Origin of the sequence: Rhodococcus sp. NPDC060086 (assembly GCF_042730275.1) — a bacterium.
Classification (GTDB): Bacteria; Actinomycetota; Actinomycetes; order Mycobacteriales; family Mycobacteriaceae; genus Rhodococcus.
Window position 1 is genome coordinate 1 of record NZ_JBHWWZ010000004.1, and the last position, 57012, is coordinate 57012.

The window sequence follows — 57012 nt, forward strand, 5'->3', positions numbered from 1 at the left end:
CCCCGGGCGCGCGTTCACCGTTTTGGGGGCCCGGCGCGACCAGTGGTGTGGGAGAGGCAACCGCTCGTGCACTGGGTGCGGCCGGGGCCACCATCCTGCTCGCCGGACGCAACACGGCCAAGGGCGAGCGGATAGCCTCGGAGATCGGCCCGAATGCGTCGATGCATCGGCTCGATCTGGCCGACCTCGGGTCGGTCCACGAGTTCGCCGGCAATCTCGGTACGCGCACGATCGACGTTCTCGTGAACAACGCGGGCGTCATGGCGTTGCCACTGACCCGGACCTCGGACGGGTTCGAGATGCAGTTCGGCACGAATCACCTGGGACATTTCGCGCTGACCGGGTTGTTGCTCGACCGCATCACCACGCGCGTGGTCACCGTGTCCAGTGCCGCGTACCTCCTCGGCCGGCTGAATCTCGACGACCTCAACTGGGAGCATCGCCGCTACAGCAGGGCGGGTGCCTACGCACAGTCCAAGCTCGCGAACTTGGTGTTCAGTCTGGAACTCGAGCGTCGCCTCGCCGAGGCGCGGTCACCGTTGCGCGCGATCGCCGCCCACCCGGGGTACGCCGCGACGGAGGTCGGGAGCAACACCGGCACCTGGTTCGACGGTCTCTTCGGCTTCGGTAAGAGAATCCTGCAGCGCACCTCCGCGCAGGGCGCCGAATCGGTGGTGTGTGCGGCGGCGGATTCGTCGATGACCGGCGGCCTGATCGGACCGGACATGTTGTTGTACGGCTCACCCCACCAGGCCCGGATCGCGCGCAGAGCACGCGACCGCGCAGCCGCCCGCCGGCTGTGGGAACTGTCGGAGAAGCTCACCGACGTGACGTTCCCACTGCCGTAGCGACCACACTGCCGTAGCGACCCCACTGCCGTAGCGACGCGCGGCGGGCCTATTCCCCCGACAGGCCGAAGGGCCCGGGTTCGAACGTGAACAGCGGTGGTGGCGTGTTCGTCGTACCGCTACCGCCGCTGTTCCCACCACCGCTGCTTCCGTCGGTGTCCGTGGGCTCGGATTCGGAGTCGTCGTCCCGAGACCGGTCGCGTCGTGACGACCACCCGGTCTCGGTGGTCGTGGGCGCGATCGCGGTCGTGGATGACGGATCGGTGGTCGAGCTCTCCGACGAGGGGGTGTCCGTCACGGTTGCCTCGGTCGTCGTGACGGTCTCCGGGGCAGTGGTCGTCGTGCCGGTGTCGGCAGCGGGTGTGGCCGGTGTAGTCGTGGCCGGGGCGGTGGTGTCCTGTGGGTAGTCACCGAGATCCAGGCGCCACGTCGCGTCGCTCGGACTCGGGACGTCCTGATCGGCGGGCGCACGATCGACGAACGCGAACATCGCGACGGCGACCAAGACTGCGACCCCGGCCGCAGACGCGCCCCACGCGACGATCGTGCGTCGCGGTTGCCCGGGTGCCGGGAATCCGCCGCGATCGACAGGGTCGATCCGACGTCCCATTGCGGTGCGTTCCTCAGCGGACGGTGGCGCGGTCAGCAGACGGCTGCGCAGGTAGGGCGGTGGCGGAGTCGTGGGCAGTCGAGCGATCCGCCCGGCCGGGTCGGTGGAGGAAGTACGTGCGCGTTCGAGCGCGTCGCCGACATCGAACCCCCGGCCGATGATCGCGGCGACTTCACGTTCGGTGAATCCGTGCCGCACGGTGAGGTCGACCGCTTCGAGGTCGGTGGGATCGAGGGGGTGTACCGGAGTGAGAACGGCGGTGTCGGCGTCGTCGTCGGTGCATGCTTCGGGTCCGGCCGGAATGTAGCCCGACGAGCCGGTGGCGGTGCGCAGGCACTCGGACCGCGCGATCGCATACAGCCAGGGCCGGAACATGTCGGGATCGCGCAGCGTCCGGATCCGTTCGATCGCGATCCACACTGCATCGTGCACCACGTCGGAGGCGGTGGAAGGACCGACGAACCCGCACACGTACCCGTACAGCGACTCTGCGTGCAGGTCGTAGACATCGGCCACTGCGTCGTCGACCTTCGCGCGCAGCGCCGAGACGAGTGAACGATCTCTTCCCCTCGAATGCCGGCTCATCGTCGAACCTTCCGCGTGTCGAATCGGTCGTGTCGTTCCGGTGCAGTCTACGAGGCGAGGACCAGGTTGCGGAGGTCGTCGATGGCCATGTCGTAGACGCATGCCTGAAGGCGTAGTCATATCACTTCGATATGTATCCATGCGTAAGTGACGTCTACCGACATGCGCTGATGCAGCGCAGAGTCGACGTATGCCCACGTCCACGGTCGCAGCGCCCCCGTCCGAGTCCCCGAGCCGGCTCTCGGTTCGGGCAACGGCGGCGACTGCCCTCGCACCGGGGCTTGCGCTGTGCGCTGCGGCAACTGCGGCGGCGATGGGAATCAATGCCCTCCTTCCGGCCGTGAGCCCGCTGCTGATCGCGATCGTTCTCGGCGCGGTCGTCGCGAATGTGGTCGATCTGCCCCAGCGTGTGCGTCCGGGCCTGGCTTTCTCGGCCAAACGTCTGCTGCGCGTGGGTATTGCACTGCTCGGTCTGCAGCTGCTCCTCGCGGATGTTCTCGGGCTCGGATGGAAGGTCATCGTCGTGGTGGTCGCCGTCGTGGCCCTCGGAATCTCGGGAACGATGTTCCTCGGCGGACTACTCGGACTCACCTGGACCCAGCGTGTGCTCATCGCGTGCGGATTCTCGATCTGCGGTGCGGCCGCCGTCGCCGCGGTGGACGGCGTGGTCGACGCGAAAGAAGAAGAAGTACTCACAGCCGTCGCGCTCGTGGTGGTCTTCGGTACGTTGATGATCCCCGCGGTGCCCCTGCTGTCTCAGCTTCTCGGCCTCTCCGACGAGGCCGCTGGTGTATGGGCGGGAGGTTCGATCCACGAGGTCGCCCAGGTGGTCGCGGCAGGAGGCGTGATCGGCGGTGCGGCATTGGGAGTGGCAGCAGTGACGAAACTTGCTCGTGTGCTGATGCTGGCGCCGGTGATCGCGATCCTCGGTGTGCGCCGTCGGCTGACGGAAACGGATGCCGACGCGCACCGCCCGCCACTGGTACCGCTGTTCGTTGCGGTGTTTCTCGTGTGCGTTGCGGTGCGGGCAACCGGGCTGGTTCCGAACGTTGCACTCGACGTGGCGTCCGTCGTGCAGACCGCGTTGCTCACCGCGGCGATGTTCGCCCTCGGTGCCGGTGTACACGTAGCGACGATCAAGAAGGTGGGTGCGCGGCCCTTCGTCCTTGCCGCGATCTCGACCGTGTGGGTCGCGTCGATCGCGCTGGCCGGTGTGCTTCTCGCGGGCGTCGGGTCCTGAAGTCTGCTCCTGGAATCTGTTCCGGAAGTGTCGTCACCCGTAAGCTGACCGGCATGGTGGCATGGACTTCGCAGGATATCTCCGATCAGACCGGCCGGACGTTCGTCGTGACGGGCGCGAACAGCGGACTCGGCGCCGAAACCGCGCGAGTCCTTGCCGGCGTCGGTGCGCGCGTGGTGCTCGCATGCCGTGATGTCGCGAAAGGTGAGAAGGTTGCGGCCGACCTCGGGGACGGAGTGCAGGTGCGCCGCCTGGACCTGGCCGATCTGAACTCGGTGCGCGAGTTCGCAGAGGGCCTCGCCGCGTCGCACGAAGTGATCGACGTCCTGATCAACAACGCGGGTGTGATGGCGGTGCCGCTGCGGCGTACTGCCGACGGCTTCGAGATGCAGATCGGTACCAATCATCTCGGGCATTTCGCGCTCACCGCATTGCTTCTCGGGCGCATCACCGATCGGGTGGTGACCGTGAGCAGCGCGATGCACCGGATCGGAAAGATCGATCTCGACGATCTCAACTGGGAGCACCGCAGATACGACCGTTGGCTCGCGTACGGACAGTCCAAACTTGCCAATCTGCTGTTCGCATACGAGCTGCAACGGCGCCTGACCGATCTCGAGTCGCCCGTGCGCTCCTTGGTTGTGCATCCGGGGTATTCGTCCACCAACCTTCAGTACCGCAGCGAGAGTTTCTACCGCAAGCTCCTCGAACTCGCGACGCCGATCATCGGGCAATCACCTGCGATGGGGGCACTGCCGTCGCTGTATGCGGCGACGGTTCCCGACGTCGAGCCCGGTGGTTTCTACGGGCCCGACTCGATCTTCGAGATGCGCGGGCATCCGAAGCGGGTGCAGTCGAGTGCCCGTTCCAAGGACGAAACTGTCGCGTCGGAGCTGTGGTCGCTCTCGGAGCGGCTGTGCGGTGTGGAGATGTTGTCGCGCTAGGCCTTTCGAGCAGTATGCGGTCGGGTTCATCACGAGCCCGTGGATCGTTCACAGCAGGGTGGCAGGCATGGGCGGTAGCTCGTCCCGCCGGCACAACCTGGTCTGGTCGACGAGGTCGAGTGTGCGCAGGTAGTGGCGGACCAGGTCTCCACCCGAATGCCCCGAATCGGAGGCCACCTGCAGGGCCGCGGCGAGCCCGTCGCCGCGAGCCCACCGATGGATCGCGGCCACCGGCGCCGGATCGGGCTCCGGGCTGACGATCAGACCGTGCCGTTCCTCGGCTGCGGCGAGCTCGCCCCACAGTCGGACCGTCGCGCGCAACGCCTCGTCGATCGCAGGCGTCGTCCGCCCTGCGGTTGCTGCTGTGCGACGGCGGTTTTCGCCGAGAACACTCGACGCGACCGCAGCCAGCTCGGCGGGCTCGAGCCCGGACCAGGCGCCGGTACGCAGGCACTCGGAGACGAGAAGGTCGTTGCCGGCATAGATCCGGCTGAGCCGATGACCGTCGTCGGTGACGTGCGCGTGCCCGCTGATCGGGTCGTACAGTATGTGTCCGCGTTCGTCGAGCAGCGCAAGAGTGCGATCGAACGTCTCCACAAGCCGCCCCGAGGCCGTATGCACCTGCGTCAGTAGGAGTTCGGTGTCCGTGTGCAGGGCGTTGCGGCGGGCGGCAAGTGTCAGCAGGCGGTCTCGGTCGCCACGGCGATGGCCGGGGTGGGAACGGACCGCCCGTGCAAGCACCGTGACCGTATCGGCCGGGGCGGTGTTGCGGGCATCGGCCAATCGTTCGCACAGGCTCCGGTACTCGGCGAATCCTTCGACTTCGCCGAGTTCGGCGTCGAGCGCGGTGAGCGTCGCCGTGTTGACCCGAGCGGCGGCGGCCAGCGCGGCGACCGAGTTCTCCGCCTGGAACTGGGCGAACGAGCGGCCCAGCAGCGCGCGGGCACCCTCCACACCGAGATCGTCGACGAGGTTGACCGCCGTGTTGTATCCGACGCGCAGTGAACTGCGCAGCGGATAGGTGCGAGTGGAGGCGAGTCCGGCGACCGTGGCGGGCGCGATGTCGGGGCTCCACAGCACCACGGCGTGTCCCTCTTCGTCGATGCCGCGCCGACCGGCACGCCCGGTCAACTGGGTGTACTCGCCGGCTGTCAGGCGCACCGGTCCGTCGACTGTGGGTTTGACGAGACGTTCCAGTACGACCGTCCGAGCAGGCATGTTGACGCCCACGGCGAGTGTCTCGGTCGCGAAGACCACTTTCACCAGGTTCCGTGCGAAGAGTTCTTCGACGGTGTGCCGGAATGCGGGGACGAGGCCGGCGTGGTGTGCGGCGAAACCGCGTTCGAGCCCGTTGATCCAGTCGGCATAACCCAGCGCATCGAGATCAGCGGGGGGCAACGCCGCGGTGTGCCTTTCCGCGACGGACCGGATCTCGGACAGGTCGGACCCGTCGGTGAGCCGCACCGATGCCTGGAGGCATTCGGCGACCGCGGCGTCGCATCCGGCGCGGCTGAAGCGGAACCAGATGGCAGGCAGGAGTTGTTCGGCTTCCAGGCGCGCGACGATCTCGGGTCGGTCGGCGCCTGCAGGTTCGGGCCGGTTGCGGCGCCGTCGACGTCCGCGCCCGGGGGTCGGCGGCGGAGCGGCCTCGACGAGTCGTCGATGCGCAATGTAGCGGTCGAGGGTGTCGTCGACACCTCCGTCGACCGGCGACAGTAGGTCGAACAGGCGACCTCCCGCGAGCATGTGCTGGGTCAGCGGTACCGGACGGGTCTCCTCGACGACCACGGTCGTGTCGCCGCGGACGCGGGCGATCCACTCACCGAACTCCTCGGCATTGCTGACCGTGGCCGAGAGACTCGCGAGCCGTACCGACGCCGGGAGATGCAGGATCGATTCCTCCCACACCGCGCCGCGCTCGCTGTCGGCGAGGTAGTGCACCTCATCCATGACGACATGGGTCAGCCCGGTCAGCAGAGGGGAGTGGCCGTGCAGCATGCTCCGCAGGACCTCGGTGGTCATGACGACCACCGGCGCGTGCGGATTGTGCGTGACGTCGCCGGTGAGCAGGCCGACCCGTTCGTCACCGAAGTATTCGGCGAAGTCGTGGAACTTCTGGTTGCTCAGCGCCTTGATCGGTGTGGTGTAGAAGCACGTGCCGCTCGACGCGAGAGCGAGGTGGGCCGCGAACTCGCCCACGACGGTTTTCCCGGAGCCGGTGGGTGCGCAGACCAGGACGTCGCGGCCCTCCTCGAGTGCGCGACAGGCGCGGGTCTGGAAATCGTCGAGCACGAAGTCGAGCCCGGCCGCGAAGAGGGTGAGCTGCGGCCCGTACTGCGTGTGCACGAATCCACGCTACGCGGACAGACCGACCGGCGTCGGGGTGTGTCCTAGATCACGACATCTGGGGAATTGATCGCGGGATGTGCACGTTAGTTGAGTACGTATGACTCAAGTCCAACAGAAAGGCTTCGGAATGCCGTCATTCTTCGGGCCTGGTGGCCCCGGCCGCATCGATATCTCGCGCTTCATGAGCCGCGGAACCCACGAACTCATGGCTGCTGCCGCCCGCTTCGCGACAGAACGCGGCGACGCCGATCTTGATGCACTGCACGTTCTGCGCGCAATGGCCGAGCAGGACCCGGCCCGGACGGTCATGACCCGCTCCGGTGCCGACCCCGCCGACGTGATCAAGGCCGTCGAGCAACGACTCCCGCAGGACAACCCCGGGGGTGGCGTGACCGCGCCCACCCTCAGTGGCGCGGTGAAGACCGCACTACTCGAGGCACACCAGCTCTCGCGTGCGCTCGGCTCCACATACATCGACCCGGAACACCTGTTCTTCACGCTTGCCGCAGACCAGACCCGCGCACCGGGTCGTCTGCTCGCGTCGCTGGGGGTGACCCCGCAGGCGCTGCAGACCGCGCTTCAGCCGGTTCCCGCGGCATCCGAGGAGGCGGAATCGTCGACGCCCACCCTCGACAAATACGGCGTCGACCTGACCGACCGCGCCCGAAACGGCGGGGTGGACCCCGTCATCGGTCGTGCCGACGAAATCGAGCAGACCGTCGAGATCCTCTCGCGTCGCACCAAGAACAATCCGGTGCTCGTGGGTGAGGCCGGCGTCGGCAAGACCGCGATCGTCGAGGGTCTGGCCCAGCGCATCGTGGACGGCGACGTGCCGGACGCCCTGCGCGACAAACGGATCGTCCAGCTCGACCTGACCTCGATGGTGGCAGGCACCCGCTATCGCGGCGATTTCGAGGAGCGCCTCACCTCGGTGCTCGACGAGATCACCGCGCAGGAAGGCTCGCTGATCGTCTTCATCGACGAGCTGCACACCGTCGTCGGTGCAGGTGGCGGCGGCAGTGAAGGATCGATGGATGCGAGCAACATCCTCAAGCCCAAGCTTGCCCGCGGCGAACTGCACGTCGTCGGTGCGACCACACTCGACGAATATCGCAAGCACATCGAGAAGGACCCCGCGCTCGAGCGCCGATTCCAGCCCGTCACGGTGGGCGAACCGTCGAACGACGATGCCATCGCCATCCTGCGCGGACTTCGCGACCGATACGCAGAGTTCCACGGTGTCCGGTATGCCGACGAGGCGATCGAGGCCGCAGTGGACCTGTCGGTGCGGTACCTGCCGGACCGGCACCTTCCCGACAAGGCCATCGACCTGATCGACCAGGCCGGAGCGCGGCTGCGGCTGCGCACCCCGCGGGTCGACACCGATGCGCTCCGCGAGCAGGTGGTGTCGCTCGAGGCGGAGAAGGACGCTGCCGTTGCAGCCGAACGCTACGAGGAGGCGTCGCGGATCCGCGACGAGATCGTGAAGGTTCAGACCCGGATCGACTCGGGCGCACCCGCGAGTGATGATGGCGATGTCCCCGTGGTCGATACCGAGCTGATCGCCGAGATCGTTTCCCGTGCAACGGGTATTCCCGTCACCCGGATGACGAGTGGCGAGAAGAACCGGCTGCGGAACCTGGAGGGCGAACTGCACGAACGTGTCGTCGGACAGGACGAAGCCGTCCGCGCGGTGGCGCGCGCGGTCCGTCGTAGCCGTTCGGGGATGAGTGATCCGGGCCGCCCGGTGGGTAGCTTCCTGTTCCTCGGACCGACCGGTGTCGGTAAGACCGAACTTGCGAAGGCCTTGGCAGAGGTGCTGTTCGGAGATGAGCGGTCGATGCTGCGCATCGATATGAGCGAGTTCGGTGAGCGACACACGGTCAGCCGGCTCGTCGGTGCCCCGCCCGGGTACGTCGGGTACGGCGAAGCGGGGCAGCTCACCGAGAAGGTGCGCCGCAACCCGTATTCGGTGGTGCTGCTCGACGAGATCGAGAAGGCGCACCCGGACGTGTTCAACACGCTCCTGCAGGTCCTCGACGACGGTCGCCTGACCGACGGTGAAGGACGCACGGTCGATTTCAGCAACACTGTGGTGATCATGACGAGCAACCTCGGATCGGACATCATCTCGAGCCGCGGTGGCGCGATCGGCTTCACCACCGGTGACGCAGAGGCCGCCGAGAAGCCGTTGCGCGACAGGGTGATGGCTCGGTTGCGCGACACGATGCGACCGGAGTTCCTCAACCGCATCGACGAGATCGTGCTGTTCCGCAAGCTCGACGACGTGCAGTTGCGGCGTATCACCGATCTGCTGCTCGACGACACTCGGAAGAAGCTGGCGGGTAAGGGTATCGAGCTCGACATCGATGCTGTTGCCGTCGACTGGCTCGCTGATCGAGGGCATCAGCCGGAGTTCGGTGCCCGACCGTTGCGTCGCGCGATTCAGCGTGAGGTCGACGATCGTATCGCCGATCTGCTGCTCGACGACGAACTCGTCGAAGGTGGCGCGGTGACCGTGGCGATCGAGGACGGGGAACTCGTCGTCAGGTGACCGGAAACGATTGGTAAAGAGAAGCTTCGGCCCGCCTCGGGTGGCAACACCTGAGGCGGGCCGGTCGCTGCTGGGGCGGTAGCATCGGACGCCATGGTCACACGAGCCGGATTATCCGTGATTGTTCCTGTTCACAACGAGGAGGTGTATATAGGGCCGTGCCTTGAGGCGTTGGTCGCGCAGCAGGACGATCTCGTCGATATCGTCGTGGTCGACAACAATTGCACGGATTCCACCCTCGACGTCGTCCGGCGTGCGCAGGAGCAATGCCCGAAGATCAAGTTGGTGACAGAGACGAAATCCGGTGTCGCGCATGCGAGGAATGCCGGATTCGACGCCGCCGACGGCGACATCCTCGGACGGGTCGATGCGGATACGCGCGTCCGTCCCGGCTGGGCTCGGGTGGTGCGTGACTTCTTCGGCAGGGGCGACACCGAGGAGATCGGTGCAGTCAGTGGGCTGAACAATTCGTACGATTCACCCTATCGCCGGATCAAGGGGTGGTACGTCGAAAAGCAGGTTCAGCGTGGCCTTTTCGGTGGAGAGCGCCCCTATCGAAATTTACACGGAGCCAATATGGCGATCCGGCGGACTGCGTGGGAGAAGGTTCGCGACGACGTGAGCGTGGCTCCGGATATCCACGAGGACCTCGACCTCGCCCTGTGTCTGGGTGCGGCGGAGGTTCCCATCGTCCAGCTCAGCGACATGCGGGTGGACCTCTCACCCAGGCGGGCGCTGACCCCGCCGCGGGAGTTCCGGTCCTACATCGAGTCGGGGGTGAAAACCTTCGAATTGCACGGGAGGATGACGCCGGAGATCCGTCGTGCCCTGGCGCTGCACGAGAAGTTCCATGTCCTCGTCTACGTCGCGTATCGGCCGTACGATCCGGAACTCGGACGGTTCTCACTGCGGGCACTGCTCGGGAAGCCTCAGGCGCGCAAGATGCCCGTGAGCGGAAGTGTCGAGAAAAGGTAGCGGTGGGTGCCGCTGCGTTGTGCGAGGGTGGTGGAGATGAACCGGCGGGCCCCGCGCTCGAAAGCAACGGGACCCGCCGTAGGCGGGGACCGGGAGTTCGCTGCAGCCCTCAGCTCTCCGCTCAGTCCTCAACAGACCCACGGATGAATATAGGTTAGGCAAACCTTATGCGCAAGGGTGAACGTGTCGAGCCCGTCGGCCGATGTGAGGTGACCGTCACGCCACTGCGATAAAGCCTTCTGTTATGGTCGTCGGCATGCAGCGCGCATATTTCTGGTTTAGCAGGCCGGCCCCGGGTGGGTCGGTCGGCGTCACCACGCGCTGACTTCTTCCACCTACGAGCCGGATGACAGACCGGCTCGCTGGAGATCGCAGCATCCTCGAGGGTCGGCCTGGGAACAGGAACCGAGAACCCGATGAGTACTCAGACGAACAGCATCTCCACCTCAAATCTCGATGAGCAGCGCACCGTACGGATCAGCCCCCTTGCGGCACCGTCCGTCGTGCGTGCTGAGCATGCCCCCGACGAAGTCGCCGCCGCGACCGTGCGTTCGGGCCGTGCCGACACCGTCGGCATCCTGAACGGCACCGATGATCGCCTCGTCGTCGTCGTGGGTCCGTGCTCGGTGCACGACCCGGTCGCCGCGATGGACTACGCCCGCAAACTGGCAGCGAAGGCCGACGAACTGCGCGACGACCTCCACATCGTGATGCGCGTGTACTTCGAGAAGCCTCGGACGACGTTGGGGTGGAAGGGCCTGCTCAACGACCCGCATCTCGATGGCACCTACGACATCAACACGGGCCTGCGTATCGGCCGCAAGCTGCTGCTCGATGTGTCGAGCCTCGGCCTGCCCGTCGGCTGCGAGTTCCTCGACCCGATCCTGCCGCAGTACTACGCCGACCTGGTCACCTACGGCGCAATCGGTGCCCGCACCGCCGCCAGCCAGGTACATCGTCAGCTGTGCAGTGCTCTGTCCATGCCGGTCGGCATCAAGAACTCCACCGAAGGTGACGTGCAGGTCGCTGTCGACGGCACGCGTGCCGCCGGTGCGAGTCACGTGTTCCCCGGCACCGATCTCGACGGCCAAGCCGCGCTGATCGAGACGGTCGGCAACCCCGACTGCCACGTCATCCTGCGCGGCGGAAGCGCGGGACCCAACTACGACGCCGAGACCGTCGCCGACACGATGGCGCGCCTGCGTAAGGGTGGTCTGCCCGAGCGTGTCGTCATCGACGCAAGCCATGGCAACAGCAGCAAGAACCACGAGAAGCAGATCGACGTCGTCACCGACATCTCCGAGCGCATCGTTGCAGGTGAGAAGGGCATTGTCGGTGTCATGCTCGAGAGCTTCATCGAAGCCGGCCGCCAAGACCTGACGCTCGGCAAGGCGGACGAACTCGAGTACGGCAAGTCGATCACCGACGCGTGCATCGACTGGGCGACCACCGTCGATCAGCTCGACCGTCTCGCGGATGCAGTGCGCACTCGCCGGTCGTAGTACTTGACCCCGTACGCACGATCCGGCACTACCACCGGCTCGGGTTGCTGCCGGAACCACCGAGGTCCTCCAGCGGGTACCGCGTGTACCCGCTGGAGGACCCCGTGCGTCTGCTGCGTATCTGCTGGCTCGCCGGCGCGATCCCGACGGTCGTCGGTCAGTCGGCGTCGGCACCGGACCGGAGCACCTGCTCGTCGCAGATCTCCACGAATCGACCGGGGCCGAGACGGATGGCCCCGGACTTCTGCAACGCCGAGAGCCGACGGCTGAGCGTTTCTGCCGTCGTGCCCAGATAAGAGGCGAGGTCCTTCTTGCTGGACGGCAAGCGGAACCGCAGCGAATCTGCATCGTATGCCAGCTGCAGCAGATGCTCGGCCAGCCGCTGCTCGACCGACCTCCCGGTCAACGACGACACCATCTGTTCGGCGGCCGACAACCGTTGCGAGACGGTTTGCAGCATCGTCACCGCCACCGACGGCCGTTCGGTGAGGACGGCGAGAATCCGGCGCCGGTCGATCGAGCACACCTCCGCGTCGTCGAGGGCGACGGCGAAGTGGTCGACTTCCGTTTCGGACAGCACCGCGGTCTCGCCGAGGAACTCGCCCGCCCCCAGGATGCGGATCAGTTGTTCACTGCCGGATTCGAGCAGCCGGTACACCTTGACCCGCCCCCGATGGACGATGTGCAGGTCCAGCCGCTCCCCGGCCCTGAAGACGTGTTCGCCGCGTTCGTACCGTCGTGTGACCGATGATTCGGCAATCCGATGCCGGTCTTTCTCCGACAGCGCCGCGAACAACGGCACGAGGCTCACACATCGGAACCGATGGTCGTGATCGTGCGCCGCGTCGCCGTAGAGGCGTCCCGAGGTCATCGCCGCTCCTCACCCGTCACCGGACTTCTCCCCACCGCACTACCCGACGTGCCTTGTCCGCGTCGAGGCTGAACCTGTGGGCTCGGGCTCGTTCGATGAACCGGACCGCCGGCTCGCTACTGCGCATGCCGCCATTCTGAACCCTTTACCCATGTATAGGGTCAAGTAGCTTTCGATCACCTGATCGTCGGTTCGACAGATGTCGGTTTCTCGGGTGGCTGCCGCGCTCGTCGACCTCGCTGTACCTCTCCCGTTCCTCGAGCACTTGCAGCTCGGTCATGCTCGGCGCCCGACCCGGGCATCCGGGTCCGATCTTCGCTGCGCTCACTGTGACGGTCTCTCATCCAACCCCGGCGATTCCCCGCCGCGGCGGTCGCGGATCGCAGGCGGATGTCGACAAAGACGAAGTTCGATCGGTTCGCCCACGTAGGTTGAGACAGACCCAGCAGGCATGCGGAAGGACGATCATGGCGAATCTCGCGGAGCTGACCGAGTTCCATCTCTCCACGGCCCGAACGGACAAACGCGGCCGCAGCGCCGAACTCGTCGCCAATGATGGACCACTCCGGCAGACGGTGATCGCACTTCGGGAGGGCACCCGGCTTGCCGAACACAATTCCCCGCCGGCAGCGAGCCTCCAGGTACTCGCGGGACGAGTTCGCGTCGACCTCGAAGAGGAGTCCCAAGGAGAATTCGGCGAAGGCGAACTGTGGATTCTCACCCATGAACGCCATTCGGTGCTGGCCCTCGCTGACAGCGTCTTTCTCCTTACCACGGTGACGAGCCAGCAAGGTCAACAGTCATACTCCTGAGCGCTCAGGACCTCTCCACTCCTGGCTCGTTCTCGCCGGCGGCGTGCTCCGGCGGGCTGTACATCGTGTACAGAACCAGAGGTTCGTCGCCGATATTGCGGAAGTTGTGGCGAGCACCCGCGGCGATCGCGCACTGATCGCCGGCCTCGACCATGTGGGTGTGCCCGTTCAGCACAGCTTCGCCGGTGCCGGAGACGAAAGTCAGGACCTGGTCGGTGCTCTCGGTTTCAGACAGTGATCTTCTCGGCGTCGGTTGCCGCTCGAGCCTGCTTGCTCTGAGGGGTCGCGTTGGCGCCCTGCGTATTTCGCAGCAGTCGCATGGCGTTGATGATCACGATGAGCACCGAGCCCTCGTGGACGAGCATCCCGATCGACATCGTCACACCGCCGAAGAAGACACCCGCCAGGAGAACGACGACGGTGAACAGGGCGATCGCGATGTTCTGTCGCATGACCCCCACCGTGCGCTTGGCCAACCCGATCGACTCCGGGAGCTTGAGCAGGTTGTCGCCCATCAGCGCGATGTCCGCGGTCTCCACGGCGACGGCCGAGCCGGCCGCTCCCATGGCCACCCCGATGTCTGCGGTTGCCAGGGCCGGGGCGTCGTTCACGCCGTCGCCCACCATGGCCACCGTGTGCCCCTGCCGCTGCAACTCCGATACCGCGTCCAGCTTGTCTTCGGGAAGGAGGCCGGCGTGAATCTCGTCGATACCTGTCGCCTTGCCGACGGCCTCGGCCACCAGCCTGGTGTCACCGGTGAGCATGACGACCTTCTCGACGCCGGCGTCGTGCAATCGCCGGACCATCTCCGGTGCGTCCCGGCGGATCCGGTCCGCCACGGCGACGACGCCGATGGCCGCACTGTCGACGGCCACGATCATGGGAGTCCTACCCGCCGCGGCAAGTTCGCTTGCCGCGGCCGCGGCGCCCACGTCGTCGGTGATGCCGTACTGCTCCAACAGGGGCATATTGCCGATGAGGACCTGCCTGCCCTCGACATCGGTCACGATGCCCTTGCCCGGCACCGGGGTGACGGTGCCCGGCATGCCTTCCGGCGCGACTCCCTCGGTGCGGGCGGTGTCGAGGATCGGGCGGGCAAGAGGGTGCTCCGACCCCGCCTCGGCGGCTGCGGCCCAACGCAGCACCTCGACACGATCGAGGTCGGGCGCCAACACCACGATGTCGGTCAGCTGCGGCCGACCCTCAGTAAGGGTTCCGGTCTTGTCGACCGCCACGGCCGAGATCTTCGCGGAGGTTTCGAGGAACTCGCCGCCCTTGATGAGAATGCCGTTGCGGGCGGCACGGCCGATACCGGAGACGATCGCGACCGGAATGGAGATGACCAGCGCGCCGGGGCAACCGATGACCAGCAGGGTAAGTGCCAGGACGACGTTGCCAGAGATCAGCCCGGCCACAAGGGCCAGCACCATGACGGCCGGGGTGTACCAGGTGGAGAACCGGTCGATGAACGCCTGGGTTCTGGCCTTGGCGTCCTGAGCGTCCTCCACACGGTGGATGATGCGGGCCAAGGTCGTGTCGGCGCCGATGCCGGTGGCAAGTACCTGTAGGAAACCACCGCGGGAGACCGTACCGGCAAAGACCTGATCCGACTTGGATTTCTCGACCGGGATCGATTCACCGGTGATCGAGGCCTCGTCGATCGCGCCCGTACCGGCCACGACCTGTCCGTCGACCGGGACCTTCGCGCCGTTCTTCACCAGAACGATTTCGCCCATTCTGACCTCGGACGCGGGAACCTGCTGCTGTTCGCCGTTGCGCATGACGACAGCGGTGTCCGGGGCCACGGCCACCAGTTCGGCCAGAGCCGAGCGAGTTTTGTTGATGGTCGCTGCCTCGAGCGCGTGGCCGATGGCGAACAGGAACGTGACCGCAGCCGCTTCCCAGAAGTTGCCGATGATGATCGCACCGATCGCCGCGATCGAGACCAGAAGATCGATGGCGAGGTGCTTGACCGTCAGGGCGCGCAATGCCGCGACAACAATGCCGTAGCCGGCCACTACAGCCGCGGCGAGCATCAGTGCGTTCGCCAGCGTGAAGACCGGGGACGTGGTGGAGTGCTCAGCGGCGTCGATCCACCACTGGGGCCCGACAGTGGGATTGAGCGACTCGCTCAGCACATGCTCGAGGATCAGAGAAATGGCAATCAGCGTACCGGCGGTGGTGGGAACCGACCACTTGCCGTAGATCCACCGTTGGAACCTGTTCACGACCAAGTCCTTTCAGACGTGAGACCTGGGATCTGTCCGCGCCCGACTCGGCCGGATGATCTGGGACGCCCGGGGGTGGGCGACCGGACGTAATCAAAAAGCCGAGGGCCGGGCGGTGTACCCCGCCTTGGCTACGGCGGCGACGATGTCGTCCACCGACGTCACCTCTGCATCGTGATCGACCTCGATGCGAGCGGACGCGAAGTGGACCTCCACCTTCTTGACGCCCTTCAGGCGGTTGACCCGCTTCTCGATTTTCGCCACGCAGGACGGGCAGGAAAAGCCTTCGGCGCGAAGGACGGTGTGGGTGGTGGTAGTGGTATTCATACTGCAGTCCTCCTCGACTGAATTTCGACGTCGATTGCGCTTCAGCGCCTTTGATCGATACGCTCAGCGTAGAGACCGCAGAAATTTACTTCATTGATCCAGATCAATTATCCGAAATTCGTTGCGTCGCCCCGACGAAACCGTCCAGCGCTTCCGCCGCGCAGGATGACCTGGTAGTCGGGGTCGCCGACCGCGACTACGACGCCGAGACCGTCGCCGACCGCCTCGCGGATGCAGTGCGCACTCGTCGGTCGTAGTACTTGACCCCGACGTAACGTCAGGGTCGATGCTGGGGTCATGAGAATCGGCGAACTGGCCGCGGCCGCAGACACGACCGTACGCACGATCCGGCACTACCACCGGCTCGGGTTGCTGCCGGAACCACCGAGGTCCTCCAACGGGTACCGCGTGTACTCGCTGGAGGACCTCGTGCGTCTGATGCGCATCCGCTGGCTCGCCGGGTCGGGCGTACCTCTCGGCGCGATCCCGACGATCGTCGGCACAGCTCACGACGGTGAGGCGCGGGACGACCTCACCGCGGATCTCGAAGCGTTGATCGCCGACCTCGATGCGCAACTGCATGCGCTCGAAGGGAAGCGGCACGCGCTGGCCGTGATGCTCGAGGGACATCGCCGCGGGGAGAACCTCTCACCACTTCCCGAACCGCTGGTGCGCGCCTTCGCCGAACTCATCGACGGCGAGGACGATCCCCGGACACGGGAGGTCTTCGAACACGAGCGTGACAGTTGGGAGATCGTCGCGCTCTCCGGCCAGGCCCCGCAGGAATTCCTCGATGCCGCGACCGCGGTGCTCACCGATCCAGCGCAGCGGGATTCCGTGGTGGCTCTGTATCGCAGGTTCGGAGCGCTCGCAGGTCGCGTACCCGGCGATGTCGCAGACGAAATCGAGACGGTTGCCGCAGGGCTGACCGGATTCCTCACGGTGCTCACAGATCGCGGCGACGGCGTCTTCGCGGAATGGGCCGCGACCGCGGCCACCTACGCGGCGAACGGAGAGTCGATGATGTCCGAAGTCTTACCTGACCTCGCGCAGCGGGCGGTCGCGATCCGGGTCATCGCGATGGTCGCCGATGCTGCGGGAGAGCGACGATGACCGGGGCGGGAGCACGTCGACTGCACGGAACGACCGTGGCGATCACGATCCTGGTAGCGGTGGTGAACGCGGGGCTCGCCGCACTCGGGATTGTGAGCGCGGGTGCAGCGCTCGGGTTGTGGTTGGCGGTCGAAATTCCGCTCGGCATCGTGGTCGGCGTCCTCACCGTGCTGCGTATCCGAACGCTGCGACGAGAGGGACTGGAGTGGAATGTGGTCCTCGAGGAGATCACCGGGAGGATCGCAGCCGACCTCATTCGGTTCGAGATTCGTGGCTACCGCGCGATATGGCTCTTCGTGCGCCGACGCTACGACGGCGAGGGGCCGGGTGTGACGCCGGTCGGATACACGAAGGGCACGATGGGTATCCCGATGGCGTTCCTCGTCGCATGCGTCATCGAAGCCGTCGTCGTTCACGTGCTTGTGCCATGGCCTGCGCTCCGCACCGCACTGCTTGTGCTCTCGGTCTGGGGACTCATCCAGATCTTCGGGATTCTCGCAGGCCGGATAACACATCCGCACCTGTTGACGGACACACGACTGACGATCCGGACCGGACATCAGGTGATCGTGGAGCTCGATCGGCGAGAGGTCGGACGCGCGGTCGCGCGGAGGCGGTGGGAACACACGTCTCAGATCGTTGCCGACGGCGCGCTGTATCTTCCGGGCCCGGACGGCACCTGTCTGGATCTGGTGCCGACCGAACCCGTCGAGGTCAGGCGGCCGGCCTTCTTCGACCACACACGCGCGACCGCCTCGGTATCGCGCCTGTCGTTGCAGGTCGACGATCCCGAGGCGGTGGCCGCGCAGTTCAGAGCAGAGCAGTTCAGGTCAGAGCAGTTCAGGTCAGGGGCGTGAAGTCCCTGCTACCGAGGTACGACGGGCGCGGCTTGCTCGCCGCGAACGGCTCGGCAGGCGTGTTCTCGACGCTGTTGAACACCACGAACAAGTTGGAGCGGGGGAGCGGTGTGATGTTCCCGTTCGATCCGTGCATGCAGTTCGAATCGAAAACCGTTGCCGAACCCGCAGATCCGCGGAACGTGGTGATGCCGCACTCGGCGCTCATTCGGGTCAGGGTGTCTTCGTCGGGCGACCCTGTCGGCGGAACGTGGGTGACCAGCGACTCTCGGTAGTAGTCGTCCGGAGTTTCGCCGACACACGAGACGAACGTCTTGTGCGAACCCGGCATGATCATCAATCCGCCATTGAATCCGTAGTTTTCGGTCAATGCGATCGAGATGCTGAGCGCGCGAGGAGCCGGCATGCCGTCTTCCGCGTGCCACGTCTCGAAGTCGGAATGCCAGTAGAACGGGCCGCCCCGGAAGCCGGGTTTGACGTTGAGTCGGGACTGGTGGACGTACACGTCCGAATCGAGCAATTGCCTTGCTATGCCCACTACTTCGGGACGTCGAATGATTCTGTCCACGAGAGTACTCAGGCGGTGTACGTCGAAGATCGAGCGGACATCACCGCTGCCCTGCTCGCGGATCACCCGTTCGTCGTTGCCGAGTTCACGACCGAGTCGTGAGGTTTCTTCCAATAGGTTACCGACATCGTTCGCGGCGAGAAGTGCCTTCGCCGTGTGGAATCCGCTCCTCTCGTATTCCGCGACTGCGGAGGAATCGAGTGGTCCGGCGGCGGAGCCCCAGACGACAGGATCCTTTCGCGCGATGGATTCCGAAACAGTTCGGTTGCGAGTCGGATATTCGTCCTTCACGACCGTGCGCATGTCTTCCGAATCACCCTCTCGAGGATCGACGATGGTTCCTCTCGACCGTCTCACTCCGGGGCCGGTTATGCAACCCGACATACAGGGCAGATGACAGAGAATGCCCAGTTCGTCGGGTTGCGCGTCGAGCGGGGAGCCCTGTCGGAGGTCGGCGTTAGGGTCGTGAGATGGGATACGAATTTCAAGTAACGGTTGATTGCAGCAACCCCCACATTCAGGCGCGATGGTGGGCCGAAGCGCTCGAATGGCGCGTCGAACCCAGCGACGAAGACTTCATCCGCGGACTGGTGGCGGCCGGCCACGCACGCGACGAAGACACCGAAATTTTCGACGGCACACTCGTGTGGCGGGCCGGGGCCGCGATCGCCGACCCCGACCACCCGCATCGGCCCCGGATGTTGTTCCAGCGGGTCCCGGAGGGAAAGACGGTGAAGAACCGGATGCACCTGGACATCCAGGCGGGAGACGGCCGCGAGGCGGTAGCCGAGCGGCTCGCGGGCGCGGGCGCGACGGTGCTGCATCGTGGCAGCCAGGGGCCTTACGAGTGGATCACGATGGCCGATCCGGAAGGCAACGAGTTCTGCATCGTGTGACAGCCGCTTGTCGAGGTCACTTCTCAGTCGTGTGCCCGGTAGGCGCGGGGCGTGTTGCCCGTCCACCGCTTGAACGCGCGTCGGAATGCGCTCGGCTCGGAGAATCCGAGACGGGCCGACAGGTTGTCCACCGGTTCGCCCCGTCGTAGTCCGGCGATCGCAAGGTCGCACAGCACTTCCTCGCGCAGCCGGCCGAGGGAGGTGCCCTCCTGACGCAGCAGTCGCCGCAGATGTGGCGGACTCACCGCGAGCATGTCGGCGATCTCGTCGGCGGTCGCGGTGCGACCCTTGATGCCCGACTCGAAGATCCTGCGTACCTGGGTGGAGACCGTCGATTCGTAGTCGCGCTCCGACAGCATGAGGTTCGGGGAGTCCCGTAAGTATTCCTCGAGTGCTTCCTCCGACCGGATGATCGGCGATCGCAGAGCGGCGCTGTCGATTTCGAGTGCGGCGCGCCCCGCACGGAAGGTGACGGGGACACCGAAGATCGCGTCGTAGCTGCGGGCGAGGACCGGATCCGGCTCCGCGTACGGCAGTGCCACCGACACGAGCGGTACTCGGCCTCCGACGAGCCACGCCGCGAATCGGTGCAGGAGCATCAGTAGGAAATCAACTGTCACGCGGGTCTTTTCCGTCACCTCGGCGGGAAGGATCACATCGAGGTAGGTGCTTGTCTCACCGATGGACAGACTCATCTTCGGAAGTCCCTGAAGGACCCGGTTGACCTCGATGATGCGAGTGAGTGCATGCGCGAGATCCGGACAGTGGATCAACGTCAACGTCATGACCCGGAACGAGCCGCGCGGTACCGAACCGGTGCCGAGTCCGAACAACTCGTCGTCGGTGATCTGCCAGACTGCGCGGGTGAACAGGCTGACCTGCTCGGGGGTGAGACGCGCGTGGGGCTGGGCGAGTACCGCTCGGCTGATCCTGCCTGCGTCGAGTGCCGGCGTGAGGTCGATGCCGTCGTCCGCCGCCACACTCACTGCTCGGCTGACGAAATCGGAGGGAATCGTCGGTGCCGACATTGCCTACAATGCCTCCCCGATACCGTGAAGTCGCCGGACCGCTTCGGCGAGAACATCATCGCGCTTGCAGAACGCGAAACGCACCAGATGATTCCATGCCGGGGTGTCGTCGACGAACACGCTCACCGGCACCGCAGCGACACCGACTTTCTCCGGTAGTGACCGACAGAACGAAACCCCGTCGCGGAAGCCGAGCGGTGTGATGTCTGCGCAGACGAAATACGTGCCCGCAGAATCGAGCACGTCGAAACCGGCCTCGACGAGCGCGCCCGACAGCAGTGTCCGTTTGCGCTGTAGGTCCTCACGCATCGATGCGACCCATGGTTGCTCGTGAGTGAGCGCGTGCGCGACCGCGGGCTGGAACGGCGCGCCGCCGACGAACGTCATGAACTGCTTGGCTGCGCGTACTCCGTCGATCAGGGCGCGGGGGCCGATCGCCCACCCGATCTTCCAGCCGGTGACGTTGAAGGTCTTCGCGGCGCTCGACACCGTGATCGTGCGCTCGGCCATTCCGGGTAGGGACGCGACGGGAGTGTGGTGGCGGCCGTCGAAGACGAGGTGTTCGTAGACCTCGTCGGACAGAACCAGCAGATCGCGCTCGCACGCGAGTTCGGCGATCGCGGCCAGCGCCTCGTCGTCGTACACCGTTCCTGTCGGGTTGTGCGGGGTGTTGACGACGAGCATGCGGGTGCGGTCTGTGACCGCGCCCCGGAGCGCATCGACGTCGAGGACGAACCCGCTGCCCGAGCGAGTCAGCGGCACAGTTCGTCGGGTCGCGCCTGCCATCGCGACCGACGCCGCGTAGGAGTCGTAGTAGGGCTCGGTGAGCAGCACTTCGTCGCCGGGTTCGACGAGACCGAGCAGCGCCGCACTGATGGCCTCGGTCGCGCCGACGGTGACCAGGACCTCGGTGTCCGGGTCGTGATGAAGGCCGTAGCGCGCCGACCGGTCGGCGGCGATCGCCGTCCTCAACACGGGCATCCCGGACCCTGGCGGGTATTGGTTGACTCCATCGGCGATCGCTCGGCGGGCGACCTCGAGCATCTCGGACGGCCCGTCGGTGTCAGGGAAGCCCTGGCCGAGGTTGATCGCACCGTGCTCGACGGCGAGCGAAGTCATCTCGGCGAAGATCGTGGAGGCGAACGGTCGCAGGCGAGCGACGGTGCGAGCCTGTCGCGAGTTCGACGAATCTGGCATTTCTGCAGCGTAGTCGCTGCACATTCGCCATGTTCGGCTGCCGTGTCACATCCGGGTGCGGTGTCTCGTCCAACAGGTGGAGGACGAAACAACGACGGAGGAGACAGGCCATGACACGGATACCACCGTTGACCCCGGACCAGGCGGGATTGTCGACGAAGGCGATGTACAAGGTCGCAGGACGCATGTTCGACCAGATCCCCGAGCCGTTCACCGTGGTGGCGTACCACCCCGGATTGTTGCGCGCGAGCGGTCTGCACGAGATGCTCGTCGATCGGGCATCGAAGGTCCTGCCGAAGAACGTCCGGGAGATCGCGGTGTACCGCACTGCGTGGACTGTCGGCTGCTCGTGGTGCGTGGATTTCGGGACGATGCTGCAGCGGCTCGACGGTCTGGACACCGATCGGCTCGAGCACATCGCCGAGTACGCGACCTCGGATCTCTACAGCGACGACGAGAGGGCTGCGATCGCCTACGCCGACGCGATGACCGGCGACGTGGCGAACGATGTGACCGACGAGCAGGTCGCCGACCTCGAACAGCGGTTCGGTCGGGCGGGCGTCGTGGAACTGACGTACCAGATTGCGCTCGAGAACATGCGTGCGCGGATGAACTCGGCGCTCGGAATACACGACCAGGGCTTCAGCACCGACGCGTGTCGCGTGCCATGGGCGGAAGCACCGGCAGCCGGTGACACTCAGGACAGCACGAAATCGGTGATCACGCCGCGGTCCGCGAAGTAACGCGTGTCGACGCAGCCACCGTCACCACGGCACACGGGTGCCCTGGTGACGGTGGCTGGAGATGTTCGGTGGGTCAGGCGACCAGGTCCGGTCGGTTTCCCGGTATCGGTGTCCGGAACAGATCGACACTCGCGGGTGGAATGAACTGCGGCCGCCGCTCTTCCGTGATTTCCACGTGCCAGTCTGTGTGATGCATCAACCGGTGATGGTGTCCGCAGAGCAACACCAGATTGTCGAGGTCGGTATCACCGCCGTCGACCCAATGGTGAATATGGTGCGCAGCCGCCCACGCCGGAGGTGTCGAACACCCGGGGAAGGCACATCCGCCATCTCGGACGGCCAGCGCTCGACGTTGCGCCGTCGTCGCAGTCCGGTGCGTCCGCCCGTGTGCCAGCGGCACGCCGTGTTCGTCGAGCAGGATCCGGGTGACCTGACAATCACAGGCGAGCATCCGGGCGGCGTCGATCGACAATGGGCCCGCCCAGGGCTCGGTCGCATACCCGTGCTCAGGACTGTGGGTGAACAGTTCTTTCACCGCAGTGTTCGTCGTCAGATCTTTGATCGAGGCGGTGACCGTCACGTGCGGTTTCACTCCGCCCTCGACCGGGACGAGGCCGGCGGCCTCGACGAACTGCAACAGTTGATCGAACGCATCGGCGGTGCGTTTCGACGCCGGCCGATCATCTTTGACACCGTTGACTTCAGGCCTCGGCGCGGCGAGCGGGGAGAGCAGATGCCGCAGGCGGGCACCGGTGACGGCGTCGAACTCGCCTGTGATGACGACTCGGCCGTGCCAGGTGGTGGAGACGAACAGTTCGTTGCGTGAGGAGTCTTCGCCCGGTGGTGGTCCGTCGCCGGTGTTGTAGAGGTGTTCGAGTCGGCGGATCAGGGCCCGGACGGTCGCTTTCGTGGCGACCCGCTCGGAGGCGTGCTCGATCAGGATGTCGCGGGCTTTCTCGAAGTCGCAGGGGTTCATGGTGCGGGGATAGTGCTGGCAGAAGTACGCGATCTGCCGTGCCTTCTCCGCATCCAACAGACCGGATGAATACGCTTCGCGTACTTCCGGTTCCAGTCGCAGTAGCCGCGCCAGTGTTTCGATGCGGTGGCATTCACCGAGTTCGAGGTGGGTGGCGGCGGCGAGCCAGTGGGCTGGGCTGCGGTAGTCGTGTTCTTTGACGGTGTCGCGTTCGATCATTTCGATCATCAGGTCTACGCGGTGTACCTGCAGCCTGTGGATCTCGGCGCAGACGGTGAGCGCGGCGGCCATCAGCTGACGATTGTCGAGTTTCCGTTGCTCCCCACCCATGTCCGGATTCTATCGAATGCACATTCGAACTTCAAGGTTTCGAGAACAGTTGTTCGAATCGTTCCTGGTGAAGTCGATGCGCTGATCCAGGTTCACCCTTGCTGGTCGGGCGGAAGACGGACACCGCCGAGCTTGGCAGGGTTCGCCATGTCGTATGCGGCCCACACGCGTCCGTCACGCACAGTGACTCCCATGACGCGTCCGGGAAACCCTCGGTGTGTGTCGTCGCCGGCCGACCCGCGATTGAGGAACCCCAGCTCGCCGTTGATGAGCGCCGGCTCGAGCGACGTGAGTGCCTCCGCGCCGTAGAGGCGTACGAGCCCGAGGAAGAATCGAGCAAAGTTCTCGGGGCCCACGATGACGTTGACTGCGGTGCGCGTGGTGCCACCGGCATCGCCGATCATGCGCGCGTCCGGGTGGAGTGCTGCGATCACGGTGTCGATATCGCCCGTGGCGATGGCGGCCATGAGCTGCTGTACCGCGTGCTCATGTTCGCTGGGCGATGGCGGTGGTGGGGCGTCGACGACGGCGCGTCGAGCACGTGACGCGAGTTGCCGCGCCGCAGGCACGCCGATGTCGAGGATGCGCGCTACCTCGTCGAACGGGACACCGAATCCGTCGTGCAGCACGAACGCGATCCGTTGTGTGGGCGTGAGGGTATCGAGCACAATCAGTGCCGCCAGACGGTTGTCCTCGCTGCGCACGACCTGCTCGAGCGGATCGGGCGGTGTTGCGCCCGCGAGGGGCGTGACGATCGGCTCGGGCAACCACTGGCCCACGTACTTCTCGCGGCGGACCGCGGCCGATTTCAGCCTGTCGAGGCACAGGCGTCCCACGACGGTGGTCAACCACGCCCGCAGATCATCGATACTGTCGGCGTCTGCACCGTCGAGTCGAAGCCACGCATCCTGCACCGCGTCTTCGGCGTCGGCCACGCTGCCTGTGAGCCGGTATGCAACAGACAACAAGTGGCCACGGTGTTCTTCGAACGATTCCGCCATCGCGGGTGCGCGCATATCCTCGATGCTACGACGCAACAGGACCGGAGGCGACAGGCGTATGGAGAAGTACGACGTCAAACGTGTACACAAGAACTTGTATTCTCCGCCGTCCGAGGACTTTACGGAAGTGGATGTACCCGAGTTCCGGTACCTCGCGGTCGACGGGAGTGGAGACCCGAACATCAGCTCGGCATATGCGGAGGCGGTCGAGGCCCTGTACAGCGTGTCGTACACGGTGAAGTTCGCGTCGGAGAAGAGCCTCGAGCGCGACGCCGTTGTGGGGCCGTTGGAGGGATTGTGGTGGGCCGACGACATGTCGACCTTCGTCACCCGCGATAAGCAGGCATGGAAATGGACGATGATGATCAACCAGCCGCCGTGGATCACCGACGAGATGATCGACTCGGCGAAGTCTGTCGCGGCGGCGAAGAAGGATCTGCCGGCGTTGCCGAAGCTGTATCCCATGACGTGGACCGAGGGAATCTGCGTACAGATCCTGCACATCGGCGCCTACGACGATGAAGGCCCGGTTCTCGAGAGGCTTCATCACCGTGTGATTCCAGAGCGAGGCTTCACCTTCGACGGCAAACATCACGAGATCTATCTGAGCGACCCTCGGCGGACCGCACCGGAGAAGCTGAAAACCATTCTTCGGCAGCCGGTTGCCGTCGTATGACCGTCACGAGCGCGGGCCTGCTGCTGTATCGCATCGATGACTCGGGTCTTCTTCAGGTGTGGCTCGTGCATCCGGGCGGGCCGTACTGGAAGGGTAAGGACGAGGCCGCGTGGTCGGTTCCGAAGGGCGAGTACGGCGACGAGGAGGAACCGCGCGGCGTTGCATTACGCGAATTCGAGGAGGAGTGCGGATTTCCCGCTCCCGATGTGCCGTTGACTCTGCTGGGACGTTACAAGCAACCGTCCGGGAAGATCGTGAGCGTCTACACCGGCGAAACCGAGATAGACCTGCAGTTGTTGTCCAGCAATATGTTCGACCTCGAATGGCCTCCGAAGTCGGGGAAGATGCAGCAGTTTCCGGAGGTCGACGACGCGCAGTGGTGGTCGCTGCCCGACGCCGAGTTCAAGCTCCACAAAGGGCAGCGTCCCATTCTCGAAGGGCTTCGCGCGCGCCTCGACGACCTCGGCCGCCGCTATCGCGTCGAGTGACGCACCCTGATATCCGCGACAGCACCGGATAGCCGCGTGCTGTCGGCACGACGCTCTTGCCCATCGAGCGCGCGTCTGTGCTCGGCGACGAAGGATGTGCACCGAAGGTCGCGTCTGTGGCGTCTTTTACTCGCCGTGCGTCGAACCATTGTCGGTGAGGTGACAGATCGCGATGCTTGCACGGTCGTCATCGAACAGAAGGGAACTCGTCGTGTGTAGCTGTCCGTGCTGTCGCGCAAGCCGTTGTCGCTGAACCGCAACCACCTCGAACCGGTGCCCGTGCATACGGGCCGACGCAAGGACACCTCGAACACGATGTCTCACCACACGCTGCGCCGGCGCCTCGTAACCGCCGTCTCCGCAGCTGCAGCACTTCTCACTCTGACCTCACTGACCGCCGCCTGCTCGTCGAGCTCGGATACCGCCGTGACCGCCGACGGTAAGACCGTCCTGAGGTACGAAGGCTCGCCGGCGCAGGTCGGCTTCCCGGAGCTCGCCGAATCCCTCGGTTACTACGAAGACGTCGAGCTCGAATGGATCGGCGACAACGGCAACGGGCCGCAGTCGCTGCAGAACACGGCAACCAACCAGATCGAATTCGGCTCCGCGTTCAACGGCGCTGTCATCAAAGCGCAGGCCGGAGGAGCTCCACTCACCGGAGTGCTGGCCTCCTACGGCTCTGACAAGGCGAGCTTTACCGGGTACTACGTGCTCGACGGCAGTCCGATCCGTGAGGCGCGCGACCTGATCGACAAAAAGGTCGGCATGAACACACTCGGAGCCCACCACGAATTCCTGACACGCGAATGGCTCGCACAGGAGGGGCTGACTCCCGAGGAGATCGCACAGGTCCAGCTCACCGTGGTGCCCCCCGTCAACACCGAGCAGGCACTTCGCGAAGGCCAGATCGACGTCGGAACACTCGGTAGCATCTTCCGCGAGACCGCTCTCGAGCGCGGTGGAATCCGCCCTCTGTTCACCGACGAATCGCTCTTCGGGTCCTTCAGCTACGGCACCTACGTGTTCCGCGACGACTTCATCGCGAAGAACAGCGACGCCGTCGAGGATTTCGTGCAGGGCACCGCCCGTGCCATCCGCTGGGCTCAGACCACTCCCCGCGACGAGGTGGTCGCCGAGTTCGAAGAGATCATCAACAGTCGCGGACGCAACGAGAACACCGACCTCGTGGGCTATTGGAAGAGCACCGGAGTTGCCGGTCCGGGCGGCGTGATCGCCGAGAAGGAAATCCAGACGTGGCTGGATTGGCTGACCCGCAACGGTGAACTCGACGAGGGCACGTTCACGACCTCCGAGGTCTACACCAACGAATTCAACCCCTACGCCAACGGAACCTACGACCCGAACAGCGGCCCGAACGGTGAACCCGTCGAGGAGGCAGTGCAGTGACAATCCTGAAGACGACCCCGAAGACGACCCCGAAGCTCCGACTGGAGAACGTGACCAAGCAGTTCGACGTTCGCGACAGCAACGGCCGATTGACCGCACTCGACGACGTCAGCATCGATCTCGCGGAGGGCGAGTTCCTCGTCCTCGTCGGTCCCAGCGGGTGCGGTAAGTCCACGCTGCTCGACCTTCTCGGCGGGCTGAGCGAACCGACCTCCGGTCGAATCCTTCTGGACGGCCGCGAGATATCGGGTCCGGGACTCGACCGGGGCATCGTCTTCCAGCAGTACGCGCTCCTCCCGTGGCGCACGGCCCGCTCGAACATCGAATTCGGGCTCGAAGCGAAGGGGCTGCCGAAGAAGACTCGGCATGAACTCGCCGAGCACTACCTCGAACTCGTCGGCTTGCACGGATTCGGCGACCGCTACCCGCATGAACTCTCGGGTGGCATGAAGCAACGTGTGGCCATCGCGCGCAGCCTCGCGTTCGACCCCGAGGTGCTGTTGATGGACGAACCCTTCGCGGCGCTCGATGCGCAGACCCGCGAATCCTTGCAGGACGAACTCCTGCGGATCTGGAGGGAAACAGGCAAGACGATCCTGTTCATCACCCACGGTATCGACGAAGCCGTCTATCTCGGGCAGCGTGTCGCAGTCCTGACCGCCCGTCCGGGACGAATCAAGACCGTCGTCGACATCGAGATCGATCGCACCGTCGACGATGTCAGGTCCGGCGACGCATTCCGTCGTCATCGCCACGACATCTGGAGCGAACTACATACCGAGGTGAATCATGTCCAGCACTAGTTCCACACTGATCCGGCCCATCGAAGAGCCTGCGTCCGCCATCGAACGGAAGGCGGACACGCCGGCCGTTGCCTCCACGTCGACCGCGGCGGACCGCGGACGTGCAGTGGCGTGGAAGATCTTCAAGCCGGCCGTCGCCATCGTCGCGTTCTTCGCCCTCTGGGAGATCGCGCCACGGGTGGGTCTTGTCGACGACGTGTTCCTGCCTCCGCTCACCACTGTCCTGGAAGCGTTCTGGGAATTGGTCGTGGGAGGCCAACTCGCACAGCATCTGGGTGCGAGCCTGACTCGCGCACTCACCGGATTCGCGATCGCGCTCGTGTTCGCTGTGCCGCTCGGTGTGGCGATCGGCTGGTACAAGCCGGTCGCCGAAACCCTCAACCCGATCCTCGAGATCTTCCGCAATACGGCCGCGCTCGCGTTGCTTCCGGTGTTCATCCTGATCCTCGGCATCGGCGAGACCTCGAAGATCGCCCTCGTGGTCTACGCGAGCACCTTCCCGATCCTGCTCAACACCATCTCGGGTGTGCGCACGGTGGATCCGCTGCTGGTCAAATCGGCCAGGTCACTGGGTCTTCCGTCGTACCGGCTGTTCCAGAAGGTGATCCTGCCGGCCGCGGTGCCGACGATCTTCACGGGAATCCGGATGGCCGCGGCATCCTCGATCCTGGTGCTCATCGCCGCTGAAATGGTCGGCGCCAAAGCCGGTCTCGGATATCTGATCACCGCGTCGCAGCTCAACTTCCAGATCCCGAACATGTACGCGGGCATCATTGCGATCTCGATCGTCGGTCTCGTCTTCAACGGCATCCTCGTGACCGTCGAACGCAGGCTCTCACGCTGGCGCGTCTCGCAGTGATCGTGCCTTTCATCCATTCGGAAACGTCCCCGGGCAGGTAGTCATGTCTCATTCTCCGAAACAACTCAACCTCAACGCATTCCTGATGGGCGTCGGCCATCACGAAGCAGCGTGGCGTCACCCCCGCACCGAAGCCCACCGGGTCCTCGATGTGAAGCATTTCCAGGAACTCGCGCAGATCGCCGAACGTGGAAAACTCGACTCGGTGTTCTTCGCCGACGGACTCGCCGTTGGACCACGCGTCGAACACAACACGCAGGCCATCTTCGAGCCCATCACGCTCCTCACTGCAATGGCCGTGGTGACCGAGCACGTCGGTCTCATCGCCACCGCCTCCACCGGGTACAACGAGCCCTACAACCTGGCTCGGAAGTTTGCGTCCCTCGATCACATCAGTGGTGGCCGCGCAGGATGGAACATCGTCACCTCGGGTGGTGAGGACGAGGCTCGCAACTTCGGCTACGACGAGACCCCCGACCACGCCGGCCGTTACGACCGCGCAGCCGAGTTCGTCGATGTCGCTGTTGCACTGTGGGACAGCTGGGAGGACGATGCGATCGAACTGGATTCCGCAACAGGTCGATTCGCTGATCCTTCCAAGGTCCATGCAGTCGAGCACCAGGGTGAACGCTTCCGGGTCCGAGGTCCGCTCAACTCACCGCGTTCGGTGCAGGGCCGTCCCGTCCTGGTGCAAGCCGGCTCGTCGGAGAGCGGCAAGGACTTCGCCGCGGAATATGCAGAAGCTGTGTTCACCGCACAACGCACGCTGACCGAGGGACAGGAGTTCTACCGAGACTTGAAAGCCCGTGTCATCAAGGCGGGCCGCGACCCGCAGTCGCTGAAGATCCTGCCGGGGATCGTCCCGTTCATCGCCGCGACGGAAGACGAGGCGAAAGCCCTCGAACAGGAGTTCACCGATCTCATCTCGCCCGCCTACTCGTTGCGCCAGCTCTCTCGGATGGTCGGCGTCGAACTCACCGAGCATTCACTCGACGCGCCGCTGCCGCCGCTGCCTCCCATCGACGAGATCCAGGGCAACAAGAGCCGCTACCAGCTGGTGAAGGACCTCGCCGAGAAGGAGGAGCTCACCGTGCGGCAGCTGATCGCCAAGCTCGGCGGCGGGCGCGGGCACCGCACGTTCGCCGGTACACCCGCGCAGATCGCCGACGAGATCCAGCTCTGGTTCGTCAGTGATGCAGCCGACGGGTTCAACGTCATGCCGCCGTATCTGCCAGGCGGCCTGGAGGATTTCACGGCGCTGGTCGTGCCGATCCTGCAGGAGCGTGGCCTGTTCCGGACCGACTACACCGCGACGACGCTGCGTGGACATTACGGGCTGGACCGCCCGGTGAGCAGCTACGCGCCCGCATCGCGGTCGGCTGTTGCGACTGCGTGACGCCGACCATCCGGGAGTTGTCACGGTTCGAACCGGTAACCCCGGCCCGGTTCCGTGATCAAGTGCCGCGGGTGCGCGGGGTCCGGTTCGAGTTTGTGGCGCAATTGGGTGAGATAGACGCGCAGATAATGCGTCTGCGTGACGTACGTAGGTCCCCACAGTTCGGTGAGTAGTTCGCGTTGCCCGACGAGCTTGCCGCGGTTGCGGACGAGCATCTCGAGCATTCCCCATTCCGTGGGTGTCAGGTGCACGTCGACTCCGTCGCGCGTGACCCTCTTGGCTTCGAGGTCGACGGTGAAGGCTGCGGCGACCACCACGGGATCCGGTAGCCCGGGGGAGGCGGTTGCGCGTCGGACGGCCGCGCGGATCCGGGCCATGAACTCTTCCATCCCGAACGGCTTGGTGACGTAGTCGTCGGCTCCGGTGTCGAGGGCCGCGACCTTGTCGGCCGCATCGGTGCGGGCGGACAGCACGATCACCGGCGCGGTGCACCAGCCGCGGAGTCCTGCCAGGACCTCGATCCCGTCGATGTCGGGCAGACCGAGATCGAGGACGATCACGTCGGGACGGTGCTGTGCCGCGGCACGCAGGGCTGTGGCGCCATCGGAGGCGGTGACAACGTCGTAGCCACGGGCCTTGAGGTTGATCCGCAGGGCACGCAGGATCTGTGGTTCGTCGTCGACCACCAGGATGCGAGTCACGAATCCATCCTGCCCGGTGAAGTGGGGAGGTCGATCACCACGGTGGTGCCTCCGCCGGGGGTGTCGGTGATGGTGAGGATGCCGCCCATGGCGTCGACGAATCCTCGGGCGACGGTGAGCCCGAGGCCCGCGCCGCCGGTCGACCGGCGATCCCCGGATCGCGGGAAGACGGCGAACGCGTCGCTGTGGTCGGCGCGCCGAAAGCCGGGGCCGCGGTCGGCGACGGTGATGATGGTGCGGCCTTCGGCGACGGTGGCGCCGACACGCACCGGGCCGTCGGGTGCATACCGCACCGCGTTGTCGATCAGGTTCGCGAGAACCCGCTCGAGCAGTGCCTCGTCGGCGCAGACGGTCGTGTCGTCGACCTCGATGGCGATGCGTTCGCGGAGCGCGCGGGCGATGTCGGTGCCGCCGCCGGCGAGGGTGAGCACCGCGCGATGGACCACTTCGTCCAGGTAGACCACATCGAGCGCGGGTGAGACGACCCCGGAAGCAAGGCGCGACGAGTCGAGGAGATTGGTCACCAGCCGGGTGAGCTGATCGGTGGATTCTTCGACGGTTGCGAGCAATTCGGCGGTGTCTTCTTCGGAGAACTCGATGTCGGTGCTGCGCAAGCTCGATACAGCAGCCTTGACCGCGGCGAGCGGGGTGCGCAGGTCGTGGCTGACGGCGGAGAGCAACAGTCGTCGTAGCCGGTCGGTCTCGGTGAGCGCCGACGCGCGGGAGGCTTCGGCGGCGAGTTCGCGCTGCTGGACGAGCCCGGCGATCTGCCCGGTGACCGCGGTCAGGATCCGCCGGTCGCGTGGACGCAGACGTCCTCCCGACAGCAACAGTGCGTACCGACCCTCGTCGACCTCGCACACCGTGTCGGCCGTATCGGGTGAGATCGGCGCGGAGTCTCCGGTGCTGTCGACGACGTGGTGTACGCCGTCCTCGACGCGCAGGACGGTCACACCCTTCTGGCCGTATGTCTCTCGTACCTTGACGAGCAGCGCATGCACGTCGGCGCCACGGAGGACAGCACCCGCGAAGAGCGCGAGCAGTTCGGCTTCCTGGGATACGAAGCGGGCCTCCCGCGCTCGCGCGGCGGCCGCATCGACGAGCGCGGCCACGGCCACCGAGACGACGAGCAGTACGACGGTGGTGACGAAGTTTTCCGGTGCCGCGATCGTGAGACTGTGCAGCGGTTCGGTGAAGAAGAAGTTCAACAGCAGACCGGACAGCAGAGCAGCGACGATGGCAGGTCCGATACCGCCGAACAGTGCGACGGTCAGCACGACGACGAAGAACAGGGCTTCCTGGCCCGCGACCCCGATGGTGCGGTCGATCAGCATCATCAGCGCGGTGGCCACGACGGGGATCGCGAACGCGGCGATCCAGGCCTGTACTCGCCGTTCGTGGCGACCGAGGAACGCGACTCTCGGCGCGTGCGCGGTGTGTTCGTGGGTGACCATGTGCACGTCGATCCGGCCGGAGTCACGGATGACGGCTGCCCCGATGCCCTCGTCGACGATGCGGGCCCAGCGGGAGCGTCGCGACGTGCCGATCACGAGTTGCGTGGCGTTCACCTCCCGCGCGAACGCAAGCAATGTCGACGGCACGTCGTCGCCGACGACGCTGTGCACTCCCGCACCCAGGCTTGCGGCGAGCTGCCGAACCCTGCCCATCTGACGGTCCGAGACCCGGGTGAGGCCATCGCCGCGAACGATGTGCACGACCAGCAGTTCGGCGCTCGCCTTCGCAGCGATCCGGCTTGCGCGACGAATCAGAGTGTCGGACTCGGGGCCGCCGGTGACGGCGACGACCACACGTTCGCGTGCTTCCCACGTGTCGGTGATGGCGTGCTCGCCGCGGTACTTCGCGAGTGCCACGTCGACCTGGTCGGCGAGCCACAGCAGTGCGATCTCCCGCAGCGCAGTGAGGTTGCCCTCTCGGAAATAGTTGCGCAGCGCGGCGTCGACCTTGTCCTGCGCGTAGACGTTGCCGTGCGCGAGCCGCCGTTGCAGTGCCTGCGGGGTGATGTCGACGAGCTCGACCTGCTCGGCGCGGCGCACCACCGCGTCCGGGACCGTTTCGCGTTGCGCGATCCCAGTGATCTGCTCGACGACATCGTTGAGTGATTCGAGATGCTGGATGTTGACGGTTGACAGCACGTCGATGCCCGCGTCGAGCAACTCCTCGACGTCCTGCCAGCGCTTCTCGTTCCTGCCGCCCGGCACGTTCGTGTGTGCGAGCTCGTCCACCAAGGCGACCGCAGGTTTTCGCGCGAGCACCGCATCGAGGTCGAGCTCGTCGAACTCGGTTCCTCGGTACGTCCTGCGTTGTGACGGAACGACTTCGAGGTCGGTGAGCTGCTCCTCGGTGCGGATTCGACCGTGGGTGTCGACGATCGCAACGACGACGTCGCCGCCGCGCGCGACCCGCCGATGCGCTTCCCCCAGCATCGCGTACGTCTTGCCGGCACCCGGCGCGGCGCCGAGATAGATTCTCAGGCGTCCGCGCCGGGTCGGCGGGGCGGTGGTGTCGCTCATCGCACTCTCATGAGCCGGTGGTGCACTCGGGCACCGTCAGACCGAGTGCCACATTCAGCTCCGGCACGTTCACCCGTTCCACGCCGAGGAACCCGAACTGCCTGCCGTCGGTGTGTTCGGCGACGAGTTCGCGGACGCGGTCGACGCTCAGGCCGGTCACCCGTGCCACCCGCTGGGTCTGCAGTGCGGCGTACTCGGGGGAAATATGGGGGTCCACGCCGGACCCGGACCCGGTGACCGCATCGACCGGCACCTCCTCAGCAGACACACTTTCACGAGCAGCGATCGCGGCGCGCCGCTCCTCGATGAACGTTGCCAGAATAGCGCTGCTCGGACCTTGGTTCGATGGCAGCGCGGCCGCAGGATCGCCAGGTGCGAAGGGATCCTCGTCCGTGATCGACCCCACGACCCTCAGGTGGAAGAACGGGTCGGGATCGCCGGGCGCGACCTGCGGATCCACACCGATCAGCGCGCTGCCGACCACGCACCCGTCCGCGTCGGTCAACGGTGCTCCCTCGGCGCTCGCGGTCCCGAGGCGGCTCACCGCCCACACCGCTGCCGGATACGCGCCCCCGACGACGGCAGTGAGCATCAGCAACACGACCGCGCCCACGCGCAGCTGCCGTAGAAAGTTCGTGGTGTGCATGCTTTATCCCATTCCCGGTGCGAGTCGGACCACGAGGTCGATGAGCCAGATCCCGACGAACGGTGCCGCGACACCACCGACGCCGTAGAGGAGCAGGTTGCGGCCCAGCAGCGACGACGCGCTCGACGGGCGGTACCGGACACCCCGCAGCGCCAACGGAATCAACGCGACGATCACGAGCGCATTGAAGATGACCGCCGACAGGATCGCGGACTGCGGGGTCGCCAGGCCCATGATGTTCAGCGACGACAGTTGCGGGTAGATCCCGCTGAACAGTGCAGGCAGGATCGCAAAGTATTTCGCCAGGTCGTTGGCGAGCGAGAACGTGGTGAGTGCGCCGCGCGTGATGAGCAGTTGCTTGCCGATCTCGACGACCTCGATGAGTTTGGTCGGGTCGGAATCGAGATCGACCATGTTGCCCGCCTCCTTCGCGGCGGAGGTCCCGGTGTTCATCGCGACACCGACGTCCGCCTGCGCGAGCGCGGGAGCGTCGTTGGTGCCGTCGCCGGTCATCGCAACGAGGCGACCGCCCTGTTGTTCCGAACGGATCAGTGCGAGCTTGTCCTCGGGTGTCGCCTCGGCGAGATAGTCGTCCACGCCGGCTTCTGCCGCGATCGCTGCGGCGGTCAGCGGGTTGTCGCCGGTGATCATCACGGTACGGATGCCCATCGCACGCAGCTGCGCGAATCTTTGGGCCATACCGGGCTTGACGACATCCGAGAGCTCGACGACACCGACGACCACAGCTCCGCGCGTGTCCGTGCGTGCGACCACGAGCGGTGTGCCGCCGCGGCCTGCGATGTCGTCGACGGTCGCGGTCACTTCGCCGGGGATCGTGCCGTGCTGTTCGCGCACCCAACGTGCGACGGTGTCGGCGGCACCCTTGCGGATGTGGACGACAGTTCCGCTGGAAGAGATGTCGACGCCACTCATCCGGGTCTGTGCCGTGAACGGCACGAAATCGGCAGCGTCCTCGGCGGTGGGACTGTGGGGATCGAGCCGGTAGTGCTCGGCGCACAGTTCGACGATGCTGCGCCCTTCCGGGGTGCCGTCCGACAGGCTGGACGACCTCGCTGCGGCTGCCAGATCGTGCTCGGTGACACCGGGTGCGGGGTGTAGCGCGGTGGCGCGCCGATTGCCGTAGGTGATGGTGCCGGTCTTGTCGAGCAGCAGCGTGTCGATGTCGCCTGCCGCTTCGACCGCGCGCCCCGACTTGGCCAGGACGTTGCGCTGCACGAGCCGGTCCATCCCGGCAATGCCGATCGCCGACAGCAACGCGCCGATCGTGGTGGGGATCAAGCACACCAGCAGCGCGATCAGCTCGATCGGCCCCTGTTGTGCACCGGCGTACGCGCTCATCGGCCCGACCGCGACCACCGCGAGGAGTAGCACGATCGTCAAGGCCGCGAGAAGGATGTTCAGCGCGATCTCGTTGGGCGTCTTCTGCCGGACCGCGCCTTCGACGAGCGCGATCATGCGGTCGACGAACGTGTGCCCGGGCTCGGCGGTGACCCGGACGACGATGCGATCGGACAGCACGGTGGTGCCTGCGGTGACAGCGCAGCGGTCGCCGCCGGATTCGCGTATCACGGGGGAGGATTCGCCGGTGATCGCGGATTCGTCGACCGTCGCGATGCCTTCGACCACATCGCCGTCTCCGGGGATGAGTTCGCCGGCTTCGACCACCACGAGGTCACCGACCCGCAGCTCGGTACCGTTGATCGGCTTCTCGTCACCCGAGGCAGTGAGCCTTCGGGCTATGGTGTCCTGCTTGGTCTTCCGTAGAGACTCGGCCTGTGCCTTGCCACGCCCTTCGGCGACGGATTCGGCGAGGTTGGCGAACAACAGGGTGAACCACAGCCAGACGGCGATCGCCCACGCGAACATGCTCGGGTCGATGACGGCCGCGACCGTTGCGATCGCCGATCCCACCAGCACGACGAACATCACGGGATTGCGTGCGACGTGTCGTGGGTCGAGCTTGCGGAATGCACCGGGGACGGCGGCGGCGAGTTGACGGGGGTCGAACACACCCGCAGTGATGCGGTCGGGGTGCGACCCGGCAGTGTGAGGCACCGCAGGGTGCCGGTCGGAGGTGCGGGGAGTAGTGGACGCGGTCAATGCAATGCCTCCGCGATCGGGCCCAGCGCAAGGGCAGGGAAGAAGGTCAGTGCGGCCACCAGTACAGCTGTTCCGGTCAGTAGTCCGGCGAATGCGACGCCCGAGGTGGGCAAGGTTCCGGCGCCGGTGGGCACACGCTGCGCAGACGACAGAGATCCGGCGAGCGCGAGGACGAACACGATCGGCAGGAAGCGTCCGAACAACATGCACATCCCAAGGCTCGCTTGGAACCAGTCGTTCGTGACGGTGAGACCGCCGAAGGCGCTGCCGTTGTTGTTCGCCGCAGATGCGTATGCGTAGAGCACTTCGGTGAATCCGTGGATCGCTCCCGGTGTTCCGGGGTCTCCCGAGTTGCCGAGGGCACCTGCCGTTGCCGACAGGACGACGGCGATCGCGGTGCCGGCCAGCACGAGCGCAGGCATCACCAGGATGCTCAGCGCGGCGAGGGTGATCTCGCGGGTGCGCAGTTTCTTACCGAGGAACTCGGGGGTGCGGCCGACGAGCAGGCCGCCGACGAACACTGCGACCATCGCGACGACGAGAATTCCGTACAACCCGGTTCCGACACCGCCCGGCGCGATTTCGCCGAACAACATGTTGAGCAGGACGGCGCCGCCGCCGAGCGGCGACATACTGTCGTGGGCGGAGTTCACCGCACCGGTGCTTGTGCCGGTGGTGGACACCGCGAAGAGCGTCGATCCTGGAATGCCGAATCGGACTTCTTTGCCTTCCAGCATCGCTCCCGCTGTGTCGGCGGCGACACCGTGCGTGCGGGATTCGGCCGCGAGAGTCACCGCGAGCACCGCGGTGTAGAGGGTCGCCATCACGGCCAGCACAGTGAGACCCTGCCTGCGGTTACCGATCATGGTGCCGAACGTGCGGGTGAGCGCGACCGGAATGAGCAGGAGCGCAATGATCTCCACGATGTTGCTCACCGGTGTCGGGTTCTCGAACGGGTGCGCCGAGTTCGCGGCGAGCACGCCGCCACCGTTGGTTCCCAGTTCCTTGATCGCCTCTTGCGATGCGACCGGAGCCAGCGCGGTGGTCAGCGCATGCCCGTCGAGTCCCGTTGCGGCAAAACCGCTCCGGTAGGACTGGATCACGCCTTGACTCAGCAGGATCAGCGCGATGACGAACGAGAGGGGAAGCAGGATGCGCAGCGTACCGCGGGTGAGATCGACCCAGAAATTGCCGATCTCTCCGCCCCGGCCGACGCGCACGAGCCCGCGGATCAACGCGACGGCGACACCCATGCCCACCGCGGCGGACATGAAGTTCTGCACCGCGAGTCCGGCCGACTGCGTCAGCGGACTCATGGTGGTCTCGGGTACGTACGACTGCCAGTTGGTGTTGGTGACGAACGAGATCGCGGTGTTGAACGCGACGGCGGGACTGACGCCTTCGAGATCGTTGTTGAGCGGCAGCACACCCTGGACGCGTTGCAGACCGTAGAGGAAGAGCGCGCTCGCGAGTGAAAAGCCCAGCACGCTCGTGGCATACCCGTACCAGGTCTGTTCCGCGCGGGAGTCGATCCGGCACGCCCGATAGAGAATCGACTCGATCCGCAGGTCCTTCGTCCGCAGGTCGGTGTCGGTGGTGTACACCTTCGCCATGTAGTCGCCGAGGGGGACATACAACACTGCGAGCACTGCGACGAACAGCGCGATCTGCAGCCCCGCAGCAAGAGCAGGAGTCATCGCGGCGTCAGAACCTCTCCGGATCGAGCAACGCGACCAGGAGGTACACCACCATCGCCGCTGCGATCACGATCAGCGCGGTGGTCGTCACTCCCGCCCACGTCATCAGCGTTCTCCCGTGCTCTGGGAGGAGTTGCTGTGAGGGGCACTGCCGTGGAGGGCGCGCAACGTGAGCGCGCACATCACGATTCCGGCGGTCATCAGCGTCACATATGCGACGTCGGCCATCTCGTTTCCTGTCGTCGACATGGTGCGGCGCCGGTCGGCGCCGCACCACACCATCGCGCCGCCGGAGCCGACCCGGCCGGATCCATGCGAAATCCTGACGCTTCCGTGCGATGTCCTGACGACTTCTTTACGCGGGCGTGCCCTGCTGAGGTGAGTCGACGGCCTCGACCGCACCGAGCGCGGTCAACTGCGCGATCTTCGTGTCGTAATGAGCTTCTGTGGGCTGCGGCGCGAGCAGCAGCGCGACGATCGGCACGGCCAGCACGATCATGCCGAGGGCATATGCAGGCAGCAGCAGCGACAGGACGGTCAGCCCCTCCGGTGCCTGTGCGGTCGGATCGACTGTGGCCTGCGTCCCGGCCATGCCCGTGTAGTGCAATGCGACTACGGCGCACCCCATGATCAAGGCTCCCGCGATACGCGTGAGGTGTCGTTCGGCGACTCCTGCCAGCCACAGCGCGGCGGTGGCGGCGACGATCCCGATGATCACCGAGGCCACGACGAACATCGGCGTGTGTGTGAGGGTGCCTTGGATGCGGATCGCGGCCATGCCGCTGTAGTGCATCAGACTCACTGCCAGGCCCATCAGCAGCCCGCCGACGGACAGGGTGAGTGCACGGGGCAACCGCCGGCCGGCGAATGTTCGTAGCGTGACGAGCCAGAGTCCGAACAGGGTCGCGGCCACGGCCACCACCGCCGAGAACACCGTCAGTTCGAGGTCGTACCGGACCAGTGTGGCGGGCACGTCGAAGCCCATCATTCCCATGAAATGCATCAACCAGATCCCCACGCCGCCGATGGCGACCGAGGCCATCAGCAGCCATCCTCTGCGGGTGCTCCCGGGTGGATGCCTGGCGGCCTGATGGGCACACGACAAACCGGTGTAGGCACCCACGACGGATACCGCATACGCCAATCCCAGCACCCACAAGCCCATGGTGAAGTGGTGCAATTCGTGTGACATTAGTTCCTCACAGATGACGCGCTTCGACCGTCCGTACTCGGGTAGTAGCGCGCCGTACCGGACCGACTCGGGCTGCAATGTCAGCTTTCTGAGCAGCACAGACAATGGTACATAAGTGTGGTTATGCTGCGTGCGGTGCCCTGGTCTGCTCTGGTCGCACGGCCTGCTCTATTGGCCCGGGCTGTGGGTCGCGACGAAGACCAGGAACACGACGAACAATCCTGCAATGCCGAGTACGGCCCCGATCATGGCATTCCGGTGGTTGTCGGCTACACCGTTCTCCACGCGCACCAGCCCGATCCAGCCGCACACCACCGCGATCAGTCCGGCAGGGATCGTGATCAGGTCGCCGACGATCGGCAGGAAAGCGGATGCTGCGGCGATGATTCCGGCGACGAGCGCCGTGTCACCGACTCCGTTGCGGTACGGAGGCGGGACGAAAGGGCTCGGCGGCATAATTCAGAATACGATCTCGCGGTCCTGTCGACTGCATGCTGCTGTGGAGTCCGCGATACTCGATGGTGCAGTGCCGGGTTCTCGATTTCGCCCGGCGGACCGATCACCGTCAGAAAGGACTCGTATGCGCTTCGGCTACTTCGTTCCCCAGGGCTGGCGACTCGACCTCGTCGGTATCGACCCCGTCGACCAGTGGCGGGTCATGCGTGATCTCGCGCAGCGCGCCGACGAAGGCCCGTGGGAGTCGATCTGGGTGTACGACCACTTCCACACGGTGCCCGCACCGTCGGAGGAAGCGACCCACGAGGCATGGTCGCTGGTGTCGGCGTTTGCGGCGGTGACGGACCGCGTACGGATCGGGCAGATGTGCACGGCGATGGCCTACCGAAACCCCGCCTATCTGGCGAAGGTAGCGGCCACTGCCGACATCATTTCCGGCGGCCGCATCGAGATGGGTATCGGCGGCGGCTGGTACGAGAACGAGTGGCGCGCATACGGTTACGGTTTTCCTTCGGCGGGGGAGCGGTTGGGGCGCCTCGACGAAGGCGTGCAGATCTTCAAGCAGGCGTGGACCGACGGCGTCGCGACTCTCGACGGCAAGTACTACCAGGTCGACGGAGCGATCTGCCGTCCGCTTCCGTTGCAGGACGACGGTATCCCGCTGTGGATCGCGGGTGGCGGCGAGAAGGTCACCTTGAAGATCGCCGCGAAATACGCGCAGTACACCAACTTCGACGGCACCCCAGAGGGGTTCGCCCACAAGTCGGAGATCCTGCGCAACCACTGCACGGAGGTCGGCACCGACTTCGACGCGATCGTGCGTTCGGCGAACTACAACGTCGCGATCGGTCGGACGGAGAAGGAAGTCCAGGACCGGCTCGAGCAACTTCGTAGCCGTCTCGAACCGATCGTCGGTGCTGAGAAGGCCGACGGCGCGCTCGACGCGTTCCGTGGAATGCCCGCCGTGGGAACCCCTGAGCAGATCGTGGAGAACCTCACGGCGTTGAAGAAGCAGGGCCTCGAGTACGCGATCTTCTACGTACCCGAAGCCGCGTACGACACGTCCGGACTGGAGATGCTCGAGAAGGAAGTGCTTCCGCACCTCGCGTGACGGGTACTCAGATCGGCCAGGTGTCGCCGGGCGTGCGGGGGTCGTCGGGCAGCAGTCCGGCGACCCACACGTCGCGCGGGGTGCCGCGCTGCAACAGTCCGTGTCGCGCGACACCTTCGAACCGGAATCCGGCATGCCGGGCAACCGACGCCGACGACACGTTGCCGACGAACGCGCGCCATGCGATCCGCCATACGCCCATACCTTCAGAGCTGAATGCGAAGTCGCACGCGAGCCGCACCGCAGCGGTCGCCAGGCCCTGCTGCCGCGCGTCGGGCGCCACCCAGTATCCGATCTCGGGTTCTGCGTCTCCACGCGCAACGAAACCGACCATGCCGCGCAGGGGCCCGTGGTCGCTCGTGCGGATAGCCCAATCCGGAAAGCCGCGTTCCCATTTCGCTGGAACGATATCGCCGACGAATCGAACGGCGTCGGCCCGTTCGTATGGAGCAGGCACGGTCGTCCATTCCGTGATCGCCGCGTCCCGACAGGCCTCGGTGATGGTGTCGATGTCTGCGGGCCGGGGCGGCGACAGGGTCACCCTGCCGTCGGTGAGCGTCCGAGGTTCCATGTCAGCCCGAGGTTCCATGTCAGCCCGCGGTTCCATGTCAACGCAGCTCCGGTGGAAGATCCTTACTTTCGAGCACCATGCGTCGCTCGTCGGTGGCGTTGACCTCGTCCACGAGCTTCAGCTTGTTCGCGAGCAGCTTCCATTCGGCATTGTCGATCGAGCCCGCGGCTTCGGCCAGAACCTTCGTGTCGCGGGTGCCCCATGCGAGCGGCATGGGGCTGGCCATCTGCCAGGCATCCGTCTTGTTCTTCGTCGTGCGGTCGGACAGCACGGCTACCGACGGCACCTGTTCGCCGACGCGTGCGCGGTGCCCGGGGATCGCCAGGACGTCGCGGGTAACCAGCGCGTAGTGGCGAGCGTCTGCCTCCGGCTTCGCGATATCGATGAGGGCGAGCAGCGTCATGCCGCGGGCACGTGTGGCTGCGACGACCGCCGGGACCAGCGGGCTGTCGTGGTAGAGCTCCTCGATGGTGCCGATCTTGCGCGGTGCCCAGAGCGCCACCCACAGTGATGTGAGTGTTGCGACGACCAGCACTGCGCCCACCACGTACGACCACGGCTTGCCGAGGTAGATCAGCCACGCCGCGGCAGCGGCACACAACACCGCGACGATCACACCGGAGCGCCGCAGGCTGCGGACCTCGGCAAGCGTCTGGTTCACGCTCTTGGCATGGGGCAGGTCGACGGGGAACTCGAATCGGCGCACACCCACAGCTTATGGGACGAGCTCGGCCACATACTCGAGCACAATGCACACAACGGGACTATCGCACTCAAGCGTGACCGGCCCCGGTGACGCACCCCACACTCGTTGTAGTTGATGTCACAACCGGATGGATTCACGGTTACCACTTCCAGCATCTCGCCCGGCCGTACAAACGGGGCGCAGGTGGCATGTGCCGACCGCATCCGGACTCGAGAAAGTGAGTGCGCTCGATGCTGGTAGGTCTCGGCTTCCTCATGGTCGCCGTCTTCATGTATCTCGTTCTGTCGAAGCGGGCGACTCCCGTAGTGGGCCTGATCCTCGTCCCCGTGGCGTTCGGGCTCATCGCCGGCGCCGGTACCGACATCGGCGACATGATCGTCGGCGGTGTCGAATCCCTCGCTCCGACCGCGGCGTTGTTGTTCTTCGCGATCATCTTCTTCGGGATCATGATCGACGTCGGCCTGTTCGATCCGCTCGTTCGCCTCATCCTGAGGCTGGTGCGCAACGATCCAGCGCGACTTGTCGTGGGTACCGCGGTGCTCGCGATGGTGGTTTCGCTCGACGGTGACGGTTCGACGACGTTCATCATCACCACGTCTGCGATGCTTCCCCTGTACATGAAACTGAAGGTGAGCCCCGTTGTGCTCACTGTGGTTGCAGGACTGGCGAACGCGACGATGAACATCATCCCGTGGGGAGGCCCGACGGTCCGTGCCGCGAGCGCGTTGGGTCTATCGCCGTCGGATGTGTTCGTGCCCATGATCCCGTCGCTCGTGGTGGGTCTGGTCGTCGTGCTGGGCTTCGCATTCCATCTCGGAATCATGGAGCGGCGAAGGATCGGCACCCTCGTCCTCACCTCCGAGCGGATTCCGGCCCGTGTCGGCTCGGGTGGTACGGGCGGCTCTACCGGAACGGGTGATGACAACGACGAGTCCGGTGGCACAGACGGATTCGTGGGCGGGCTCGACCCGGACCGTCCCACCCTTCGTCCACGGTTGTTGTGGTTCAACGCGGCCTTGACTATCGCATTGCTGGTGGTCCTCGGACTGGACATCCTGCCTATCCCGGTTCTGTTCATGATCGCCGCAGGCATTGCGCTGGCCGTGAATTTCCCCCGGATCGCCGATCAGTCCGCAGCAATTGTGCGTCACTCGTCGAGCATCGTGTCGGTGGTCGCCATGGTGTTCGCCGCCGCCGTCCTGACCGGCGTGTTCCAGGGCACCGGAATGGTCGAGGCGATGGCGCTGTGGCTGACAGGAGTGATCCCCGATTCGCTCGGGCCGTTCCTCGCCGTGATCACCGGTGTGTTGAGCATTCCGATGACCTTCTTCATGACCAACGACGCGTTCTACTTCGGGGTGCTGCCCGTTCTCGCCGAGACCGCGGCACAGTACGGGATCGAGCCTGTCGAGATGGCGCGCGCATCGATCACCGGCCAACCCGTCCACATGCAGAGCCCGCTGGTTCCCGCGATCCTGCTCCTCGTCACCCTCGCCGGTGTGCAGCTCGCCGACCACCACAAGAAGGTGTTGTGGCGGGCGGTGCTGGTGTCGCTCGCGATGCTCGTGACCGCGGTGCTCATCGGGCAGATTCCGTTCGGCTGAGTGCGGTCGCGGTCCACACTGGGCATGTGTGTGGAAGAGCTGAGATGTCGACCGATGCGGGGACGCCGTGAAACTCCGCACGCAGGTGTTGCTGCTGCAGTCCGCGGTCGTGGCGGTCACGCTCGGTATCGGCTTCGCAGTGTTCGCCACGACCACGGAGACCAGGGTTACCGACGAACACGGGCAGCGTGCGCTGGCCATCGCGAGGGCCGTCGCTGCTGACGAGACCGTGCGCAGTGAGGTGGCCCGGCTCGCGGCGGAAGACGACGGGGTGGTCGGGCCCGGCAATCCGGAACTGGCGGACGGGGAACTGCAGGCGGCCGCCGAATCCGTACGGGCCGCGACCGGGGCACTGTTCGTCGTGATCACCGACGAGAAGGGATTGCGGCTCGCACACCCGGACCCGCGGTTGCTCGGCCTGCGGGTCAGCACGGATCCGGCCGAGGCTCTGGCCGGACGCGAGGTGGTGGTGAGCGAGTCCGGAACACTCGGGCAGTCCGTCCGCGCGAAGGTGCCCGTGACGGGCCCCGCGTCGGACAGTGTTGCCGGAGAGTCCGTTGTTGTCGGAGAGGTGAGCGTCGGGATCTCTACCGACCGGGTTCATTCCGACCTGCGAAGCGACCTCGGCTATGCGGCCCTGATTGCGCTCGGGGCGTTGGCGTTCGGGACCGCCGGGTCGATACTGCTGGCGAACCGGTGGAAAACACTCACGCTCGGTCTCGAACCCGATCAGCTCGCGGAGCTCGTCCGCGAGCAGGAGGTGGTGCTGCACGGAATCTCTGATGGTGTGGTCGCCACGGACGCGAGCGGCACCGTCACCGTGGTCAACTCAGAAGCGCGCCGACTGCTGAACCTGCACGGCGGCGCAGGCGATCCGATCGACGAGATCGGGATCAGTCCGCGTCTGCTGGACATCCTGCACGATGCGCAGAGCATGCCGGTCGCGGCGACCGCAGGAGACCGGGTTGTCGTCGCGGTCGCGCGGCGGGTGGTACGTGATCGAAAGAATCTCGGCACGGTGATGTCGGTGCGCGACCGCACCGACATCGAGAACCTCACACGTGAACTCGGGGCCGTCCAGTCGCTCACCACGGCATTGCGTGCGCAGCGGCACGAGTTCGCCAATCGGCTCCACTTGTTGAACGGGCTTCTGCAGCGGGGACGCACGACGCAGGCCGCCGACTTCATCGAGCAGATCATCGGGTCGGGACCTCTGGGGCAGCAGCTCGAGGGTATCGGCACCGTGGCCGACCCGTATCTGCACGCGTTCCTCACCGCGAAGGCGTCCCATGCGCGTGAGAGTGGCGTCCGCCTGGTTCTGGGGGAGAACACGTGGGTGCACGGCGCGTTGCGCGTCCCTGTCGATGTGACAACCGTTCTCGGGAACCTGCTCGACAATGGGATCGAGGCGGCCAAGGAGAGCGGTCATCGCCCGGCGGAAGTGGAAATCGAGCTCGTCGAGGACGGCGCGGATCTGCACATTACCGTCGCCGATACCGGGAGCGGCGTTGCGGCCGAGCTTTCCGACGTCTTCGTGGAGGGTGCCACCACCCACATCGACAGCGGGGTACCGGGTGGACGTGGGATGGGACTGGCCTTGGCGCGGCAGATCGCACGCGACCACGGGGGAGATGTGCGCCTGGTCGATCGCGGCGGACATCGAAGCCCGGACAACCCGACCGGTGGTGCAGTGTTCCTCGCAACTCTCGCCGGAGTTCTCGACGAAGGAGACACGCGGTGGGCGGATCAGATCTGACGGTGCTCGTCGTCGACGACGACTTCCGCGTCGCCGAACTACACGCGCAGGTGGTGTCGGGCGTCGCCGGCTTCACGGTCGTGAACACGGTGGGCAGTGTCGCTGCGGCGCGGGACGCGGTCCGGCGCACCCCGGTCGACCTGGCGCTGATGGACGTGTATCTCCCCGACGGGTCGGGGGTCGACCTGATCCGCGAACTGGACTGCGACAGTTTCGTCCTCGGCGCTGCCGGTGAAGGCATCACGGTACGGCAGGCAATGACTGCCGGGGCGCTGGTCTACCTCGTCAAACCGTTCTCCAATACCGAACTGGCACGCAGACTCGCCGCATACGCGCAGTACCGACGCATCGTCTCGTCGGCGGAACTCACCCAAACCGAGATCGACACGGCACTCGCTGCGCTGCGTCCCGTGCTGCCGACCTCCACCTCCGCCGCGCCGCACGCGCGTTCGGTTACCAAAGATCTTGTGATGAACGCGCTTCGGGAATCGTCGCAACCACTGTCGGCCGGTGAGGTCGCGATGGCAACGGGGATGTCGCGCGCGACCGCTCAGCGCTACCTGGCAGCCCTCGTTGCGAAAGGGCAACTGCGGATGCAGCTGAGATACGGCAGCACCGGACGACCCGAGCAGGAATATCGACTCGTCCGGGCCAGTGGGCTCTGACAGAGACCCAGATTCAACCTCGTTCGAGTTGTGCGACAACCAGATGCAGTGCGGCTGTGGTGGTGAGGGTTCGGACTCGTTCGCGGTCCCCGGGGAAGCGGCGGGTGATGGCGTATGTCGGCCGTCCGTCGATCGCGACGCCGAAGCAGACTGTGCCCACCGGCTTGGCTTCGGTGCCACCGCCGGGGCCGGCGATCCCGGTGGTAGAGACCGCGACGTCGGCCCCGAGACGGGATCTGGCGCCCTCGGCCATGGCTGCGGCGACTTGTTCGCTCACCGCACCGTGCGCGGCGATCATCTCGGCCGGTACGTCGAGCAGATCGGACTTCGCGTCGTTGGAGTACGAGACGACGCCGCCCACGACATAGGACGACGACCCGGGGCGGTCGGTGAGACGCGCAGCGATGAGCCCGCCCGTGCACGACTCCGCAGTCGCGATCAGCCGGCCCGCGAGGGCGTCGATCAGCTGGTCTTCGATGGTGGAGCCGTCGGTCGAGAAGATCTGGCGTCCATGATGTTCGGCGAGAACGTCGAGAAGACGGCGATAGAGGTCCGCGTCGCCGGAGGCGAATCGGGTCACCATGTCGAGTTCACCGTCTCGAAGACACGTGGTGATCTCGAGTCGATCGAGGTCGGGGATCTCTGCTTCGGCTCGGCGCAGTGTCTCGGCGAGTTGTGCCTCGTGCAATCCGTAGGCGCGCACGGTTTCCTGCTGCAGGTCGTCGGCTCGGGTCAGCACCTCGGCGACCGCTGGTGAGGTGATCGCGCTGGGCCACATCGCCTGTAGTTCTCCGGGAGGACCGGGGAGGATGACGATGGTCGGGACCGGCCGGTCACCGGCTACTGCGGGGATTACTACGCCCGGTGCTGTGCCGGTCGGCGGTAGGGCGGTGGCACCGGTCGGGATCTGCGCCTGCTTGCGGATCCCGATACGCGTCGGCCCTGCGTCGAGGTCGGGGGTGTGCGGGCGGTGGTGGCGGATGATGCCCGCGATGTGTTCTTCGAGTTCGGGGTCGAGCCGTAGCTCGCGAGTGCAGAACTCGGCGACGGTAGCGACGGTGAGGTCGTCGGCGGTGGGGCCGAGACCACCGCTGGTGACGATGAGGTCGACGCCCTGATCAGCGAGGAAGCGTAGTTGTGCGATCAGGTCGGTGGGTCGGTCGCCGCAGATCGTGATGTGGGCGACGTCGACGCCGAGTATCAGGAGCTGGTGGGACAGCCACGGCCCGTTCTGGTCGGTGATCCTGCCCGTGAGTATCTCGGTCCCGGTCACGACGATTCCTGCACGCATGCTCACGGCGTCGAGCCTAGGACGTCTTCGAGCGCGACGAGGTCCCGCCACCCCTTCTTGGCGGCCGCCACGATTACGGACGCCCTGCGGCGACGGCCGTGGCCGTCTCCTTCCAGGACATCAGCTCAGCCGATCTGAGGTCCCAGCAGGTCGTCGGCGTCGGTGATCCGGTATGCGTAGCCCTGTTCGGCAAGGAATCGCTGACGGTGCGCGGCGTACTCGGCGTCGAGGGTGTCGCGTGAGACGACCGAGTAGAAGTGTGCCTGCCCGCCGTCCTGCTTCGGGCGCAGGAGCCTCCCGAGCCGCTGGGCCTCTTCCTGCCGCGACCCGAACGTACCCGACACCTGCACCGCCACCGACGCCTCCGGCAGGTCGATCGAGAAGTTCGCGACCTTCGACACGACGAGCACATCGACCTCGCCGTTGCGGAAGCGATCGAACAACAACTCGCGTTCCTTGCTGCGCGTCGAACCCTTGATCACCGGAGCATCGAGCGCCTCACCGAGCTCGTCGAGCTGATCGAGATAGGCGCCGATGACGAGTGTCGGCGAGTTCGGGTGGCGGGCGAGGATCGACTTGACCACCGCGTTCTTGGTGCGTGCCGTCGAGCACAGCTTGTAGCGCTCTTCCGGTTCGGCCACCGCGTACGCCATGCGTTCGGCATCGGTGAGCGTGACACGCACCTCCACGCAGTCGGCCGGGGCGATCCAGCCCTGCGCTTCGATGTCCTTCCACGGCGCGTCGTATCGCTTGGGTCCGATGAGGGAGAACACGTCGCCTTCGCGTCCGTCCTCACGCACGAGCGTGGCGGTCAGTCCGAGGCGTCGCCGCGACTGCAGATCCGCCGTCATCCGGAATACGGGTGCCGGGAGCAGGTGCACCTCGTCGTAGATCATCAGTCCCCAGTCGCGGGAATCGAACAGCTCGAGGTGGCGGTACTCGCCCTTCGTCTTGCGGGTGACCACCTGGTAGGTGGCGATGGTCACCGGGCGGATCTCCTTCTTCTCACCCGAGTACTCGCCGATCTCCTCCTCGGTGAGGGAGGTGCGTGCGATCAACTCGCGTTTCCACTGCCGACCCGCGACGGTGTTCGTCACGAGGATCAGTGTGGTGGCACCGGCCTTCGCCATGGCGGCCGCGCCCACCATCGTCTTGCCTGCACCGCAGGGCAGCACGACGACACCGGACCCGCCGTCCCAGAAGGAATCCGCGGCCATCTCCTGGTAGTCGCGCAGATGCCACGGATGTGTCTCGAAGTCGAGGTCGATGGTGTGCGCCTCGCCGTCGACGTACCCGGCGAGATCCTCCGCCGGCCAACCCACCTTGAGCAGCATCTGCTTGAGGCGACCGCGTTCGCTGGGGTGCACGAGCACCGTGTCGTCGTCGATGCGCGCGCCGAGCATCGGCGCGATCTTCTTGTTGCGCATGATCTCGATCAGCACCGCGTTGTCGAAGCTGACGAGTGTCAGTCCGTGGGCGGGATTCTTCACGAGCTGGAGGCGGCCGTACCGGCCCATGGTGTCGACGATGTCGACGAGCAGCGGCTGCGGCACAGCGAAGCGTGAGTATGTGACGAGCGCGTCGACGACTTGTTCGGCGTCATGGCCTGCTGCGCGTGCGTTCCACAGTGCCAGCGGAGTGACCCGGTAGGTGTGGACGTGCTCGGGTGCCCGCTCGAGTTCCGCGAAGGGAGCGATGGCCTGCCGGGCTGCGTTCGCCAATTCGTGGTCGACCTCGAGCAGCACGGTCTTGTCTGACTGGACGATCAACGGTCCGTCGGCCACGAAGCCTCCTGGTGAGAGAAAAGTAGAACTCCTCCATTGTCCAGATGCGGAGGGCGGCGCGCCACCTGCGCGCCGCCCATGCGTCCGGACATCACCAGTTCCGACCCGTAGCGGTGTCGATCCACCGCGGGGTCAGCTCGTCAGCGATCGGCGCACCTCCATCACGCACACGAGCGCCTCCGAAATCCCGGATCGGTATCCGGCTTCCTTTTCCGACGAGACCGTCACGGAATCCAATTCCCCTTCGAGTCTTTCCTGAATTCTGTCCAGGGCGTGTAGCGTCCGTTTCATTCGGTCACCGTTTTTCTCATCTCATGCCGGTGTTCTGATCGCTCCGGCTCGTTCGTCGAGGACGAACACTCGTGCGCGGGCCAGGGCTGCTCGATATCCGTTGCTTCGCGCCTCGCTGCCGACCGAATGAATCGGCAGGTCGCGGATCGTTTCGTACAGTGCTTCGAGCACTGCAGTTTCGGTATTCATGGCGTTCGCCGGTCTCAGCTCCGCTTCCGCTTGCGGATGAATTCTCCGGTATCCGCTGCCTTCTGGCGCTTTTCTTCCCGGCGTTCTTTCATGGACTGCGCGGGTTTCTTGAGTGTTTTTCCCTTGTCGGCCATTGTCGCTCCTCTTTTCGAAGTGGCAATTACTCAACGAGCCACACCATACGTCAAATTCCAAGAAAAGCCAGTTTGCGAAAAGGTCTGGTTCACGCATCGCATTTCCGCGGCTCGCGGTGATCTCAGTGGGGGAGCGGCGGCCCGGAGAAGTTTCGTCGTCGGTGCGACAAGGAGCACGGAAAATGTCCTGAACCGGCCGGATGTCCGGACGCGCCTATGCTGTGCGCCGTGGACGCCGAGAGCAGTGTGGAACCGGTAGCGGACGTGATCGTGGTCGGCAGCGGATTCGGGGGCGCGGTCGCTGCCCTGCGGCTGGCCGAACAGGGACGTCGGGTGCTGGTGCTCGAACAGGGGCGGCGGCATTCTCGCGCGGATTTCGAGGCCGCGCGCCGCGACCCGCGCCGATACCTGTGGTTGCCCGAACTGGGTTTGCGTGGCTTCTTCTGGCAGCGGGTGTTCGCGCACGTCGGCATCATCGGTGGCTCGGGTGTGGGCGGCGGCAGCATCGTCTGGGCCGGTGTGCTTCTCGAGCCTGAAGAGGAATTCTTCACCGACCGGGCCTGGCCGAATTCCGAGAAGGGCTGGCGTGCAGAGCTTGCAGAGCATTACGGGACTGCTGCTCGGATGCTTGGTCGGACCATTGCGCCCTTCAGCGGTCCGATGGACGAGCACCTGCGCAGCGTCTCCCGGGCCCTCGGCGTCGAGAGCACATACGGGCCGACTCCGATGGCGATCTATTTCGGGGACGAAGGCGCCACGGTACCCGACCCGTTCTTCGGTGGCGACGGGCCGGACCGCACCGGGTGCCGCCTGTGCGGTGGATGCCTGATCGGATGCCCGTACGGCAGCAAGAACACCCTCGATCTGAACTATCTCTGGCTTGCAGAGCAGCGCGGCGCCGAGATCCGGGTAGAGCAGCACGTCACGTCGGTGATCGCACTCGCCGGCGGTGACTACGAGGTTCGGCTCGGCAGCGGCGAACGACTGCGCGCGCCCGAAGTGGTACTGGCCGCAGGGGTGCTCGGCACCGTGGAGTTGCTGTTCCGGTCCCGTACGAACGGTGGGCTTCCTCGCGTATCCGACCGGCTCGGCGACCACGTGCGCACCAACTCGGAGGCGATCACCGCGGTCCTTGCCGACGACGTCGACGTCGATCTGACTCGCGGGCCCACCATTTCGAGCGAGTTCTATCCCGATGACAGCACCCATGTCACCCAGAATCGGTACGTCGGCGGATGGCATATGCGGTTCCAGGTCGGGCCGCTTGTCGACGGTGCCGATCCTCGCCTGCGCCGCCGGTCCGCCGCGGCGGCGCTCCTGCGGAATCCGGCTCGTCAGATCCGAACCATGTTCGCGCGCAACTTCATCGAACGACTCAGTGTGTTCACGGTGATGCAGAATGTGGAAAGTGAAATCCGACTGGACTACGCGCGGTCGCCGATCCGGCCGTGGCGCAAGGTACTGCGGTCACGTGCTGTCGCGGGCCGCCGAGCGCCGAGCTATCTTCCGCAGGCCAACGCGGTTGCCCGCGCCTTCGCCGAGTCGATCGGCGGACGGCCCCTCAATTTGCTGCTCGAGAGCATCGGTGGAAAGTCCATCACCGCCCACATTCTCGGTGGCGCTGCGATCGGATCCGACGCCGACCACGGCGTCATCGACACCGACCACCAGGTGTTCGGGCATCCGGGCCTGTACGTGGTGGACGGCTCCGCCATTCCTGCGAACGTCGGGGTGAACCCGAGCCTCACGATCACCGCCATGGCAGAACGCTTTGCCGCACGATATGCGGCGCGAACAGAAAGTAGGACGACGACGTGAGCACAGGGGACTCGGCCGCACTGCAGGGCCTGGCCGGCACGATGCGGGGACTGCGCGACACATTCAGGTCGTTGACGCAGTCGGGCGAGGGTGCTGAGTATACGACGGACACGCCGATGTCGCCTGGAACCTACCGCGCCGTTTTCGTCGGACCTGCTCTGCTGAGGATTGCGGCTCCGCGCGCGATTGCGGTCGCCGGAATGCCACATTGGTACGGCAAGCGTGTCCACGCCGACGGCACCGCGGCGAACCTGCTCGGCCGCGACAATGGGACGCCGCGCGAGCACCTGCCGATCGCTGTCGCGCTCGAACAGTCTTGGCTCGACGGACGGCCCGCGGTGACGGTGTCCTACGGTGCAGACGCGCCGATTCCATGGCGGTGGGTGCGCGACGAGTTCCGTGCGCTCGACGAACGGACGTGGCTCGGCCTGACATTCGTAGGGGGGTCGTGGTCGAGGAGGGCGGCCTCGCCGTTCGTACTCGTGCGTGACGACGATCGACCCTGAGCGGACCGTCGCCGTGTCAATCGACCAGCGCGACCGACGCGACACGGTGCAGCACGAAACTGCGCACCGAGCCGGTCGCGGGGTCGAAGGCTTCGAGCTGCCCGCCCGCAATGCTGACCGGGTCCACGATGCGACGGGTTGCGGTGCCCTGTGCGTCGACGTATCCGAGGGTCACACTGCGCTTGGCATGGACCGCCAGTTGCAGCAGCGCCATCGTTGCCGCACCACCCGTACGGCTGCCGTCTCCGCGCACCGGTGTACTCGCCGGGGCGGACGCGGCGCGGTCGCCGGCGCGCAGCGTGCGTACCAGCGTTTCGAGCTGTTCGTCGTTGGGCGGAAGCGGTCCGGCGTAGCGGGGACGCGACCGCGGCACCACCAGCCGTGCGCCGCGCGGGCGCAGATCCAGCACCGCGCCCGATGCGTCCTCGCCTGCCGGAGCGAAGCCTACTTGCCTCAGTGAGGTGAGTACCTCGGCGAGGGGCGCCTGCGAGATGGCGACCGTCGGTGCGACCGCACGCAACGCCAGCGTCGCGGCGACCGGTGTCGCGAGCACCTCTGCGAGCAGCGCCGGATCGTCGGAGCGTACGAACGACGACGCGATGCCTGCGCGCAACCGGCCGTGGCGCCGTGCCACGTCGTCGATCAGGTAGGTCAGCGACTGAGGGACGGGTGTGCGCGAGTGGGCCGAGAACAGGGCGTGCAGCTCACCTGCACCGAGGCCCGCGTCGAGCGCGCGGCGCACGGTGCCCTCACTGATCCGGTAGACGGTGGCGGCGCCTGCGGATTCGACGTCGGCGACGAGCGCGACCTTCCCGGCCAGTTCCGGGACGAGAGGACCGGGGGCGACGACGGTGAGGTCGGCCTGGACGAGGACGTGGTCGACGGGTTCGGGGAGCGTGTTCGCCATCTCTGTTTCGGCGTCGCCACCGTGCAGCAGGGCCTTGCCGGGTGAGCCGAGATTGTCGTGGGCGACCAACGCGAGTGCGGTGGCTTCGCGGATCGTCTCGGTCACCGTCTCGTGGCCGAAGTGGCCTGCGGATCGAGGCCGGCGCCAGGCCACGACGGCCTGCACTTCGGCCGGGGACGGCGCAATGTGGTCGGCGAGTACTTCGAGGAGGAGCCTGCGGTCGTAGGCCGCGGTCGGGGAGTTCACCTCGTCGGACAACGCCGCGATCGGCTTGTCGTTCTGGTCGCGACGTCCGATCAGCCAGGGACGCCGCGGCGCGTCCAGCCACGCACCGGCGAGAACCGCCCAGCGGTGCGCGGTGTTCGCGGTGAGCCATCCGTCGGCCGAGGTGGTGGGAGCCCAATAGTCGTCGATGTCGCCGGGCGGAGCGGGATCGGGGTTTCCGCGTGCGATGAGTCCTGCCGCTGCGAGTACCTCGACGAGCAATGCGGTGTGGTCGTCGGTGAGATCGAGCGACTTCGCGAGCCGGTGGAGCTCGCGGACTCCCAGACCACCGGAGCGCAGTGCCGGGGCGGGCTGGCGGCCCAGCGCGGTGATCAGGTCTTCGCAGTGGCGCAGTAGTTCCAATGCGGCGCCTGCGGCGGTGCTGTTCGTATCGGGAGCGGTCTTGGTGCTCGCCTTGAAGCCCGGGGGAGTCAGGGATGCCGGATCGAACGGTGCTTCGCCGCGCAATGCCTGCCCGACCCGGTGGGGAAGTTCGACCGTCTCGTCGTCGATGCGGGTGAGCAACCCGGATGCCAGGAGCTTCTGTACGGGTCGGTTCTCGTCGGAGCCGGGCGCGGCGTCGCGGGTGCGCCCGATGGGCGACGTCCGCGCCAGGGTGTCGAGAATGCTGCGTTGCGAGGGCTCGAGTTCGGCGAGGACCACTTCGAGCTCTTCGCGGGTGAACGCGTCCGTTTCGGGTGTGCGTCCGACCCTCCACGGCACGGCCTCGACGGCGGCTGCGACGAGACGCAGGCCGTCGGAGGTGTCCCACACCAGCAGGACGGAGCGCAGACGGTCGAGAATCCGATCGACGGACTTGGCGGTGATCCGCCCTCGCAGATCGTCGACGAGAGTTTTCCTCGGCACCCCGTCGTCGACGGCCCCGAGCCGCGCGAGTGCCTCGATGATCCCGAACTCCGCGGTGGTGAAGTCGTTCGCTGCGCGGAACACCGAAGCGCGTTGGCGTGCGCGATTCGCGAGCACGCTCATCGTCGCGGGTGGGGGCACCACCAGGTCGGGTCTCGAGCGCAGGAGAGCGACGAGTTCCGTGTCGCGGCGATCGGACAGCCACTGGGCGAGCGAGTCCGATGCGGCGTCGGGGGCGGGCGTGGCGGGTGTCATCAGATCCAGATTAGAGACCTGAGATGGCCTAAGACGAACTCACCTGCCAAAATGAGCGTCATGGCTGACAAATCGAAGAACCTCTACGTCGATCGCGGATGGCCGGAGTTGGCAGATGGCGACCATGCGGTCACCGAACTGTCGTCGACGCGTTCGGGTCCGCTCTCCCCGTACGGCGAGGACGCCGTGTTCCCCGTCCCGGCGGAGGAGCTTCCCTACACGCACCCGCGCACCGTCATCAACCGCTGAGTTCCTCGACACCGAGTCTTCCTCGGTCGTCAGGCTCCCCGACAACGAAGAACCCCGCACCGAATCCGGTGCGGGGTTCTTTGCTGGTACTGCTGAGTGTTGCCTACTGGGGCAGAACTGCGCGGACTGCGTCGAGGACGGCCGGGTCGAGCGCGATACCGGCGGACTGCAGTGCGTCGACGCCCTGTTCGAAGCCGTCGATGATGCCCTGGGCCTCGGCGGGCAGTGCCGGAACCTCGGAAAGCTGCGGGATCTGGCGGTTCTCGGTGACCGGCGCGGGGGTGGACTGAGCGGGAGCGCCGGGGGCCTCACGCTGCGTCGGGGAGCTGGACAGGCCGAGGCTCGAGGAGCAGGACGGCCATGCGCCCCAGCCCTGGCCGGCAAGGACGCGCTCGGCGACGGCGATCTGCTGGTCGCGGCTGGCCTGGTTGGCGGTGGCTGCGTATTCCTGACCGCCGTAGGCGTTCCAGGTGCTCGGCGAGAACTGCAGGCCACCGTGGTAGCCGTTGCCGGTGGCGATGGCCCAGTTTCCGCCGGACTCGCACTGTGCGAGGCGGTCCCAGTCGGAGTCGGGCGCGGCGGCGGCGGTGCCGCTGAAGGCGACACCCGTCACGCCGAGGACGGCGCCGGTCAGCGCGAACTTCGCGACAGTCCGGCCGGTGTTGGAAGGCTTGCGATGGCGTCCGCTCATGTCGGTTCCGTTTCCTCTCCGCACGCGCCTACGAGGTCAGCTGTCGGGTTCGGACTGAAGAGGTAGTCCGGCCGTTGCGCTCATCGAGCGTTCCGGCTTCACCCCGAGGCCTTTCGCGTGAGCGGCGGGCCGGGCCTCCGGGGAAGCGTCCCGGCGGGGCCGGGGTGCTTCCGAGGGAGACCGGTTGGGTCCCCCGTTTCCTGTCCCTCGTGGATCGTTTGTCGGGATAACCGGGTTTCCGCGGGACAGGAATTTGGCGCGGCGGGCCCGGGTTGGTTGGACCAGGCGGTCCGACCGATGACGACGGTAACGGTCCGGTGGACGAGTGTCACCAATTGGTAACGCACGACCGGATGGGGTTTCGAGGCTGTACTGGGGCTATTCCGGAGCGAACTCGCTGGTAGTCGCGCGAGTAGCCTCCGAAACCCGTTTCGAACCCGTGCTGTTATCAGCTCGTTATGTGATAAAGGTCACATGTACGTCGGGCGTGCATCGACGGGAACGATGTCTTTCCCGAGTGGCATCAGAGAGATCGGGATCATTTTCAGGTTCGCGATCGCGAGCGGAATGCCGATGATCGTGATGGCCATGGCGATCGCTGTCGCGATGTGTCCGAGGGCCAGCCAGATGCCGGCGATCACGATCCAGATCACATTCCCGATCATCGAGCCGGCCCCCGCAGTCGGCTTGTCGACAGTTGTCTTCCCGAACGGCCACAGCGCATAGACGCCGATACGGAACGAGGCGATACCGAACGGAATCGTGATGATGAGGATGCAGCAGATGATGCCCGCGAGGAAGTATCCGAGCGCCAGCCACAAACCGCCGAAGACCAGCCAGATGATGTTGAGAACAACCCTCATGAACCGTTACCGCCCTTCGAGCGCCGACCCGACTGCAGGGCGAACGCGATGGCCAACGCGAAGCCGAGCGGCCACGCGAGAGTGAGGAGAAACAGGACGAGACCCGGCTTGCCGTCGGTGAGGATCGGAGTCAGGAAGATCGCCACCACTGCCACGATGCCCACCGCGAAGCACACGATGGCGGCATTGAACAGACCCTTGCCGGACGCACGAACGGAATCGGAAGAAGAGTTACCCACGACGACTACGGTAGTCGCCGGCCGTCGGGGGCGGTATGTGCGCCGAGGTACACTCAACGCGTATGCGCGTCCCGCTCGGTGAGGGTTGGGGCGCGTTGTTTTGCATGTCCACATCGTGCCCTCGGGCACGGCCGTCGAGGAGCAGGTGAGCGCGGTGCCGACCGGCAAGGTGAAATGGTACGACGTCGAGAAGGGCTTCGGCTTCCTGTCTCAGGACGAAGGCGAGGACGTCTACGTCCGCGCATCGGCACTCCCGGATGGCGTCGAGAACCTCAAAGCGGGCCAGCGCGTCGAATTCGGGATGGCCGTCGGTCGTCGTGGGCCCCAGGCGCTCAAGGTCGAGTTGCTCGAGCAGCCGACGCTGCGGCAGCAGGGCGGACGACGTGAAGCACCGGCACGTGAACGACGCTCACCCGACGAACTGCACGGCATGGTCGAGGACATGATCAAGCTGCTCGAAGTTGCGATCCAGCCCGACCTGCGGCGTGGTCGCTACCCGGACCGCAAGGCCGGGCAGCGGATCTCCGAGGTCATGCGCGCCGTCGCCCGCGAGCTCGACCACTGAGACGGACGACCGCGACCCGAACGCCGAATGCCGTATCCGATTCGTTCGGATACGGCATTCGGCATCTTTCGGCCCTCGAAGCAGCGCTCTCAGAACGTCTGGACTGCCCACACGGCGTGAGCGATCGGCTCGCCGGCCTCGTCCACCACAGCGGAGGGC

Annotated in this window: 55 protein-coding genes, 1 pseudogene and 1 riboswitch (1 of these 57 only partly in view); of the genes and pseudogenes, 26 read left to right on the plus strand and 30 right to left on the minus strand. The window is 65.8% G+C overall.

The features are described 5' to 3' along the window. Positions 1-848: oxidoreductase (locus tag ACFWB0_RS03955; RefSeq protein WP_378489132.1), on the plus strand; the 848-nt coding region annotated here is incomplete at its 5' end. Positions 849-897: 49 nt separating this feature from the next. Here ACFWB0_RS03955 and ACFWB0_RS03960 read toward each other — a convergent pair. After that, a complete protein-coding gene (locus ACFWB0_RS03960; RefSeq protein WP_378489133.1) occupies positions 898-2043 on the minus strand; it encodes an RNA polymerase sigma factor in 1146 nt (381 codons plus the stop codon). A gap of 190 nt (positions 2044-2233) precedes the next feature. Here ACFWB0_RS03960 and ACFWB0_RS03965 point away from each other — a divergent pair, with 190 nt between their 5' ends. Together ACFWB0_RS03965 and ACFWB0_RS03970 are read left to right on the plus strand one after the other, a co-directional pair. Beyond that, positions 2234-3283 (plus strand): YeiH family protein, encoded by a 1050-nt coding sequence (locus tag ACFWB0_RS03965; protein WP_378489134.1) that lies wholly within the window; start codon positions 2234-2236, stop codon positions 3281-3283. Between the two features lie 53 nt (positions 3284-3336). Next, entirely contained in the window at positions 3337-4227 is an 891-nt protein-coding gene (locus tag ACFWB0_RS03970; RefSeq protein ID WP_378489135.1) for an oxidoreductase, read from the plus strand. Positions 4228-4275: 48 nt separating this feature from the next. Here ACFWB0_RS03970 and ACFWB0_RS03975 read toward each other — a convergent pair whose 3' ends face one another. Beyond that, the gene (locus ACFWB0_RS03975) at positions 4276-6573 is read right to left on the minus strand and encodes a DEAD/DEAH box helicase (protein ID WP_378489136.1); all 2298 of its coding nucleotides are present in this window, start codon (positions 6571-6573) and stop codon (positions 4276-4278) included. A 130-nt stretch (positions 6574-6703) separates the two neighbouring features. On the opposite strand from ACFWB0_RS03975, the gene ACFWB0_RS03980 reads away from it, so the two are divergent. From ACFWB0_RS03980 to ACFWB0_RS03995, 4 genes and pseudogenes are all read left to right on the plus strand, one after another. Continuing rightward, positions 6704-9130 (plus strand): ATP-dependent Clp protease ATP-binding subunit, encoded by a 2427-nt coding sequence (locus ACFWB0_RS03980; RefSeq protein ID WP_378489137.1) that lies wholly within the window; start codon positions 6704-6706, stop codon positions 9128-9130. Positions 9131-9223: 93 nt separating this feature from the next. Further along, entirely contained in the window at positions 9224-10105 is an 882-nt protein-coding gene (locus tag ACFWB0_RS03985; RefSeq protein WP_378489138.1) for a glycosyltransferase, read from the plus strand. Between the two features lie 416 nt (positions 10106-10521). After that, the gene (locus tag ACFWB0_RS03990; protein WP_378489139.1) at positions 10522-11607 is read left to right on the plus strand and encodes a 3-deoxy-7-phosphoheptulonate synthase; all 1086 of its coding nucleotides are present in this window, start codon (positions 10522-10524) and stop codon (positions 11605-11607) included. 20 nt (positions 11608-11627) lie between these two features. Then, positions 11628-11747 (plus strand): annotated as a pseudogene (locus ACFWB0_RS03995) (MerR family DNA-binding transcriptional regulator); the annotation flags it as partial. A 17-nt stretch (positions 11748-11764) separates the two neighbouring features. Here ACFWB0_RS03995 and ACFWB0_RS04000 read toward each other — a convergent pair. Continuing rightward, positions 11765-12478: a Crp/Fnr family transcriptional regulator gene (locus ACFWB0_RS04000; protein WP_378489140.1), complete on the minus strand. Its 714-nt coding sequence runs from the start codon at positions 12476-12478 to the stop codon at positions 11765-11767. Between the two features lie 467 nt (positions 12479-12945). Here ACFWB0_RS04000 and ACFWB0_RS04005 point away from each other — a divergent pair, with 467 nt between their 5' ends. Continuing rightward, positions 12946-13290, plus strand: a complete 345-nt coding sequence (locus tag ACFWB0_RS04005) for a cupin (protein ID WP_378489141.1) — start codon at positions 12946-12948, stop codon at positions 13288-13290. 4 nt (positions 13291-13294) lie between these two features. Here ACFWB0_RS04005 and ACFWB0_RS04010 read toward each other — a convergent pair whose 3' ends face one another. The 3 genes from ACFWB0_RS04010 to ACFWB0_RS04020 form a co-directional block, all read right to left on the minus strand. Beyond that, entirely contained in the window at positions 13295-13594 is a 300-nt protein-coding gene (locus ACFWB0_RS04010; RefSeq protein ID WP_378489300.1) for a cupin domain-containing protein, read from the minus strand. After that, positions 13518-15383, minus strand: a complete 1866-nt coding sequence (locus tag ACFWB0_RS04015; protein WP_378489301.1) for a heavy metal translocating P-type ATPase — start codon at positions 15381-15383, stop codon at positions 13518-13520. Before ACFWB0_RS04015 ends, ACFWB0_RS04010 begins: the two co-directional genes overlap by 77 nt. 228 nt (positions 15384-15611) lie before the next feature. Continuing rightward, complete coding sequence (locus ACFWB0_RS04020) at positions 15612-15845, minus strand: heavy-metal-associated domain-containing protein (RefSeq protein WP_378489142.1); 234 nt, start codon at positions 15843-15845, stop codon at positions 15612-15614. Between the two features lie 297 nt (positions 15846-16142). On the opposite strand from ACFWB0_RS04020, the gene ACFWB0_RS04025 reads away from it, so the two are divergent. Together ACFWB0_RS04025 and ACFWB0_RS04030 are read left to right on the plus strand one after the other, a co-directional pair. Then, complete coding sequence (locus ACFWB0_RS04025; protein ID WP_378489143.1) at positions 16143-16958, plus strand: MerR family transcriptional regulator; 816 nt, start codon at positions 16143-16145, stop codon at positions 16956-16958. Further along, the gene (locus tag ACFWB0_RS04030) at positions 16955-17815 is read left to right on the plus strand and encodes a hypothetical protein (protein ID WP_378489144.1); all 861 of its coding nucleotides are present in this window, start codon (positions 16955-16957) and stop codon (positions 17813-17815) included. Before ACFWB0_RS04025 ends, ACFWB0_RS04030 begins: the two co-directional genes overlap by 4 nt. On the opposite strand, the gene thpD is transcribed toward ACFWB0_RS04030, so the two are convergent. Further along, positions 17799-18686, minus strand: coding sequence for an ectoine hydroxylase (gene thpD / locus ACFWB0_RS04035; protein WP_378489145.1), 888 nt, complete (start codon positions 18684-18686; stop codon positions 17799-17801). The genes ACFWB0_RS04030 and thpD overlap by 17 nt on opposite strands. A 167-nt stretch (positions 18687-18853) precedes the next feature. On the opposite strand from thpD, the gene ACFWB0_RS04040 reads away from it, so the two are divergent. Then, on the plus strand, positions 18854-19279 hold the full coding sequence (locus tag ACFWB0_RS04040; RefSeq protein WP_378489146.1) for a VOC family protein: 426 nt from the start codon (positions 18854-18856) through the stop codon (positions 19277-19279). Between the two features lie 23 nt (positions 19280-19302). Here the strand turns inward: ACFWB0_RS04040 and ACFWB0_RS04045 are convergent, their stop codons facing one another. Then, positions 19303-20307, minus strand: a complete 1005-nt coding sequence (locus ACFWB0_RS04045; RefSeq protein ID WP_378489147.1) for an AraC family transcriptional regulator — start codon at positions 20305-20307, stop codon at positions 19303-19305. A 3-nt stretch (positions 20308-20310) separates the two neighbouring features. Beyond that, positions 20311-21504 (minus strand): pyridoxal phosphate-dependent aminotransferase, encoded by a 1194-nt coding sequence (locus ACFWB0_RS04050; protein WP_378489148.1) that lies wholly within the window; start codon positions 21502-21504, stop codon positions 20311-20313. Positions 21505-21614: 110 nt separating this feature from the next. Here ACFWB0_RS04050 and ACFWB0_RS04055 point away from each other — a divergent pair, with 110 nt between their 5' ends. Then, positions 21615-22247 carry a carboxymuconolactone decarboxylase family protein gene (locus ACFWB0_RS04055; RefSeq protein ID WP_378489149.1) on the plus strand — a complete coding sequence of 211 codons (633 nt, stop codon included), beginning with the start codon at positions 21615-21617 and terminating at the stop codon, positions 22245-22247. 73 nt (positions 22248-22320) lie between these two features. Here the strand turns inward: ACFWB0_RS04055 and ACFWB0_RS04060 are convergent, their stop codons facing one another. Beyond that, positions 22321-23553 (minus strand): DUF222 domain-containing protein, encoded by a 1233-nt coding sequence (locus tag ACFWB0_RS04060; protein ID WP_378489150.1) that lies wholly within the window; start codon positions 23551-23553, stop codon positions 22321-22323. Positions 23554-23645: 92 nt separating this feature from the next. Next, positions 23646-24569 (minus strand): sigma-70 family RNA polymerase sigma factor, encoded by a 924-nt coding sequence (locus tag ACFWB0_RS04065; protein ID WP_378489151.1) that lies wholly within the window; start codon positions 24567-24569, stop codon positions 23646-23648. A gap of 43 nt (positions 24570-24612) precedes the next feature. Between ACFWB0_RS04065 and ACFWB0_RS04070 the strand changes: the two genes are divergently transcribed. From ACFWB0_RS04070 to ACFWB0_RS04095, 6 genes are all read left to right on the plus strand, one after another. Then, positions 24613-25230: a GyrI-like domain-containing protein gene (locus tag ACFWB0_RS04070; RefSeq protein ID WP_378489152.1), complete on the plus strand. Its 618-nt coding sequence runs from the start codon at positions 24613-24615 to the stop codon at positions 25228-25230. Beyond that, entirely contained in the window at positions 25227-25718 is a 492-nt protein-coding gene (locus tag ACFWB0_RS04075) for an NUDIX domain-containing protein (RefSeq protein WP_378489153.1), read from the plus strand. The genes ACFWB0_RS04070 and ACFWB0_RS04075 overlap by 4 nt, the downstream gene beginning before the upstream one ends. 315 nt (positions 25719-26033) lie before the next feature. After that, a complete protein-coding gene (locus ACFWB0_RS04080) occupies positions 26034-27125 on the plus strand; it encodes an ABC transporter substrate-binding protein (RefSeq protein WP_378489302.1) in 1092 nt (363 codons plus the stop codon). Further along, entirely contained in the window at positions 27122-27928 is an 807-nt protein-coding gene (locus tag ACFWB0_RS04085; RefSeq protein WP_378489154.1) for an ABC transporter ATP-binding protein, read from the plus strand. Before ACFWB0_RS04080 ends, ACFWB0_RS04085 begins: the two co-directional genes overlap by 4 nt. After that, positions 27915-28787: an ABC transporter permease gene (locus tag ACFWB0_RS04090; protein ID WP_378489155.1), complete on the plus strand. Its 873-nt coding sequence runs from the start codon at positions 27915-27917 to the stop codon at positions 28785-28787. The genes ACFWB0_RS04085 and ACFWB0_RS04090 overlap by 14 nt, the downstream gene beginning before the upstream one ends. A 43-nt stretch (positions 28788-28830) precedes the next feature. After that, positions 28831-30183 carry an LLM class flavin-dependent oxidoreductase gene (locus tag ACFWB0_RS04095; protein ID WP_378489156.1) on the plus strand — a complete coding sequence of 451 codons (1353 nt, stop codon included), beginning with the start codon at positions 28831-28833 and terminating at the stop codon, positions 30181-30183. Between the two features lie 20 nt (positions 30184-30203). On the opposite strand, the gene ACFWB0_RS04100 is transcribed toward ACFWB0_RS04095, so the two are convergent. The 9 genes from ACFWB0_RS04100 to ACFWB0_RS04140 form a co-directional block, all read right to left on the minus strand. After that, positions 30204-30884 carry a response regulator gene (locus ACFWB0_RS04100; RefSeq protein WP_378489157.1) on the minus strand — a complete coding sequence of 227 codons (681 nt, stop codon included), beginning with the start codon at positions 30882-30884 and terminating at the stop codon, positions 30204-30206. Continuing rightward, positions 30881-33415, minus strand: coding sequence for an ATP-binding protein (locus ACFWB0_RS04105; RefSeq protein ID WP_378489158.1), 2535 nt, complete (start codon positions 33413-33415; stop codon positions 30881-30883). Before ACFWB0_RS04105 ends, ACFWB0_RS04100 begins: the two co-directional genes overlap by 4 nt. A 7-nt stretch (positions 33416-33422) precedes the next feature. Beyond that, positions 33423-34061, minus strand: coding sequence for a potassium-transporting ATPase subunit C (locus ACFWB0_RS04110; protein ID WP_378489159.1), 639 nt, complete (start codon positions 34059-34061; stop codon positions 33423-33425). A 3-nt stretch (positions 34062-34064) separates the two neighbouring features. Next, positions 34065-36137 carry a potassium-transporting ATPase subunit KdpB gene (gene kdpB / locus ACFWB0_RS04115; RefSeq protein ID WP_378489303.1) on the minus strand — a complete coding sequence of 691 codons (2073 nt, stop codon included), beginning with the start codon at positions 36135-36137 and terminating at the stop codon, positions 34065-34067. Positions 36138-36178: 41 nt separating this feature from the next. Continuing rightward, complete coding sequence (gene kdpA, locus ACFWB0_RS04120; protein WP_378489160.1) at positions 36179-37879, minus strand: potassium-transporting ATPase subunit KdpA; 1701 nt, start codon at positions 37877-37879, stop codon at positions 36179-36181. 7 nt (positions 37880-37886) lie between these two features. Further along, positions 37887-37985, minus strand: coding sequence for a K(+)-transporting ATPase subunit F (gene kdpF, locus ACFWB0_RS04125; RefSeq protein WP_378489161.1), 99 nt, complete (start codon positions 37983-37985; stop codon positions 37887-37889). Then, on the minus strand, positions 37985-38107 hold the full coding sequence (locus ACFWB0_RS04130; protein WP_378489162.1) for a hypothetical protein: 123 nt from the start codon (positions 38105-38107) through the stop codon (positions 37985-37987). The genes kdpF and ACFWB0_RS04130 overlap by 1 nt, the downstream gene beginning before the upstream one ends. Positions 38108-38234: 127 nt before the next feature. Next, on the minus strand, positions 38235-39071 hold the full coding sequence (locus tag ACFWB0_RS04135; RefSeq protein WP_378489163.1) for an MHYT domain-containing protein: 837 nt from the start codon (positions 39069-39071) through the stop codon (positions 38235-38237). A gap of 168 nt (positions 39072-39239) precedes the next feature. Next, positions 39240-39527 carry a hypothetical protein gene (locus tag ACFWB0_RS04140; RefSeq protein ID WP_378489164.1) on the minus strand — a complete coding sequence of 96 codons (288 nt, stop codon included), beginning with the start codon at positions 39525-39527 and terminating at the stop codon, positions 39240-39242. A 124-nt stretch (positions 39528-39651) separates the two neighbouring features. On the opposite strand from ACFWB0_RS04140, the gene ACFWB0_RS04145 reads away from it, so the two are divergent. Further along, the gene (locus ACFWB0_RS04145; protein ID WP_378489165.1) at positions 39652-40638 is read left to right on the plus strand and encodes an LLM class F420-dependent oxidoreductase; all 987 of its coding nucleotides are present in this window, start codon (positions 39652-39654) and stop codon (positions 40636-40638) included. 7 nt (positions 40639-40645) lie between these two features. On the opposite strand, the gene ACFWB0_RS04150 is transcribed toward ACFWB0_RS04145, so the two are convergent. Then, positions 40646-41209, minus strand: coding sequence for a GNAT family N-acetyltransferase (locus tag ACFWB0_RS04150; RefSeq protein ID WP_378489166.1), 564 nt, complete (start codon positions 41207-41209; stop codon positions 40646-40648). Positions 41210-41246: 37 nt separating this feature from the next. Next, positions 41247-41915 carry a DUF3239 domain-containing protein gene (locus ACFWB0_RS04155; RefSeq protein WP_378489167.1) on the minus strand — a complete coding sequence of 223 codons (669 nt, stop codon included), beginning with the start codon at positions 41913-41915 and terminating at the stop codon, positions 41247-41249. Positions 41916-42145: 230 nt separating this feature from the next. Between ACFWB0_RS04155 and ACFWB0_RS04160 the strand changes: the two genes are divergently transcribed. From ACFWB0_RS04160 to ACFWB0_RS04170, 3 genes are all read left to right on the plus strand, one after another. After that, the gene (locus ACFWB0_RS04160; protein ID WP_378489168.1) at positions 42146-43519 is read left to right on the plus strand and encodes a CitMHS family transporter; all 1374 of its coding nucleotides are present in this window, start codon (positions 42146-42148) and stop codon (positions 43517-43519) included. 67 nt (positions 43520-43586) lie between these two features. Further along, positions 43587-45275, plus strand: a complete 1689-nt coding sequence (locus tag ACFWB0_RS04165; RefSeq protein ID WP_378489169.1) for an ATP-binding protein — start codon at positions 43587-43589, stop codon at positions 45273-45275. Then, a complete protein-coding gene (locus tag ACFWB0_RS04170; RefSeq protein ID WP_378489170.1) occupies positions 45257-45940 on the plus strand; it encodes a response regulator in 684 nt (227 codons plus the stop codon). The genes ACFWB0_RS04165 and ACFWB0_RS04170 overlap by 19 nt, the downstream gene beginning before the upstream one ends. Positions 45941-45953: 13 nt before the next feature. Here ACFWB0_RS04170 and ACFWB0_RS04175 read toward each other — a convergent pair whose 3' ends face one another. From ACFWB0_RS04175 to ACFWB0_RS04185, 3 genes are all read right to left on the minus strand, one after another. After that, entirely contained in the window at positions 45954-47237 is a 1284-nt protein-coding gene (locus ACFWB0_RS04175; RefSeq protein ID WP_378489171.1) for a competence/damage-inducible protein A, read from the minus strand. Positions 47238-47356: 119 nt separating this feature from the next. Then, a complete protein-coding gene (locus ACFWB0_RS04180) occupies positions 47357-49015 on the minus strand; it encodes a DNA repair helicase XPB (RefSeq protein ID WP_378489172.1) in 1659 nt (552 codons plus the stop codon). Between the two features lie 312 nt (positions 49016-49327). After that, the gene (locus tag ACFWB0_RS04185; protein ID WP_378489173.1) at positions 49328-49495 is read right to left on the minus strand and encodes a hypothetical protein; all 168 of its coding nucleotides are present in this window, start codon (positions 49493-49495) and stop codon (positions 49328-49330) included. A 362-nt stretch (positions 49496-49857) separates the two neighbouring features. Here ACFWB0_RS04185 and ACFWB0_RS04190 point away from each other — a divergent pair, with 362 nt between their 5' ends. Beyond that, positions 49858-51447 (plus strand): GMC oxidoreductase, encoded by a 1590-nt coding sequence (locus tag ACFWB0_RS04190; RefSeq protein WP_378489174.1) that lies wholly within the window; start codon positions 49858-49860, stop codon positions 51445-51447. Further along, positions 51444-51953, plus strand: coding sequence for a hypothetical protein (locus tag ACFWB0_RS04195; RefSeq protein WP_378489175.1), 510 nt, complete (start codon positions 51444-51446; stop codon positions 51951-51953). Before ACFWB0_RS04190 ends, ACFWB0_RS04195 begins: the two co-directional genes overlap by 4 nt. A 16-nt stretch (positions 51954-51969) precedes the next feature. Here the strand turns inward: ACFWB0_RS04195 and ACFWB0_RS04200 are convergent, their stop codons facing one another. After that, positions 51970-54246 carry a helicase-associated domain-containing protein gene (locus tag ACFWB0_RS04200; protein WP_378489176.1) on the minus strand — a complete coding sequence of 759 codons (2277 nt, stop codon included), beginning with the start codon at positions 54244-54246 and terminating at the stop codon, positions 51970-51972. A gap of 60 nt (positions 54247-54306) precedes the next feature. On the opposite strand from ACFWB0_RS04200, the gene ACFWB0_RS04205 reads away from it, so the two are divergent. After that, positions 54307-54495: a hypothetical protein gene (locus ACFWB0_RS04205; protein WP_378489177.1), complete on the plus strand. Its 189-nt coding sequence runs from the start codon at positions 54307-54309 to the stop codon at positions 54493-54495. Positions 54496-54598: 103 nt separating this feature from the next. Here ACFWB0_RS04205 and ACFWB0_RS04210 read toward each other — a convergent pair whose 3' ends face one another. From ACFWB0_RS04210 to ACFWB0_RS04220, 3 genes are all read right to left on the minus strand, one after another. Beyond that, positions 54599-55186, minus strand: coding sequence for a transglycosylase family protein (locus ACFWB0_RS04210; protein ID WP_378489178.1), 588 nt, complete (start codon positions 55184-55186; stop codon positions 54599-54601). A gap of 9 nt (positions 55187-55195) precedes the next feature. Continuing rightward, positions 55196-55439: riboswitch (cyclic di-AMP (ydaO/yuaA leader) on the minus strand. Positions 55440-55656: 217 nt separating this feature from the next. Beyond that, positions 55657-56049: a YccF domain-containing protein gene (locus tag ACFWB0_RS04215; protein WP_378489179.1), complete on the minus strand. Its 393-nt coding sequence runs from the start codon at positions 56047-56049 to the stop codon at positions 55657-55659. Continuing rightward, positions 56046-56288: a hypothetical protein gene (locus tag ACFWB0_RS04220; RefSeq protein ID WP_378489180.1), complete on the minus strand. Its 243-nt coding sequence runs from the start codon at positions 56286-56288 to the stop codon at positions 56046-56048. The genes ACFWB0_RS04215 and ACFWB0_RS04220 overlap by 4 nt, the downstream gene beginning before the upstream one ends. 154 nt (positions 56289-56442) lie before the next feature. Here ACFWB0_RS04220 and ACFWB0_RS04225 point away from each other — a divergent pair, with 154 nt between their 5' ends. Further along, complete coding sequence (locus ACFWB0_RS04225) at positions 56443-56853, plus strand: cold-shock protein (RefSeq protein ID WP_378489304.1); 411 nt, start codon at positions 56443-56445, stop codon at positions 56851-56853. Positions 56854-56942: 89 nt separating this feature from the next. Here the strand turns inward: ACFWB0_RS04225 and ACFWB0_RS04230 are convergent, their stop codons facing one another. Beyond that, positions 56943-57012, minus strand: partial view of a DUF2771 domain-containing protein gene (locus ACFWB0_RS04230; RefSeq protein WP_378489181.1) — the 3' portion only. It continues 425 nt past the right edge of the window; only the last 70 of its 495 coding nucleotides appear in the window; the start codon falls outside the window, past its right edge; the stop codon is at positions 56943-56945.

Bases quoted from the DNA above. Each gene is read 5' to 3' on its own strand.
- ACFWB0_RS03960 (WP_378489133.1), bottom strand. From the start codon at position 2,043: ATGAGCCGGCATTCGAGGGGAAGAGATCGTTCACTCGTCTCGGCGCTG.
- ACFWB0_RS03965 (WP_378489134.1), top strand. From the start codon at position 2,234: ATGCCCACGTCCACGGTCGCAGCGCCCCCGTCCGAGTCCCCGAGCCGG.
- ACFWB0_RS03970 (WP_378489135.1), top strand. From the start codon at position 3,337: ATGGTGGCATGGACTTCGCAGGATATCTCCGATCAGACCGGCCGGACG.
- ACFWB0_RS03980 (WP_378489137.1), top strand. From the start codon at position 6,704: ATGCCGTCATTCTTCGGGCCTGGTGGCCCCGGCCGCATCGATATCTCG.
- ACFWB0_RS03985 (WP_378489138.1), top strand. From the start codon at position 9,224: ATGGTCACACGAGCCGGATTATCCGTGATTGTTCCTGTTCACAACGAG.
- ACFWB0_RS03990 (WP_378489139.1), top strand. From the start codon at position 10,522: ATGAGTACTCAGACGAACAGCATCTCCACCTCAAATCTCGATGAGCAG.
- ACFWB0_RS04000 (WP_378489140.1), bottom strand. From the start codon at position 12,478: ATGACCTCGGGACGCCTCTACGGCGACGCGGCGCACGATCACGACCAT.
- ACFWB0_RS04005 (WP_378489141.1), top strand. From the start codon at position 12,946: ATGGCGAATCTCGCGGAGCTGACCGAGTTCCATCTCTCCACGGCCCGA.
- ACFWB0_RS04020 (WP_378489142.1), bottom strand. From the start codon at position 15,845: ATGAATACCACTACCACCACCCACACCGTCCTTCGCGCCGAAGGCTTT.
- ACFWB0_RS04025 (WP_378489143.1), top strand. From the start codon at position 16,143: ATGAGAATCGGCGAACTGGCCGCGGCCGCAGACACGACCGTACGCACG.
- ACFWB0_RS04030 (WP_378489144.1), top strand. From the start codon at position 16,955: ATGACCGGGGCGGGAGCACGTCGACTGCACGGAACGACCGTGGCGATC.
- thpD (WP_378489145.1), bottom strand. From the start codon at position 18,686: ATGCGCACGGTCGTGAAGGACGAATATCCGACTCGCAACCGAACTGTT.
- ACFWB0_RS04040 (WP_378489146.1), top strand. From the start codon at position 18,854: ATGGGATACGAATTTCAAGTAACGGTTGATTGCAGCAACCCCCACATT.
- ACFWB0_RS04045 (WP_378489147.1), bottom strand. From the start codon at position 20,307: ATGTCGGCACCGACGATTCCCTCCGATTTCGTCAGCCGAGCAGTGAGT.
- ACFWB0_RS04050 (WP_378489148.1), bottom strand. From the start codon at position 21,504: ATGCCAGATTCGTCGAACTCGCGACAGGCTCGCACCGTCGCTCGCCTG.
- ACFWB0_RS04055 (WP_378489149.1), top strand. From the start codon at position 21,615: ATGACACGGATACCACCGTTGACCCCGGACCAGGCGGGATTGTCGACG.
- ACFWB0_RS04060 (WP_378489150.1), bottom strand. From the start codon at position 23,553: ATGGGTGGGGAGCAACGGAAACTCGACAATCGTCAGCTGATGGCCGCC.
- ACFWB0_RS04065 (WP_378489151.1), bottom strand. From the start codon at position 24,569: ATGCGCGCACCCGCGATGGCGGAATCGTTCGAAGAACACCGTGGCCAC.
- ACFWB0_RS04070 (WP_378489152.1), top strand. From the start codon at position 24,613: ATGGAGAAGTACGACGTCAAACGTGTACACAAGAACTTGTATTCTCCG.
- ACFWB0_RS04075 (WP_378489153.1), top strand. From the start codon at position 25,227: ATGACCGTCACGAGCGCGGGCCTGCTGCTGTATCGCATCGATGACTCG.
- ACFWB0_RS04080 (WP_378489302.1), top strand. From the start codon at position 26,034: ATGTCTCACCACACGCTGCGCCGGCGCCTCGTAACCGCCGTCTCCGCA.
- ACFWB0_RS04090 (WP_378489155.1), top strand. From the start codon at position 27,915: ATGTCCAGCACTAGTTCCACACTGATCCGGCCCATCGAAGAGCCTGCG.
- ACFWB0_RS04095 (WP_378489156.1), top strand. From the start codon at position 28,831: ATGTCTCATTCTCCGAAACAACTCAACCTCAACGCATTCCTGATGGGC.
- ACFWB0_RS04105 (WP_378489158.1), bottom strand. From the start codon at position 33,415: ATGAGCGACACCACCGCCCCGCCGACCCGGCGCGGACGCCTGAGAATC.
- ACFWB0_RS04110 (WP_378489159.1), bottom strand. From the start codon at position 34,061: ATGCACACCACGAACTTTCTACGGCAGCTGCGCGTGGGCGCGGTCGTG.
- kdpA (WP_378489160.1), bottom strand. From the start codon at position 37,879: ATGACTCCTGCTCTTGCTGCGGGGCTGCAGATCGCGCTGTTCGTCGCA.
- kdpF (WP_378489161.1), bottom strand. From the start codon at position 37,985: ATGACGTGGGCGGGAGTGACGACCACCGCGCTGATCGTGATCGCAGCG.
- ACFWB0_RS04130 (WP_378489162.1), bottom strand. From the start codon at position 38,107: ATGGCCGACGTCGCATATGTGACGCTGATGACCGCCGGAATCGTGATG.
- ACFWB0_RS04135 (WP_378489163.1), bottom strand. From the start codon at position 39,071: ATGTCACACGAATTGCACCACTTCACCATGGGCTTGTGGGTGCTGGGA.
- ACFWB0_RS04140 (WP_378489164.1), bottom strand. From the start codon at position 39,527: ATGCCGCCGAGCCCTTTCGTCCCGCCTCCGTACCGCAACGGAGTCGGT.
- ACFWB0_RS04145 (WP_378489165.1), top strand. From the start codon at position 39,652: ATGCGCTTCGGCTACTTCGTTCCCCAGGGCTGGCGACTCGACCTCGTC.
- ACFWB0_RS04150 (WP_378489166.1), bottom strand. From the start codon at position 41,209: ATGGAACCTCGGACGCTCACCGACGGCAGGGTGACCCTGTCGCCGCCC.
- ACFWB0_RS04160 (WP_378489168.1), top strand. From the start codon at position 42,146: ATGCTGGTAGGTCTCGGCTTCCTCATGGTCGCCGTCTTCATGTATCTC.
- ACFWB0_RS04185 (WP_378489173.1), bottom strand. From the start codon at position 49,495: ATGAATACCGAAACTGCAGTGCTCGAAGCACTGTACGAAACGATCCGC.
- ACFWB0_RS04200 (WP_378489176.1), bottom strand. From the start codon at position 54,246: ATGACACCCGCCACGCCCGCCCCCGACGCCGCATCGGACTCGCTCGCC.
- ACFWB0_RS04205 (WP_378489177.1), top strand. From the start codon at position 54,307: ATGGCTGACAAATCGAAGAACCTCTACGTCGATCGCGGATGGCCGGAG.
- ACFWB0_RS04210 (WP_378489178.1), bottom strand. From the start codon at position 55,186: ATGAGCGGACGCCATCGCAAGCCTTCCAACACCGGCCGGACTGTCGCG.
- ACFWB0_RS04215 (WP_378489179.1), bottom strand. From the start codon at position 56,049: ATGAGGGTTGTTCTCAACATCATCTGGCTGGTCTTCGGCGGTTTGTGG.